Source organism: Mangrovibacter phragmitis (assembly GCF_040429585.1).
GTDB lineage: Bacteria > Pseudomonadota > Gammaproteobacteria > Enterobacterales > Enterobacteriaceae > Mangrovibacter > Mangrovibacter phragmitis.
Genome location: NZ_CP134782.1, coordinates 1,552,723 through 1,610,393 on the forward strand (window position 1 = coordinate 1,552,723; position 57,671 = coordinate 1,610,393).

The following is a 57,671-nucleotide window of genomic DNA, read 5'->3' on the forward strand; positions in this document are numbered from 1 at the left end:
GGTGCAGCCCAGGGAGCTGCATAACCAGGTGAAACCTGCCCGGCATTACCCGCACTGGTTTCTTCTGCTGCCTCTGGCTGACGGTCAACCACGGTGACATCGTGGCCTGCCTGGCGTAAATACCAGGCACTCGCTACTCCAACCACTCCACTACCAAGCACCACCACTCGCATATCCAACCCCAATAGTCGATAAAGAATAATCATCTAGTCACAAATTGATAACCCAGATGAAAATGTTATTCAACATATGACTTTTTTATGGTGAGCACTGTCACAACCTCACATACCAGCCTGATGTAGCGCTAAATTCCAAAAAAATATTGCCGTTGTTCTTTTGCAGAGGAAAATGCTGTCAGCATGCAATTAACCACAAAAAATTGTGTTTAACTGATGATGAAAAATATAGGCCAGCTCACCCTAAGTTGCTGGTGTGATCTATGCTTATGGAGACGGTTCCTTTTATTACCGGAACTGAAACTTGAGGGGCGCGCTTATGGTCACATTGACAGCATCCGAAACACGGAAAGAGAAACGTCTGAGTGATGGACCCGACTGGACGTTTGAGTTACTGGATAGCTATTTGCAAGAAATTGACAGAGTTGCCAGGCATTACCGGCTTAGCACCTATCCACACCAAATCGAGATTATTACCTCAGAACAAATGATGGATGCCTATTCCAGTGTCGGTATGCCTATCAATTACCCTCACTGGTCGTTTGGTAAAAAGTTCATTGAGACAGAGCGAATGTACAAACATGGGCAACAAGGGCTTGCCTATGAAATAGTGATTAACTCCAATCCCTGTATTGCTTACCTGATGGAAGAAAACACAATGACCATGCAGGCGCTGGTCATGGCACATGCCTGTTACGGGCACAATTCTTTCTTCAAAAACAATTATCTGTTCCGTAGCTGGACAGATGCCAGTTCTATTATTGACTACCTTATCTTTGCCCGAAAATACATTACGGAATGCGAAGAGCGCCATGGTGTGGAAGAAGTGGAGAAACTGCTCGATTCCTGCCATGCCCTGATGAACTATGGTGTGGACCGCTACAAACGGCCGCAGAAAATCTCGCTTCAGGAAGAAAAAGCGCGCCAGAAAAGCCGTGAAGAATACCTGCAAAGCCAGGTGAATATGTTGTGGCGTACATTACCACGCAAAGAGGACGAAGAAAAACTGGCTGATACCCAGCGCCGCTTCCCTGCGGAACCACAAGAAAACTTACTGTATTTTATGGAGAAAAATGCGCCGTTGCTGGAACCATGGCAGCGTGAGATTTTGCGCATTGTCCGTAAAGTCAGCCAGTATTTTTACCCACAGAAGCAAACACAGGTCATGAATGAAGGCTGGGCGACATTCTGGCACTACAGCATTTTGAATCACCTGTATGACGAGGGAAAACTCACCGACCGCTTCATGCTGGAGTTTTTACACAGCCACACCAATGTTGTGTATCAACCGCCTTATAACAGCCCCTGGTATAATGGCATCAATCCCTATGCTCTTGGCTTTGCGATGTACCAGGATATTAAGCGTATTTGCCAGTCGCCTACTGATGAAGACAAATACTGGTTCCCGGACATTGCCGGCAAAGACTGGCTGGATACCCTTCATTTCGCCATGCGTGATTTTAAAGATGAAAGCTTTATCAGCCAGTTTATGTCACCCAAACTTATGCGTGACTTCCGTTTCTTTGCGGTACTGGATGATGACAGAAATAACTTCCTTGAAATCTCCGCTATTCACAATGAAGAAGGATACCGCGAGATACGTAACCGCCTTTCCGCACAATATAACCTGAGTAACCTCGAACCTAATATTCAGGTATGGAACGTAGATTTACGGGGCGACCGGTCACTGACATTACGTTATATTCCACAGAGCCGTGCTCCACTGGATAAAAGCCGCCGCGAAGTAATGAAACATGTTCACCGATTGTGGGGCTTTGATGTCATCCTGGAGCAACAAAACGAGGATGGCAGCGTTGAGTTACTGGAACGTTGCCCGCAACGTAGTACTTAATACGTATGAAGTCGCCAGCCAGATGATGCAAGACGCCAGCTTCTGCTGGCGTTTTTATTTTACACAAGATACGTAAGCGCCACGCTTAAACCAGAATGACCATAGTTCAATAATCACCTGTTTAAGCCTGTACCCCAATGAACACTTAACGTGTTACTGGCGCCCGCGAATGGCGAGGTCACCAGGCATAGTTTTATGCATCCGGTGCCAAATCTCACCACTCTCACGCCCATAGGTACGTACGACATCATAAACCTGATCCACCAATCCGTCTTTACAGATAGTAGCCAGTTTATGGTAGAAGCCAAGGGCAAGACTGCGGGCTTCAGGGCTTGAGAAATAGTGGCGACCGATCCGGGTATACAGCCCTTTCATCCCGTTAAGGATCAAACCATAAATAGGGTTACCGGAAGCGAATGCCAGACCACGGAAAATATTGTAATCCAGGTCGGCAAAGGCATCAGCATGGTCTTCAACTGCACTGGCTTTATCCAGCACCTGCGTAGCCTGATCCGGATGCTGGCGAAATGCAGTACGAATAAAAATGGTGGCGATATTAGTGCGAACAGACAGTAAGTTATCAATCAACTGTGGGACACTATCGTGATCTAGACGGGCAAGGGTTTCCAGAATATTAAGACCGGATGTTTCCCAGAAATTGTTCACTTTTGTCGGCTTACCATGCTGAATAGTTAGCCAGCCATCACGCGCAAGACGCTGGAGTACTTCGCGTAAAGTAGTTCGGGTTACACCAATAAGCTCTGATAGTTCACGTTCTGCCGGTAAAATTGAACCGGGAGGAAACCGATTATTCCAGATACTTTCAATTATGTACTCTTCAGCGAAACCCGCCGGGCTTTGCGCCTTAATGACCATAGAGTGATTTCCAGTTACACAAGTTCTGCAAAATAGACTCATCATACCAGATGCCACAAACACCAGGTACCCTGTCACCAGAGGAAAAAAGGGATCACGGTATTATTTTTGCCAACTTTACATTGCTGCCAGACAGGCTTCACCCTTGATCCAGCGGTGGCTGCCGGGTAACCTGATGAAAGTAAAAAAGCAACTTAGTATTTTATGTCGAGGAATAACATTTAATCCATGGAAATATCTATTGGTCGTGCGTTATACCGCAATTTTCTGGGGCAGTCCCCAGACTGGTATAAGTTGGCGCTACTCATCTTTCTGGTTGTTAACCCGCTCTGCTTCTTTCTCATCAGCCCTTTTGTTGCGGGCTGGTTATTAGTTGCAGAATTTATCTTCACCCTGGCGATGGCTCTCAAATGTTATCCATTATTACCCGGTGGTTTGCTGGCGTTTGAAGCGCTGGTGATAGGTATGACAACACCAGAGCGAGTACAGCATGAAATTGCGGGTAACCTGGAAGTCATTCTGCTGCTGATTTTCATGGTGGCGGGCATCTACTTCATGAAACAATTACTGTTGACGATTTTCACCCGGTTACTACTGGGGATTCGCTCTAAGGTTATCTTGTCCATGGCTTTCTGCCTGGCAGCAGCATTTATGTCTGCATTTCTTGACGCCCTTACAGTAGTCGCCGTTATCATCAGTGTGGCCGTTGGTTTTTACGGTATCTACCACAGGGTGGCATCCAACAGTGGAGAAGAAGGTAACATTCTTGATGACAGCAGTCTGGAAACAGACAGCAGATCTATTCTTGAACAGTTCCGAGGCTTTTTACGCAGTCTGATGATGCATGCCGGTGTCGGAACGGCTCTCGGCGGTGTAATGACGATGGTTGGCGAACCACAGAACCTGATCATCGCCAGTGCCGCTGGCTGGCACTTTAAAGACTTTTTACTGCGTATGGCCCCCGTTACCGTTCCAGTACTGTTCTTCGGAGTCATCACCTGTATTCTGTTAGAAAAGACCCGCACCTTTGGCTATGGTGACAAGCTTCCTGAAAAAGTTCGCCAGATCCTCCACGACTATGAACTGCGCAGTAGCAAAAAGCGAACTCGTCAGGATAGAGTGCGCCTTGTAGTACAAGGCATTATTGCGGTATGGCTGATTGTGGCTCTGGCCTTCCACCTGGCAGAAGTTGGCCTGATTGGTTTATCGGTGATTATTTTCGCTACTGCGCTGTGTGGGATAACCGATGAGCATGCGATTGGTAAGGCTTTTACCGAAGCACTGCCTTTTACCGCATTGCTCACTGTTTTCTTTTCAGTGGTCGCGGTTATTATCGACCAGCATTTATTTACTCCGATTATTCAGTTTGTACTCAATGCCAGTCCCCACGCTCAGCTCTCCCTGTTTTATTTATTTACTGGTGTATTGTCATCAATCTCAGATAATGTGTTTGTTGGAACGGTTTACATTAACGAAGCCAAAAGCGCACTTGAAGCAGGTGTCATTACGCTTAAGCAGTATGAACTGCTGGCGGTCGCCATTAATACCGGGACTAATCTGCCATCCGTCGCTACGCCAAATGGTCAGGCCGCGTTTCTGTTTTTGCTTACTTCAGCACTGGCACCGCTTATTCGCTTATCTTACGGACGAATGGTTATAATGGCATTGCCTTATACTATTGTTCTGACACTGGTTGGGCTGTTCTGTGTTGAATTTACACTGATCCCCATGACGGAGTGGATGCAGGTACACCACTGGTTTACTGCCCCGACTTTGTCGATGGTGGAATAACAAAGAGCCAGTCAGACCAAAAGGACCCCGGATACTATACGGGGTTCTTTCGCTGGTTCAGATTTTCTTACGCTATTATTTTATATTTTGCTGGCGCTATCAGTAAGTTGGGGTAGACTGCCACACAGTAATATATCCGGGATAAAAATTATGTTGCGATATTTAAACCAGTGTTCGCGAGGTCGTAGCGCCTGGCTATTGATGGCGTTCACGGCATTGGCGCTGGAATTAACGGCGCTTTGGTTTCAGTACGTCATGAAGCTACAGCCCTGTGTTATGTGCATTTATGAACGTTGCGCCTTGTTTGGTATTTTAGGTGCCGCACTGCTTGGTGCTATTGCGCCCAAGACACCTTTGCGCTTTGTGGCGATGATTATCTGGGTTTACAGCGCCGTGCGTGGGTTACAGTTGTCATGGGAACATACCATGCTGCAACTTCACCCTTCGCCATTTGCCGTTTGCCCTTTCAGGGCTGACTTTCCAACCTGGTTACCCCTTGATAAGTGGGTACCGCAGGTGTTTGTCGCGACAGGTGACTGTTCAGTACGCCAGTGGGAATTCCTGACACTGGATATGCCGCAATGGCTGGTAGGGATTTTCGCAGCTTACCTGGTTGTGGCCGTCCTGGTTATTATCGCGCAACCTTTTAAACCAAAACGTCGCGACCTGTTTGGCCGTTAAGCAACAGTACATCAATTTAAGGGGGGCACACTGGCCTCCCTTTTTATTTGCACCATTCACAGGGAATTTATCTGTGGCGATGATTTCTCGCCTCGAGATTACGGAGTGTGGTTATTACATCAGCTACAATGAAACACATTCCGATAATAATACTTACGGCTGCAACCGGGATCAGTGGATACGGGTCATGTAATATGCCAGCAGCATCAGCGACGGGAGGAAAAGCATAATACGCAGCCAGAAACGCGACAGTGGCCACTAAAAACGCGAACAGCCAGATACCCCGAATCCACTTTTGCATGCTATTCAACCCTGAATGTGTCAAAACAAACAAAACAGTAACGCTACCGGAAAACTCATAGGCCAGGTTGCGCCAATCAGCAATGCACTTAATCCCCGAATCACTGGCCTTTCCTTTGCCAGTAAAAAAGTAATCAGCGCACACACAAATGCCATTGCGCCATAAAAAACCAACATTTTTTGATAAATCGTCATAATTTCACACAAAACGTCACTTGACTTGCTGGCGTAATATGCGCGTTTTATTGATACAGATCAAGCTTATCACATTGAGATTTATGACATGCAGGCGGCAGGTAACGAAAGAAGCAGGAAACAAACGGTTCGTAACAAACTGGTGGCATAGAGAGATATCAGCCACCAAAAAATAAGCATTAACTGTTGCCTGAAACCGGGGTTATTTTGCCCATCCAGGCTTATTCAGAATATGATCTTCCCAATCGAGTACATCCGACTCACGTACTGCAATATGGCGTACTGAAATACGCTCACCATGCATGGCGGCTTTAGAACCGGTTCGCAGCGGGTGCCAGACAGGCAGTGACTTGCCCTCACCTACCAGGCGATATGCGCAAGTTGGTGGCAACCATTCAAACTGCGTTAAATTTTCGCGCGTGAGCTTGATACAGTCGGGCTCATACTCAAAACGACGCGAATAGTTACGGCACTGACAGGATTTAATATTCAGTTGCTGACAGGCGACATTAGTAAAATAAATCTCGTCAGTCTCTTCATCCTGCAATTTGTGAAGGCAACACTGCCCACACCCATCGCACAACGACTCCCATTCAGCATCACTCATTTGCTCCAGGGTTTTCACTGCCCAAAATTCTTCTGCCGCCATTATCTCGCCCAATATCAAAAATAAGCTGCACCTTATAAACACTCTGCCCACAGGATGCAAGTTTTATAAGGTGACCAATGCGCTATAGCACTCGGGTAGACACGGACTTCCCGTCAAACACCACTTCCAGGTTATCACCACTGTTTAATGGCCCAACACCTTCTGGGGTGCCCGTGAGTATTACGTCACCGGGACGCAGAGTGAAATATTTGCTCATATAAGCAATCAGCGGAATAATCGGTGTGATCATATCTTCCGTGTTGCCTTGCTGGCGCCACTCACCGTTAATTTTTAAGCCCAGAACCGTATTCTGCGGGTCATTGGCAAAATCTTTTGCAGGAATAAAACCGGAAACTGGACATGCGTTATCAAATCCTTTTGCTTTTTCCCAGGGGCGCCCGGTTTTTTTCAGTTCAGCCTGAACCTGACGTAAAGTCAAATCGAGCGCGACACCATAACCCGCTATTCCCTGAATCACTTGATCAGTTGTCGCCTGGCGCAAGGTGGTACCAATGAGTACGGCCAGTTCAACTTCATGATGAATTTCACCCAGCCCTTGCGGTAACGCCAGCGGTTGTTTCAAATCGCACAATGCAGTTTCTGGTTTGATAAAAAGTACAGGCTCTTGCGGCGTTGCGCTGCCCATCTCTTTAATATGCTTTGCGTAGTTACTCCCCACACAAACCACTTTATTTACTGGATAATCGAGCAAACAGCCCTGCCAGTCATGATGCTGATACATGCTAATCCCCTGTAAATGTTATTACCTTGTTGATAAAACAACTATTACGGTCAGCAGGAAGTGTGTCAACGACAAAATAGTAAGGTGTTGAAAGAAAACAGGCAGCGGTGAAATACGCTGCCTGCCAGGGGGAATATTAATTTTTACCCTGTTCTTCGCGGTGCTGTTTCAGTAAATCTTCCACAGGCGGTGGGATCTGTAAATAATACCCCTGGGTTTCAAGGGCTTCTCTTACGGTCTCAATATTGGCATTCGCCAGTTTTTTATTGCCATTAAGCGGTAAAAGCATGGTCATAATTGGTTTACCAAAACCGGCCATTAGCGCTTCCGGCACCCTTGAAAAATCGTCTTTTTTTTCAACATACAGATAGGTCTGGTCGCGCTTGCTACTTCTATAGATCACACAAAACATGTTTTTTACTCTGAATCATTCGCTGGTGACTTGCTTCAACATATTCAGGACTATAACATGCCTGCTATGCTTGGGATATCATCCCGTATTTTCGGGAATTTAAACTGAATTGAGTAAGGCCAGGATGTCAAATTCTCCCATTGAACTAAAAGGCAGTAGTTTTACACTCTCCGTGGTTCATTTGCATGATGCAAACCCCGCGCTTATCCGCAAAGCTCTTGAAGACAAAGTGGCCCAGGCTCCGGCTTTTTTAAAAAATGCCCCCGTCGTTGTGAATGTCGCCGATGTTGATGGCGCAATAACATGGCAACAGGTTAATGAAGCAATCAGTGCATCGGGTTTGCACGTTGTTGGTGTCAGCGGTAGTAAAAACCCGCAATTAAAAGCGCAAGTTGAAATGGCTGGCCTTCCTTTGCTAACAGAAGGTGTTAAACCTCCTCGCCCTGCTCGTGAAGCAAAGCAAGACACGCCCTCCGCCTCTGTTGCCCCCGAATCCACTGTTTACAGAACTCGCCTGATTGATACCCCGGTCCGTTCAGGGCAACGTATCTACGCGCAGCACAGTGACCTGGTTGTCACCAACCATGTTAGCGCCGGCGCTGAATTGATTGCCGATGGTAATATTCATGTTTATGGCACCATGCGCGGCAGGGCTCTGGCGGGTGCTGCGGGTGATAAAGACGCGCAAATTTTTTGTACTCACCTGGTTGCAGAACTGGTTTCAATTGGCGGTGTTTATTGGCTGAGTGACCAGGTTCCAACTGATTACTATGGTAAAGCGGCGCGGCTGAAACTGGTCGGCGGCGCTTTGACGGTTCAACCTTTATACTAAATAAGCCCTTTAACAAGGAACTCCTCTATGGCACGCATTATTGTTGTTACATCGGGTAAAGGGGGCGTTGGCAAGACTACGTCCAGCGCGGCCATCGCTACTGGTCTGGCCCAAAAGGGAAAAAAGACCGTTGTTATCGATTTTGATATCGGTCTGCGTAATCTTGATCTGATAATGGGTTGTGAACGCCGTGTGGTTTATGACTTCGTAAACGTGATTCAGGGTGATGCCACGCTCAACCAGGCGCTGATTAAAGATAAACGTACTGAGAACCTGCACATTCTTCCTGCCTCTCAAACGCGCGATAAAGACGCGCTGACCCGTGAAGGTGTAGGGAAAGTGCTTGATGAGCTTAAAAAAATGGAGTTTGATTTCATTGTCTGTGACTCCCCTGCCGGCATTGAGACTGGAGCATTAATGGCTCTCTATTTTGCCGATGAAGCCGTTATCACCACCAACCCTGAAGTCTCTTCTGTTCGTGACTCTGACCGTATTCTCGGTATCCTTTCATCTAAATCACGCCGTGCAGAAGCGGGGGAAGACCCTATCAAAGAGCACCTGTTGCTTACCCGCTACAACCCAGGCCGGGTTAACAAAGGTGATATGCTGAGCATGGAAGATGTGCTGGAAATTCTACGCATTCCGCTGGTCGGTTTGATTCCTGAAGACCAGTCTGTTTTACGTGCATCAAATCAGGGTGAACCTGTGATTCTTGATACAGAATCAGATGCAGGTAAAGCCTATGCCGATACGGTAGACCGCCTGCTAGGCGAAGAACGTCCTTTCCGCTTCATTGAAGAAGAGAAGAAAGGTTTCCTCAAACGCCTGTTCGGAGGATAAATTATGGCATTGCTCGACTTTTTTCTTTCGCGAAAAAAGAATACCGCCAATATTGCAAAAGAGCGCTTGCAGATAATTGTGGCAGAACGTCGCCGTAGCGAAATGGAACCTCAATATCTGCCCCAGCTAAAACGCGATATTCTGGAAGTGATTTGCAGATACGTGAAAATTGATCCTGAGATGGTCACCGTACAGTTAGATCAGAAAGGTGATGATATTTCAGTGCTGGAATTGAACGTAACACTACCCGAAACGGAAGAGACCAAATAACACCGTCACTGTGCCCGGCGATACAGGGCTCCAGCCGTGACAGGCCCGAAAGAACCTGTCACGGCTGTGTTTGTTGCGGGTTAATACTGTGTCAGTAAAGACCTGAGTGATTCGCCCAGTAAATTTGCCCGCCAGCCATTGGTCAGTTCCGGCGTTAACCCCGGTTTCAGTTGCCAGTGCCAGTTCAGTAGCTGGTTTATCTGGCGCCGTGAGGCCAGCAACTCAGGACTGAGCCCACACTCTTCTCCCACCTGCTGTACAACGGTTTTAATCGCCTTAAAGGCTTTACGGTAGCCAGGCATGTCTATCAGGCTGCTGATTGGCTCTGGCAGTTCACTTTCAGGCATTGCCTGAGCCTGTTCAACAAGGCTTAGCAATGTTTTGCCATGATAACGAATTTCACTGCCATTCAGCCCCATGCCATCCAGCTCACCCAGAGTACTGGGTAAATAACGGGCTACTGACAACAGGTTTTCTTCTCTTACAACAAAGTTAACCGCGAGATCACGCTTACGGGCCTCACGTAAACGCCAGGCTGCCAGAAGCTTCAAACAGCCCAACTGCCGTGGACGCAATTGCCATGCGTTGCCAATATCACGCCAGGCTTCATCTGGTTCAGTGACATCACTGCGACGCTGCATCATAAGCTGGCATTCGTCCAGTGCAGCGGGCAGCCAGCCACTGCGCTGCGTTTCCTGGTACAGTTTCCCCGCCAGTGGGAGTAAATACCAGACATCAGCTGCCGCATAGTCACACTGCCTGGTGCTGAGTGGGCGTGCCAGCCAGTCGGTCCGGGATTCACTTTTATCCAGTACTACACCGTCATATTTCTCAACAAGTTTGGCAAAGCCAGTGGAAAGTGGCATCCCGGTGAATGAAGCCAGCACTTGCGTATCAATCATATTGACCGGCATGGTACCAAAACTGTGAAGAAACACTTCAAGATCCTCACTGCCTGCATGGAGATATTTGACGATATCAGGGCATGTAAGCAGCGCGATAAAAGGTTGCCAGTTAGTAATAGTGAGCGGGTCAATTAACGATAAACGTTCCCCGTCAAACATTTGTACTAACCCCAGTTGAGGGTAATAAGTCCTGGTGCGGACAAATTCAGTATCAAGCGCGAGGGTTGTGTGGACTGCTGCTGCCTGGCACACATCTTCAAGGGATGAATCACTGGTAATTATCTGATAGTTCAAAACAATTTCTCTATCTTTAGCGCATTACCCAAAAAAAACGCCAGGATCACCCGGCGTTATGGGAGATGGATTAAATTCTCAGGGCTTATTGTCACCTGCCTTCAGCACTTCGTCACGTAATTCTCGCCGTAAAATTTTGCCTACATTTGATTTGGGCAATTCCGTGCGGAACTCAACCTGCTTCGGCACTTTATAACCTGTGAGCTGGCGGCGACAAAAGGTTATCAGAGCTTCTTCCGTTAATGACTCTTCTTTTTTTACCACAAAAAGCTTCACCATTTCGCCGCTGGCCTGTGAAGGCACACCTACTGCTGCTACTTCCTGTACACCGCTATGTTGCATCACAACATCTTCGATTTCATTCGGGTATACATTAAACCCAGATACGAGGATCATATCTTTTTTACGATCAACAATCCGCAGGAAGCCTTCGTCGTCCATCACAGCCACATCGCCAGTCCGCAACCAACCGTCCTGCATAATTTCTTCTGTAGCATCAGGACGGTTCCAGTAACCTTCCATAACCTGCGGCCCTTTCACACACAGTTCTCCCGGCTCACCAGGCGCAACACACTCGCCTTCATCGTTCACCAGGCGTACATCAGTTGAGGGGACTGGCAGGCCAATGCTACCACTGTGATAGTCAATATCATGCGGGTTTACACTCACCAGAGGAGAACACTCTGTCAATCCGTAACCTTCAAGCAAGTAATGCCCGGTCAGTTTTTCCCAGCGCTCTGCAACTGCGTGCTGTACTGGCATCCCTCCTCCCGCCGCCAGATGCAGCGAAGAGAAATCAAGTTTCTGAAATTCCGGATTGTTCAGCAATGCATTAAACAATGTGTTCACTCCGGTCATGGCGGTGAACGGGTATTTCGCCAGTTCTTTTACCAGGCCAGGAATGTCACGTGGATTGGTGATAAGCAAATTCTGCCCACCCAACTCAATGAACAGCAGGCAGTTCATCGTTAAGGCAAAAATGTGATAAAGCGGCAGCGCCGTTACAACTAATTCTTTGCCATTGAATAAGAGCGGCCCATAGGTGGCTTTAACTTGTTCAATATTGGCCAGCATATTGCGATGAGTAAGCATCGCCCCTTTCGCCACGCCAGTGGTGCCGCCGGTATACTGCAGAAATGCCAGTGCCGAGTTTTCGATTTCAGGTTTCACATATTGCATGCGATAGCCCTGATGCATGGCACGACGAAAAGAGATGGCATCCGGCAGATGATACTTCGGTACCAGCCGCTTCACATATTTTACGACAAAGTTAATTAACGTACCTTTTGCCGTGGAAAGCTGATCCCCCATACGCGTCAGGATCACATGCTTCACCGGGGTATTTGACACAACCTTTTCCAGTGTGTGAGCAAAGTTTGAAACAATGACGATTGCGCTGGCGCCGCTGTCTTTCAGTTGGTGTTCCAACTCCCGCGGCGTGTAGAGTGGGTTAACATTCACCACCACCATGCCTGCCCGCAAAATACCGAATAATGCGACAGGGTATTGCAACAAATTGGGCATCATCAACGCAACCCTGTCACCGGGGTTCAGACCAAGGCCTTCCTGGAGATAAGCCGCAAATGCCCTGCTGCGCTCTTCCAGTTTGCGAAATGTCATGGTTTCACCCATGTTAATGAATGCCGGTTGGTCTGCATAACGCACACAGGAGTGTTCAAATAATTCGACCAGGGATTGGTAACGATCAGGATTGATCTCAGCCGGTACATCTTCCGGGTATCGGTTTAGCCAAACCTTCTTCAACGCATCACCTCTGTATGTTGTATTTATCGTCATCTCAACCCCAAAAAACAAACAAAGAATTAACATTATATTAACTCAGCGTACCAGTTAACTCTGTTATGCTGTTTGCAGGTTGCGAAGCGCGTCACTAATTATTTTTCCGTCCATGAAAACAAAGAAACAGCGACAAAGTCACTGTTTCTAAATACTCAAACCCGGACTTCTGTTTAACCGATTATTCAGTCACTACTGATTCGACACGCGCCGGACCATAGTTGTAATACCCCCAGGGTGCCGGGCGCATGCGCAAATGGTAGCCTGAACCCCACATCCATGGGTCAACAATATCAGGTGGGCTGACCACTTGCTGAACCACTCTCCAGCGTTTGAACCCGGTCGCTTTCATGACCATCCAGGTATACTGGCTCTGGCCAATTTTACCTTTTTCGGTTCCGGTAATCGGCCCGACAACAGTAATAAGATGCCCCCGGTAATCAACCGGGTCGAGGAAACCTGTGACATCGGCGTAAATGCGCCCTATGGACGCCTGCCCCAGTACTGGCCTGGCGCCATCATCCAGCGGCATCACCGCAATCTCAAGGCGAGTTTTACCGTCCAGATTCTGCAACCCAATAACTTTGCCACCAAAACGCGCCTCTTCACCGACATACAAAGAAGGTGCATTCATCACTCGCACTAAATCCATTTGCGGAGTTGGGCTGGTGCCTTTGATAGCATCCGGCACACTCACACACCCGGTTAACAGCAGGCAGGCCACTAACCCCAGGCCATAAATACCACGACGCACTGAACCACCAGCCATAAAAAACTCCTTACTCCGCAAGCAGGTGCTCTTATTCCCGACCTGGTAATTTTTTCCAGGCCACTTCATTTCTAAGGTATACAGGTTCAGCCTGTTCAACTGCTATCGTTTTTTGTTGCAGAACGGCCTGTATTGCAAACGGCAACATATCTTCAGCCATCGGCAAAGAAACACCTCCAGGTATCACGGGCAGGCCAGTATCTTTCGCCATTTCAGGCCAGGCTTCCCACCCGGTTCCTACAGTAGCCCATTCACCATTGAGTTGTTTTAAACGCGCACTTACCGCCTCAGGCTTGCAGACACGTTCAGTTTTTTCTCCGTGCCACTGACCTGCAGCGTCGCGCTGATATTCGGCCCAGTAAACTTCGCCCATGCGAGCATCAATAGCACACAAGACTCGGGTTGCCCCTGACAGACGAAACGCCCCCTGTGCCATTGTCGCCAGTGTTGATACACCAGCCAGAGGCAGTTGCGCACCAAGCGCCAGCCCCTGTGCGATACCAATACCAATACGCACGCCTGTAAAACTGCCCGGCCCACGGCCAAAAGCAAGAGCATCAACGTCAGACAAAGAAACACCGCTCTGGTTCAGTAATTCCTGCACCAAAGGGAGAATACGCTGCGTATGCTCGCGAGGGCACAATTCAAAGTGGGCGTATGTTTTACCGTCGTTCCACACGGCGACAGAACATGCTTCGGTGGCGGTATCAATAGCCAAAATTCGCATGGGTGGTACTAACCTCAGGACAAAGATAATTACAAAATGGCGCGCATTCTAGCACACCCCAGGGCAAATTACTCCGCCGGCTGTTGGCGCAAAAATGCCGCCGCACGTTCAATATCCCTGGTGCGTGGTGCGTCAGGCAGGCTACCGAGAAATATCTCGCCATAAGGCCGCATCACCAGCCGTGGGTCGCAAATTACTAACACGCCACGGTCGCTGGTATCACGAATCAATCGCCCCACGCCCTGCTTAAGGGTAATCACCGCTTCAGGCAGTTGCACTTCATCAAAAGGCTCACCACCCCGTAACCGACAATCTTCCATACGCGCTTTCAGTAACGGATCATCGGGAGATGTGAACGGCAGTTTATCGATAATGACCAGGGAAAGCGCATCTCCCCGAACATCAACGCCTTCCCAGAAACTGCTGGTCGCCACCAGTAAGGCATTACCTGCTGAAATAAATTGCTCCAGCAACTGAGCCTTACTGGTTTCGCCCTGCAGCAATACTGGCAATGTCATCGTGGCACGAAATTGCTCAGCCAGGTCGCGCATCATTGCGTGCGAAGTACACAACACAAAACAGCGCCCGTTATTCGCTTCTATTAGTGGGCGAAGCATAGATGCAAGCTTGCGCCCGGCCCCGGGCTTGCCCGGTTCTGGTAACCCCCGCGGGACACATAACAGTGCCTGATGAGCGTAATCAAATGGGCTTGGCAAGAGTAATGTCTGCGCATCATTCAACCCAAGGCGGTCAGTAAAATGGTGTAAATCATCATTTACTGACAGCGTCGCAGAGGTAAACACCCAGCACCCTTTTTTCTCTTTAATCACTTCAGTAAATTTATCTGCCACACTGAGCGGTGTCAGCGCCAGAGTAAAGTTACGGCTGGTGCACTCATACCAGTAGCTATAGCCTGTCTGGCTGGTTTCCTTGAGGCGCTTCAGACGCGCCCGATACAGTGTGACACGTTCAAAAGCCGCATCCAGTAGTGCTGAACGACCCAGAGATAATTTTGCCACGTCATAACACAGCTCAAGGGAGTCATCTAACAGCAACAAAGCGCGTTGCACTGCTCCATCAGCCAGTAAGTCCCTCAGATTGCCACGAAAACCCGGCTCTCCTAACTGCAGGCGGAAATCCAGCGTGCTCTGGGTGAGTCTGTCGGCGCACTTCATTAATTGTTGGGTATCTTTGACTTCAGTTCGATAAGCAATGGCAATATCTTTGGCGACATCAAGCAACTGGCGGCTTGAAAGGGACTGACCAAAGTACTGACTGGCGATGTCAGGTATCTGGTGCGCTTCATCAAAAATGGTAACATCGGCATCGGGAATGAGCTCAGCAAACCCACTGTCTTTGACTACCATGTCGGCCATAAACAGGTGATGGTTGACGACCACAATATCGGCATCCATCGCCTTTTTGCGGGCTTTTACCACATAGCACTCTTTATAACGCGGGCAGTCAGCCCCCAGACAGTTATCATTGGTGCTGGTCACCAAAGGCCAGACAGGCGCATCTTCCGCCACACCACGGCAGGTGCTGGTGTCTCCGTCTTCAGTTTCACTCACCCACTGGCGCAGAATCATCAGATCGCTCAGGGTTTGTACCGGCAAATCGCCACCAGCCAGCACTTGCTGCTCCAGCCGTTCAAGGCATAAATAGTTGCTGCGCCCTTTCAGCAACGCCTGCCTGCCAGTGTAGCCCAGCGCACGGGCAATGGTAGGCAGGTCTCTGCTGAACAGCTGATCCTGCAAGGCTTTTGAACCGGTGGAAATAATCACCTTTTTATCTGCCCGCAAGGCAGGAGCCAGGTAAGCATAGGTTTTACCCGTTCCCGTACCTGCTTCAACGACCAGTGAATGGCTGCCGGTAATCGCTGCACTTACAGCCTGTGCCATCTGCCTTTGTGCTTCGCGCGGTTTAAAACCGCTGATAGCCTGTGCAAGTTGCCCATCTGACGCAAAATCGTCTGCCACGTTTCTTCTCCCTAATGCCTGGCTGGCAGGCGTAAAGTGATGCCGATTATGTCAGGGGTGGCAAAGTTGTGCCAGTCATGGTGATTCTGACAAAACATTGTGGCACTCTGTGGGATTGTTTAAGAGTTATCGAGGAAAAAAGATGACGATTGTACGCCTGAATGCTGAGGACCGCTGGTCTGACGCCATCATCAATAATGGAACGATGTATTTTACCGTAGTCCCGGAAATTGAAGGGACCGATGCACAGCAGCAAGTTGAAAACTGCCTTCTGCAAATTGAGGCTATGCTGCAGGAACGCGGGGGTGATAAAACCCGCCTGCTTGATGTTACCGTATTCCTTGCAGATAAAAACGATTTTGCCGCACTTAACCGCGCGTGGGACGCCTGGGTAGTGCACGGCAAAGCGCCGGTACGCACAACCGTTCAGGCTCTACTGATGAAGCCAGACTGGAAAGTAGAAATTAAAGTTGTTGCTGCGATTTAAATCAGGCCCTTCACAGGGCCTGTTACCGGGCCCTGTCAGCTTTGCGGTTCGTCATCGTCTTCAAAACGAACCGGAATTGCTTCACCAGTAAACGTTTCACGTATTTCTTTCGCGACCAGAGCAATAGCCTCGCCACTACTCATGCCCTGAGCCATTAAGGACTGAATACGTTCAACAGCCTTTTGTTGCTCTTCATGGCTTAACGCGGGTAAACCTGCAAACATAATCAACTCCTGATAAATTAACGGCTGATTATTTCATGCTACCCGGTACAAAGCCAGATAACATGAATGCTGTTATTCTATTAATATTGTACTGAAGACGATTACCATGCCTGCTAAGTTGCACCAACTGACTCTCCCCTGGCACGCAGATGCCATTACCCACTATTTTGCAAAGCTGAGCAATAAAACCTGGGCAATGTTGCTCCATTCCGGGAATGCTGATCACCCATACAGCCGGTTCGATATTTTGGTTGCAGACCCTTGTGCCACTCTGGTAAGCCGACATGGTTTATCTGAGTGTTATGATGGGCAGAACACGACTTCACTTCATGGCGACCCACTGGCACACCTGGATACGCTCCTTGAGCGTTTTCCGTTTACTCCCAATGTGGACGAATCACTTCCTTTCCAGGGCGGTGCGTTGGGCCTGTTTGGATATGACCTTGGTCGCCAGTATGAGCGGTTGCCTTCGCATGCACAGGCTGATTTACACACACCTGACATTGCTGTCGGCATTTATGACTGGGCACTGATTGCCGACCACCAGCATCAGGCGCTCACACTCATCAGTTGGCAGGATGTCAATGCACGCCTCGCCTGGCTTGAATCTCAGAAGCCAGACAACCCGGTTCCTTTTAAGTTGACCTCGGCCTGGCAGTCAAACATGACACAAGCTGAGTACCGCCAAAAGTTCAACCAGATTCAGCACTGGTTGCACAGTGGCGACTGCTATCAGGTTAACCTTGCACAGCGTTTTTCCGCACGTTACCAGGGTGACGAGTGGCAGGCGTATCTGGCGCTGACTGAAGCGAACCGGGCTCCATTCAGTGCCTTCTTACGCCTGCCCGGCAGTACTATACTCAGTGTTTCACCTGAGCGGTTTATTTACCTGTATGACAAACACATTCAGACGCGCCCCATTAAAGGAACGCTACCGCGCCTGCCAGACCCGGAGGCTGACAAGCGCCAGGCAGAGCGGCTGTTGGCTTCCACCAAAGATCAGGCAGAAAACTTGATGATTGTCGATTTGATGCGTAATGATATTGGTCGTGTGGCTGTTACAGGGTCTGTACGTGTTCCCGAACTCTTTGTTGTTGAGCCTTTTCCGGCGGTACACCATCTTGTTAGTACAGTAACTGCCCGTTTACCTGATGATAAACGGGCATGTGATCTCCTGCGCGCCTGCTTTCCTGGTGGTTCTATCACTGGCGCGCCGAAAATCCGGGCTATGGAAATTATTGAAAGCCTGGAGCCTCAGCGGAGGAACGCATGGTGCGGCAGTATTGGCTACCTGAGTTTTTGTGGCTCGATGGATACCAGTATCACCATTCGCACACTGACTGCCGAGCAAGGTTATCTGTACTGCAGTGCCGGTGGGGGTATTGTGGCTGACAGTGAAGCAGACGCGGAATATCAGGAAACATTTGATAAAGTCAGCCGTATTCTTGGCGTATTAACGGAGTAACTGATGCACTTCAATGAGTTATCCATGGAGATGTTTTTATCGCGCTTTCAGTTATTACAACCCGGCACTGGGGAAATGTCACGCAATGCTCGCCAGGCCGCAGTACTGGTGCCGGTGGTCCGCCGTCGACAACCGGGTTTATTGCTGACACGCCGCTCTCCCCGCCTGCGTAAACATGCAGGCCAGGTTGCCTTCCCCGGGGGAGCCGCCGACAGTACAGACCCATCTCTGGTAGCAACAGCATTACGCGAGGCCTGTGAAGAAGTCAGCATTCCTCCTGATGTGGTTGATATTATTGGCGTGCTCCCTGCAGTGGACAGTGTCACCGGTTTCAGTGTTACACCTGTTGTCGGCGTTATTCCTCCCGGTATTCATTACCACGCCAACCAGGATGAAGTCGCTGATGTGTTCGAAATGCCACTGGCAGAAGCATTGCACCTGGCCCGCTATCACCCACTGGATGTTTACCGCCAAAACAACGCGCACCGGGTTTGGCTTTCCTGGTACCAGCACTATTTTGTCTGGGGAATGACCGCCGGGATTATCCGCCAGGTGGCGTTACAAATCGGCATGGACACCTGAATGAATGGCAAGGCAGAAATCCTACACTGGCAGGCTTTCCTATTAGCGAAATTGAGCGTATTCATTAGTTAAATTCATGTGAATAGTTTCCTACCGGTAGCGATAAACTTTTACACTTAGCCCAGTTTTCTGCCATATATCAGCGTTTATTCAGGAGTGAATTCGTGATTAGTGTCTTCGACATGTTTAAAGTGGGTATCGGCCCGTCCAGCTCTCATACTGTCGGCCCCATGAAAGCGGGGAAACAATTTGCCGATGACCTCGTCACGCTCGGGCTGATTGACCGGGTAAGCCGTATTGCGGTTGATGTCTATGGTTCCCTGTCATTGACTGGTAAAGGGCACCATACCGATATTGCCATTATTATGGGGCTGGCAGGCAATCAGCCGGATAACGTTGACATTGATTCCATACCTGCATTCATTCGCGACGTTGAAAATCGTGGAAGGCTCTTGATCGCTGGCGGTCAGGCTGAAGTGGATTTTCCAAAAGATGATGGCATGCGTTTTCATAGTGAGAACCTGCCTCTTCATGAAAATGGGATGCAAATTCATGCCTGGGACCAAACCTCGCTGATTTACAGTAAAACCTGGTACTCTATTGGTGGGGGTTTTATTGTTGATGAAGAACATTTTGGCCAGGCGGATGTCTCCCCTGTCACCGTTCCCTATCCATTTGATTCAGCCAAATCACTGCTCACCCACTGTAAAGAAACCGGGTTATCGCTGTCTGGTTTAGTGCTTAAAAATGAGCTGTCTTTGCATTCACGCAAAGATATTGATGACTATTTTGATGTTATCTGGCACACCATGCGTGCCTGTATTGACCGGGGCATGAATACCGAGGGTGTGTTGCCGGGCCCATTGCGTGTTCCCCGCCGGGCATCCGCACTGCGTCGCTTACTGATGTCCAGTGGTAAACTGTCCAATGACCCAATGAATGTTATTGACTGGGTCAATATGTTTGCACTGGCTGTGAACGAAGAAAATGCCGCTGGCGGACGTGTGGTGACAGCCCCGACAAATGGCGCCTGCGGTATTGTTCCCGCAGTATTGAGTTACTACGACCATTTCATTGAATCGGTAAGTCCGGATATCGCAATCCGTTACTTCCTGGCTGCCGGTGCAATTGGCACATTGTTCAAGATGAATGCTTCTATTTCTGGCGCAGAAGTCGGTTGCCAGGGTGAAGTGGGTGTTGCCTGTTCTATGGCTGCTGCGGGTCTGGCTGAATTATTGGGTGGCAGCCCTGAGCAAGTTTGTGTTGCCGCAGAAATAGGAATGGAACATAACCTTGGGCTGACTTGTGACCCGGTGGCAGGCCAGGTGCAGGTGCCCTGTATTGAACGTAACGCTATCGCGGCAGTTAAAGCTATCAATGCCGCGCGCATGGCTCTGCGTCGCACTTCCGAACCCCGCGTTTCACTGGATAAAGTTATCGAGACAATGTACGAAACCGGCAAAGATATGAATGCTAAATACCGGGAAACATCCCGTGGTGGGTTGGCAATCAAAGTTCAGTGCGACTGACTGCCCATACACCTTCTTTTCAGCCAGCCGGCTCACGATACAGCACGGCTGGCAACCTTAGCCTTATAATAATAAGAACAAATCCTGGATATTTTTTTAACCCTGTAACTATTTCCACTACACTAAAATTATTCTGCATTACCATCAGGTTACTTAAGGCAAACGGCATGCTCAGCGCCCAACGGATGGTTCATCAGCATCAGCGTAAACGGATTATTCTCTGCCTGGTTCTCGGTTTTGTGGTAGTAGTGGCGACACTTTCTGTCTGCTTCTTCCTGAATAAGACAACGCATCAGGCTGCACGCCTCACCTTGCAACAACAGGCGCGCCACGCACTGGATACCACACTTACGCCATTAATGGCATTGCAACTGCCCGCTTCGCTTTTAACTGCCAGTTGCCAGGATGCCTCACTAAAATTACGCGAGTACGTTGTTGCCCGGCCCTCTTTGCGAGCCATCGCTCTGGTACATAATGGTGAGGTAACCTGCTCAAGTTTGTTTGGGGAGCGTCACGTTCCACTTAAAAGCCGGCAGCCCTGGTTCCCGTCTGTATCCAGGCATATCTGGCTTGAGCAGGACAGGCTATTACCACAACATGATCCCGTTCTGGCTATTTGGTTACCCACGTCAGCAGATGGGATGAGTGGCAGCCTGCAAGTGGTGAATGTTGGCTACCTGGCTGATTTACTCTGGGTCACACAATCAGATTCTGGCGCTAAACTTGCCATCGATGTTGGGGATACCTGGTTTATCCATGGTAAAGGGCTTAGCCAGAAACTGGCACCGCAGCCTGGCGAGTCCATATCCACTACACAGTTGTCTATCCCTGGCATTTCCATCTCACTAATTGGCCCGTCAATAACTCGTCTTGCCATCAGGGATCTGCCTTCTCAACTTCCTCTGGCATTATTGTGTTCACTGTTTGCAATGTGGGCAATTTTGATAACGACGACTAAACGACTGAGTTTCACCCGCGAGCTGCAAACCGGAATTGCAGCTAAAGAGTTTGAGATTTACTGCCAGCCATTATTTAACTCTGCAACGCTAAAATGTACTGGTGTTGAGATACTCTTACGCTGGGATAATCCCCGTCAGGGCCCAGTCTCACCAGAAACATTTATCCCTATTGCTGAAGAAATCGGCCAGGTTGCCAGCCTCACACGCTATGTGTTGTATGAAACGGCTATTCGTACTGACTGTTTTCCCGAAGAAGCTGATTTCCATATTGGTATAAATGTCGCTGCAAACCATTTTCAACGTGGCGAGATACTCGACGACATTAAGCAATACTGGAGTGCACAGAAGCCCGTGCAACAACTGGTGATGGAACTGACAGAGCGTGACAGGCTGGAAGATGAAGATATCCAGTATATATCAGCAATGAAAGCATTGAGCGTTAAACTTGCTATCGACGATTTCGGTACCGGACACAGCTCATTACAGCGTCTGGAAATGCTTAAACCGGATATTCTTAAGATTGATAAAAGCTTTGTTGCAGCCATCGGTTCAGATGCAGTAAACACGCCTGTTATTGATTTGATTATTGCGCTCGGGCATCGCCTGCATATTGATATGATTGCTGAAGGTATCGAAAATCATGAACAGGCAAAGTACTTGCGCGAACATGGAGTATCAACGCTGCAGGGTTTTCTTTATGGCGAGCCAATGCCCGTTGAGGAATTCAGTGACTGGCTGGCCCGATATGAACAGGCCGGCCCGTCACCGGCAGGAGAGTAATGCCTTACCCGGACAGGCTGGCAATGTACAGCTTATCGCCAGCCTGCGGCATTTTGCCTTCGTTGGCAATAACCAGGCCAGCAACCGTCGCCACACCGTTCTCCTCAGTCAGGCGTTCTTCCAGGCCAAGGTAATTTTCCAGCGCATGTAAATCCGTACTGCCTTTCACCAGCCAGCCATTTTGGTCTGGCTGAATATCCAGGGTCTCATCCGCGTCCGGAAACTCGCCAGCAATGGCTTCCAACACATCCAGCGGCGTCACCAGCCCCTGGATAACACCAAACTCATTACTGACGATAACGAAACTCCCCCGGGCACGACGCAATATACCCAGCAAACTGATGGGATCCAGTGTTTCCGGCACTACTATACCCGGAGAAGAGGCTGCGACAGCGGCAATATCTTCACCTTTGTTTAGAGCTGCCAACAACGACTTCGCGGTTACTACACCAATAAGTTCATCCAGTTCACCGCGGCAAACAGGGAACAGACTGTGGGGCGATGACATCACCTGGTCACGCACATCATTCGCCCCACGCGTCGCATCCACCCAACTAATGTCATTGCGAGGCGTCATGATAGTGCGTAATGAGCGCGATGACAGACTCAGTACGCCATTAATCATATAACGTTCTTCGTCAACAAACAGTTCTTCCTGACGTTCGGGGGGTTCATGTTCTGCCACATTGCCAGATAGACGGCGTTTGCCCATCAGCCCCAGAATTGCGCGGGCAGTTCTGGCGCGTAAAGGTAGATGAGCATGCTGGCGCACCGCATTACGGTGTGCTATCTGGTTGAAACTCTCAATTAAGATAGAGAAGCCAATTGCTGCATATAAATAGCCTTTCGGGATATGAAAACCAAATCCTTCCGCCACCAGACTAAGGCCAATCATGAGCAAAAAACTCAGGCATAACACCACTACTGTCGGATGCGCGTTAACAAAAAGCGTCAGCCGACGTGATGCCAGTAACATGATGACCATTGCGATGACGACCGCCGCCATCATCACGGGTAGGTGATTAACCATACCCACGGCAGTAATTACCGCATCAAGCGAGAACACCGCATCCAGTACAACAATTTGCAGTACCACAGCACTAAAACTGGCATACCCTTTCCCGTGGCTGTCATCATGTGGGCGGTTTTCCAGCCGTTCGTGTAACTCAGTGGTTGCTTTGAACAGCAAGAACAGCCCTCCCACCAGCATTATCAGGTCCCGCCCAGAAAATGACCACGATGCCAGACTAAACAGTGGCGTGGTAAGTGTCACAACCCAGGAGATCAATGACAGCAATAACAGGCGCATCACAAGCGCAAGCGACAGGCCAATAACACGAGCCTTATCCCGTTGCGCCGGAGGTAATTTATTTGCCAGGATAGCTATAAACACTAAATTGTCGATACCCAGTACAATTTCAAGTACCACCAGTGTCAGCAATCCCACAATGACAGACGGATCCATTAACATTTCCATCAATGACTCCTGTAACCCGAGGCAGATAACAACGCTTTAGTGCTGGAGCATTTTTTTTGCGGCTCACCACCAGACTGGTGTGAGGTTGAATAAAGAACACCCGACTGGGCAGTTCGAGAGGTAAAGAAACGTCGGTGACGATCCATAAAGTAGGGCTTACCCTGCACTCCAAATGTAAAAAGGATGTTTATCCTAACAATAAATTATAACTATTGGTTAATTTTTACCTAAGCTTGCAATAAAACCCTCATTTTTCTGCAGGATAATTAACAATGCAATTGAAAATTAAGTTATCCGTAAATTAACGACCTGAGTCACATAATTTATTTTTTTACTATCTAAAATAAATCTCGCTGATGATTTCATTATTTAATCAATTCATAACGTTGAAATTTTGCATCCCCATAGTGTTTACAAGGGCGAACAGGAGGTAGCAAGTGACCATTGCTATTGTCATAGGCACACACGGTTGGGCAGCTGAGCAATTGCTCAAAACTGCCGAAATGTTGCTAGGCGAGCAAGAAAACGTTGGCTGGATCGATTTTGTTCCCGGTGAAAATGCGGAAACCATTATCGAAAAATACCAGGCTCAATTAGCAAAACTGGAAACTGGGAAAGGCGTCCTTTTTCTTGTGGATACCTGGGGTGGCAGCCCATTCAATGCTGCCAGCCGAATTGTTGTTGACAAAGAAAACCACGAGGTCATCGCCGGGGTTAACATCCCGATGCTGGTCGAAACGCTGATGGCGCGTGATGATAATCCTTCATTTGATGAACTGGTTAATATCGCGGTGGAAACAGGCCGGGAAGGCGTTAAGGCACTTAAAGCTCAGCCCGTAGCTAAACCCGCGAAACCAAAACCCGCTGCAGCACCGGCGAAACCCATGACAGACGCCGACTATATGGTTATTGGCCTGGCGCGTATTGATGACCGCCTGATTCACGGACAGGTTGCAACACGCTGGACGAAAGAGACCAACGTCAACCGTATTATTGTTGTTAGTGATGAAGTGGCTGCTGATACCGTCCGTAAAACGTTGCTCACCCAGGTAGCCCCGCCCGGGGTAACTGCCCATGTTGTGGACATTGCCAAAATGATCCGTGTCTACAATAACCCAAAATATGCCGGTGAACGTGTCATGTTGCTGTTCACTAACCCAACAGATGTTGAACGCATTGTTGAACAAGGGGTGAAAATCACAACCGTCAATATTGGGGGTATGGCTTATCGGCAAGGGAAAACTCAGGTAAACAACGCCGTCTCCGTTGATGAGAAGGATATTGAGGCATTCCGCAAACTAAATGCACGGGGTATTGAGCTGGAAGTACGTAAAGTCTCTAATGACCCGAAACTCAAGATGATGGAACTCATCAACAAAGTCGGTAAGGAATAATCACGCCCAGGGCCGTCCGCCTTGTGACGACGGTTTCGGTATTCAGTCTGTTTACGTTATAGGAGAAGTACAATGGAGATTACTACTCTTCAAATTGTGCTGGTGTTTGTTGTCGCTTGTATTGCCGGTATGGAATCCATACTGGATGAATTCCAGTTTCACCGGCCTCTTATCGCCTGTACCCTCATTGGGGCCGTACTGGGTGATATGAAAACCGGGATTATCATTGGTGGTACGCTGGAAATGATTGCCCTGGGGTGGATGAACATTGGTGCAGCAGTTGCGCCTGACGCAGCACTGGCATCAATTATTTCAACCATTCTGGTTATTGCTGGTCACCAAAGTATCGGTGCAGGTATTGCTCTGGCAATCCCTCTGGCTGCTGCAGGGCAGGTACTGACTATCATTGTTCGTACCATTACAGTGGGTTTCCAACATGCAGCAGACAGCGCGGCTGAAAAAGGTAACCTGAGCGCACTTTCCTGGATACACGTTTCAGCTTTACTGCTTCAGGCGATGCGTATCGCTATTCCGGCCGTTATCGTGGCTATTTCTGTCGGAACCAGTGAAGTTCAGCACATGCTCAACGCACTGCCAGAAGTTGTCACCAGTGGCCTTAATATTGCCGGTGGCATGATTGTTGTAGTTGGTTATGCGATGGTCATCAACATGATGCGTGCAGGTTATCTGATGCCGTTCTTCTATTTGGGGTTCGTCACCGCTGCATTCACCAATTTCAACCTTGTTGCACTGGGCGTAATTGGTGCTGTAATGGCAATTCTCTACATCCAGCTCAGCCCGAAATATAACCGCTCTGCGGCTGCACCTGCGCATACATCTGGCGCAAATGACCTTGATAACGAACTGGATTAATAGGTGAGCGATATGGTTGACATGACTAAAACGACTACTGAGAAAAAACTCACTCCAGGGGATATTCGTGGCGTATTCATTCGCTCCAATCTCTTCCAGGGGTCATGGAACTTTGAACGTATGCAGGCGCTCGGTTTCTGCTTTTCGATGGTGCCGGTGATTCGCCGCCTGTACCCAGAAAACAATGAGGCACGCCGCCAGGCAATCAAGCGACATCTGGAATTTTTTAACACCCATCCTTATGTTGCAGCACCGGTACTCGGCGTTACGCTGGCAATGGAAGAACAGCGTGCCAACGGTGCGGAAATCGACGATGCTGCGATTAACGGCATCAAAGTGGGTCTGATGGGACCACTGGCAGGTGTAGGTGACCCGATATTCTGGGGTACCGTTCGCCCGGTGTTTGCTGCACTCGGCGCCGGTATTGCTATGAGTGGTAGTCTGCTGGGGCCTGTACTGTTCTTTGTACTGTTTAACCTGGTACGCCTGCTTACCCGTTATTACGGTGTGGCTTATGGTTACCGCAAAGGTATTGATATTGTTAAAGATATGGGCGGCGGCTTCCTGCAGAAAATGACCGAGGGGGCGTCTATACTGGGTCTGTTTGTCATGGGTGCGCTAGTTAATAAATGGACCCATGTAAATATCCCCATGGTTGTGTCAAAGATAACCGACCAGACAGGTGCAGAGAAAGTTACGACGGTACAGAACATTCTTGACCAGCTAATGCCAGGCCTGGTGCCGCTACTGCTCACTTTTGCCTGTATGTGGTTGCTACGCCGTAAAGTTAACCCACTGTGGATTATTATTGGGTTCTTTGTAATTGGTATTGTTGGTTACGCTATTGGTCTGTTGGGCCTGTAACTGTAAGACACAAGGCCGGGGTGCGCCCCGGCCTGCATGCAGACAGGGATAACCTATGTCGTTTACGGATATCGTCATTCTGGTTTTAACGCTTGCCTTTTTCGCCTTTGCTCTTTACGACGAAATACTCATTAACCACCTCAAATCCCCCACTCTGCTCTCGATTCCTTTGCTACGCCGTAGCCGGGCTGACGGAATGATTTTTGTCATTCTGGTCGCCATCCTTATTGGAAACAACATCCATGCTCATGGCTCAACCTTTACCACATGGTTATTAAGTGCGATGGCGCTGGTTGGTTTCTATATATTTTGGATAAGAACTCCCCGGATTCGGTTCAAAAAAGCAGGTTTCTTTTTTAGTGGGTTTTGGACTCCCTACTCGAAAATAACTGCGATGAATTTATCTGAAGATGGAGTACTGGTTTTTCAGTTAGGCGAACGCCAATTATTGATCTGCGTCAGAAATATAGACGATCTTGAAAAGATATATAAATTTATTGTTAATAATCAATAAATTATATATATAGCCTTGTCTATGTATTATACCGTAATGCATAACAAGGCTTATTTTTTATTCATATTCTGCTGCCGATTCAGTCAACTTCATTAATAGACTATTTTTATTTATTCACAATTGAAAATAGTTATCATTTTCAAGAAAATATCAATATTGTTTTACTCCCTAAAATTATGTTAAGGTGCGCGCATCATTGGGGAGTAGCTGATTTCCTTTATTGGGAATGTACGTGTCAACATACTCGTTTAAATAACGTGGCGCGTACGGGCTGTGATCAGCACAGTCAGGCGAGACCAAAGACAGTTATCGGCGCTGTTTACTGGGGGCGCTGTGCTGGTCTTTGTCAATTCCCCGGTCAGGATGCTTTATGAATCTTTCAGCAATGATTCTTCTCGCCCTTGGTATGTCAATGGACGCATTTGCGGCAGCAATTGGCAAAGGGGCAACTCTCCATAAACCCAAATTCAGCGAAGCGCTGCGTACCGGTATTATCTTTGGTTCTATAGAAACACTGACTCCCCTTATTGGTTGGGGATTAGGGCTGGTCGCGAGCCAATTTGTTCTCACATGGAATCACTGGATTGCCTTCCTGCTATTGCTGTTTCTTGGTGTGCGCATGCTTATTGAAGGGATCCGTGGCGAAACCGATGATGACGCAGAGCCAATTGCACGCCATAGTTTTTGGCTTTTGGCTACCACCGCCGTGGCAACCAGCCTGGATGCAATGGCTGTGGGTGTGGGCCTGGCTTTTCTTAATGTCAACATCATCCACATGGCGCTGATGATTGGTTGCGCCACTCTGGTAATGTCCACACTGGGTATGATGGTTGGCCGCTTTATAGGCCCGCTACTGGGTAAACGGGCTGAAATCCTTGGTGGTCTGGTGCTGATTGGTATCGGGTGTGAAATTTTGTGGGCCCATTTTGCGGGTTAAACCACCTGCTTCCGTTGCCATACCTGAACCAGGAAATCTGCTTTACAGGTAAACGATGCTCTGTCAGCTAACTCAGCTTTGGTTTCTTCACTGGCATGCCAGGCAAATGGGGTCATCTGTAGCAGCGACCAGGCTTGCAGGCCAGTTAGCTGCAAATTTGTCTGTAATGGCAGTGATTCTGCCAGCCGGAACCCCGGCAACTGTTCGCTGTGTTCCGGATGCAAACGCACCTGCGGGTAAATCAGCGCCTTAAGTTCATACAAGTGTTTCGGGCCCGGTGTGGCGGTAATGACGACACCACCGGGTTTGACTACCCGCTGTAACTCCTTACTGTTACAGGGCGCGTAGATGCGCACCACTCCATCCAGGCTGTTCTCTTCAAATGGCAGGCGCTGGCTGGAGGCGACACAAAAGTGAACAGAATCATAACGTTTGGCAGCCATGCGAATAGCTACTTTTGATACATCAAGCCCGTAGCAACTGCCCTGCCGTTCGTTGACCCACTGCGCAAACTCACTGGTGTAATACCCTTCGCCACAGCCAATATCCAGCAAAGCGGGCGCGTTTTCTGGCAACCAGTGTGCCAGTCGGCTGGTGATAAACGATCGCAATGGCTGATAATGCCCGCTGTCCAGAAATTCACGCCGGGCCTGTATCATTTCGGTGTTATCACCAGGGTCTTTTGACCGTTTGTGATGAACCGGTAATAAATTGATATACCCCTCACGCGCCAGATCAAAACGGTGGCCGGCACTGCATACCATACTTTTATTCTCGCTGTGTAGTTTCGTGTGGCACAGCGGACACAAATACAACATAACCACTCCTGTCAAACTTACTGTGCGCAGTTTACCTGCAAGCCTGCGCGCAGCAAATGGTTTTACAAGGCGGGATGGCTGTCATCGCTGTGCCCAAGGACTATCAGATTAGGATCCCCAGCAGGTATACCGTCAGGTTCAACATTCTCAAGGCGCAACACATCCCCCATAATCTGGCTGAATACCGGGGCTGAAACAGCACCGCCATAATACTGGCCGTTTGAAGGGTTATTGATTACCACAACCAGTGCAAAACGCGGGTTACTTGCAGGTGCAACCCCGGCAGTGTATGCGATATAATTATCAATATATTTCCCGTCAGGGCCGATTTTTTTCGCCGTCCCCGTTTTAACCGCAACCCGGTAATTTTTGACTGCGGCCTTAATACCTCCACCACCAGGTAAAGCCACACTTTCCATCATGTGTTCTACTTCATGAACAATCTTTTCTGGCATTACCCGTGTACCAACAACCGGTGGGTCGACGCGGGTTATCGAAAGCGGTCGGGAAATACCAAAGCTGCCTATCGTGGCATAGACATGAGCAAGTTGTAGAGGTGTCACCATCATGCCGTAACCAAATGAGAACGTCGCGCGGTCCAGTTGGCTCCAGAAACGCCGGTTTGGCATGTAGCCTGAACTTTCCCCAGTCAATCCCAGACCGGTGCTTTGCCCAAAACCAAAAGCCTTATAAGTGGTGATCAAATCCTTTATTGGCATTGCCAGTGATAAGTGCGATACCCCGGTATCACTCGACTTTTGCAAAATACCCGTTAGTGATAATTCCGGGTACCAGCCAACATCACGAATACGGTGGCCATCGACAACATAAGGGTGCGTATCAATCACATCATCAGGTTTGACAATACCCGCTTTTAAAGCAGTCATTATCACCATTGGCTTGACTGTAGAACCGGGTTCAAATGTGTCGCTAATAGCCCGGTTGCGGAAATCATCCAGTTTCGCGCCGTCACGATTATTTGGGTTATAAGTTGGGTAACTCGCCATAGCCAAAATTTCCCCAGTACGCACGTCAATCAGCACTGATGCCCCCGAATCGGCTTTATTCCAGCGAACAGCGTTACTCAACGCATCTTCAGTTACTGTCTGCAACCGTTTGTCGATGCTGAGAATAATGTTATGGGCTGGTGTGCCTGGCACCTCAGTGATATTTTCCACCACATGCCCATAGCGGTCTTTACGCACCAGCCGCTTTCCTTCTTTGCCGAGCAACTGACTATTGAAGCTTTTTTCCACACCTTCAATGCCCTGCCCATCTATATTGGTAAAGCCCAACAGGTTTGAGGCGATATGTCCGGAAGGGTAAAAACGGCGCGACTCTTCCCGTAAATTAATTCCAGGAAGATTCAATTTATCTATCCAGCGAGCCTTTTCAGGATCAACCTGACGGGCAAGGTAGATAAAGCGCCCTTGTGGATCACGGTTGATCCGCCGTGACAGCGTATTAAGCGAAATTTTAAGGGCACTGGCCAACGCCTGCCAGCGGTCATTCACCTGAACACCGCCTTTTGCTATAACCGTCTTGGGATCCGCCCAGATTGCTTCCACCGGAACACTAACTGCCAGTGGGTCACCGTTACGGTCTTCTATCATGCCACGCGGCATGACAATGGGCTCCTCCCGTAACGAACGCATATCTTCCTGTTGCACCAACGGCTCGGGTGAAATGATTTGTAACCAGCCAACCCGGCCAAGTAGCAATACCAGGCTCAACAATATAGCAAAGCACAACAACCCGAAACGCCATGAAATGAAGTTACCCGTTGGCAACACAGGATTTTTCTTCACGCATATCCCTTCTGAAACGATAAAAATGACGATGAAATTAAAACCTAACCACAATCAGAAAGGGAGAAAACTGTGCTAATACCTTCACGATATTGCAACAAGACACAAACAGAGGCACGCTGTGAAATATTTTGTAACATACGGCCAAACAATAGAAAGATAAAAGCCCCGCTATAAGCGAGGCTTTTGAATTGTGGTGTACTTGCGTGGCTTGCGCCATGCAACTTACAGTGCTACAACGTTAACCGCTGCCGGGCCTTTCTGACCATCCTGAATTTCGAACTCTACGTTCTGACCTTCAGCCAGAGTTTTGAAGCCATTACCCTGGATTGCAGAGAAGTGCACAAACACATCTTTACTGCCATCAGCTGGAGTAATGAAACCAAAACCTTTTGCTTCGTTGAACCACTTAACTTGACCTTTGATCTTTGCCATTTCTAAATTTCCTTAGTTTGTTTCTACGCCCACAGGCATACCTGAGATAAAACAGAGACATTACTGCTTGAGGCACTAATAAAAGGTTCGGCAGAGAAGTGGTATTCAACGACAACGTGTTTACTCAAAACTTCTTTACTGAAAATGCCACACATAAACAGAACTGTACCTCGTTTGACTCAAAGTGTTATCACATACAACGTTTATAATGGCAAGCCATTTTTAAACTTGCATCGATCTACCGCACAAATTCAGTAAGTTAGTTTTCATGAGTGCACAGTTATGCGCAAATACTCATTAAACAAAACTTATGGTCACGGTTAATTCTGTGACTGTGCAGCTATATTTATGTGACTTTCCTAACATAGACCAATCAGTTCCCTGCGTCCAGCCACTCTCTGAAAATAGATATAGAAAATTCTACTGGATGATTACAGCGCATACCTATGCAGTTTCAATTTGCTTAACAATACCCGACTCAACGCAATAATGTGATTCAGATTCCATTCTGGAACATGCACCAAAATAATGACAATTTAATGAACCTGCATCAAAATAATGCAATTATTTCTTTATCCATGAATAAAGAAAATCAGTTCAGCCACCAACTGGAAATATAGAAAAAAGAATATAATTATAATTAGATGTTATTTTTAATTAACTCATGGTACTGACCTATTCTGCAGCATTGGAAATATTTCGAATCTTCTCCTTTATTTTTCAATGCTTGCAGTAGTTTATCGGGTGGTTCATCAATGGATTCATCGCCAAGTTCAAATACTCCCCAATGGACAGGGATAGCATATGGCTCGCCGATTTGTTGCCATACTGAAACACTTTCTTCGGGCGACATGTGATGCGGATGCATGAACCATTCTGGTGCATAAGCGCCGACAGGTAAGGCAACCATATCCGGCTGACCAATGCGCAATACAAAATCAGACAGTTGTGGAAAGTAGCCCGTGTCACCACTGAACCAAAAACGGCAATGGTCGCTTTCAATAACCCATCCACACCACAAGGAGCGGTTACGGTTCCAGGGCGTCCTCATGCTCCAGTGTTGGGCTGGTACTGCGGTTAGTACCAGCCCCTGCCAGGTATATGACTGCATCCAGTCGAGTTCCACAACCTGCTGAATGCCTCGCCGCAAAAACCAGTTTCCCAACCCGAGAGGAACGAAATAACAGGCCTGAGGATGGGTACGCTTTAACTGGCGGATAGTCGTACTGTCGAGATGGTCATAATGGTTATGAGAAATAACAACAGCACCGATTGGCGGTAACTCAGAAACAGATGTGCAGGGAGGTGTTTTACGCACCGGCCCGGCAAAAGAGACCGGTGATGCTCGCTGAGAAAAAACTGGATCAATGAGGATATTAATGCCATTCAGACGGGCAAGCATCGAAGCATGACCCAGCCACCAAATCCCATCTTTCTCTGTCGAGAAATCGGCACGCTGCCACCAGGTATGAATAAACGCATCGTAACCTGAGACTGGGGGATGAGGTAACTTCGCCCGTTTGCGTTCTGCTCGCCATTTATCAAGGTCACCGGGGCGATGGCTGGCAGCAGAGCCGAGATTCACAAAACCATCAATGCGGTGATGTGCTTTCCGGTCGTTAAACCAGGGATTTATCCAGGTCATACTGTCAAATGCCACCGCTCACAGTGCTCAATACTTAACGTTCAGCAACCAGACTGATGAAATCATCATCATTTTCTTGTGCTGCTACTTGTGGAGCTGCCCCAGAACCAGAATCTTCATGACTGACTTCAGCCTGTTCATTGGCATCACACAAGCGGCGCAGTAACACAATTTGTCGTTTCTGCTGTTCAACCAGTGTATTGAGTAACGCGATTTGCTGGTTAGCTTTGACACTGGCACGGTTAACAAAAAACCAGAGAACAAGACCGAGGATAACCATTATTGCCGAAATCACCAGGGGCATGAGTGTCACTGTGCCCGGGTTCATTACATTTTCCATCTTACCACCTCAAAAAAACCATTATACCACCAGCACCACAGTGAAAGGCCAGCGACATAAAATTTACCAGGGGATGTACTTATTAATTGTACAAATACCGCTGAAAAACTGGACATCCTGGTCGCACATCACGTTAAAAACCTGTAACCACACCAGCAACGAGGCTAACAGTAGTAACACCAGGAGTACCCATCGGTATTTTCTCACCATCTTCTCCAGTCATCGAACATTGGTAATAAGGTAGCATGCTAATCTTAAACCAAGCATCTCTACAGAAAGGATACGCTTTTCAGATTCATCATATTGTCATATTCCCCTTAAGAATTGATGATACTGGAATAATATCAATGAGAAAGAGGTTTTATGCGCCTGATTATTCGGTTAGTTATTGCTCTTGCGGTATTGTGGGCAGGTCTGCTGGTGAGTGGGTATGGTTTATTAATTGGTTCACATGAAAATGCCGCCGGGCTTGGCATTAAGTGTAACTACCTGACGGCCCGGCATATTACGTCTGCGCAGTATCTGCACCTTGACAACAATTTTTTTGGTGTCGCCAGTTGCCCTCTGTTACGTAAAACTGACGAAGTTATCGATACCGGGCGATAATCAACAACGCACCGACTACCCGGTGCGTTTATCACATCTCAGAGCTGTTCAGAATGGGTAGTCGTTATAACCCATTTGTTGGGAAATAATGCGCGCAGCATTGTGCAGCATGCTGACGTATTCATGCAGTTTATCTTCAGAGAAACGCAACGTTGGGAACGAAATACTCAACCCGGCGATCACCACACCAAAGCGGTCAAATACCGGCACAGCGATACAACGCAGCCCTTCTTCCTGCTCTTCGTTATCTTCCCCAAAGCCTTGTTTGCGGACCACCTCCAGCACTTCAAGTAACTCTTCGGTACTGGAAATTGTCCGCTCAGTGCTGCGGGTATATTCGACATGTTCAAGAATCGACAAGACTTCATCGCGATCGCGCCAGGCCAGCAGCACTTTCCCAATGGCAGTACTGTGTAACGGGTTACGGCGGCCAATACGCGAATACATGCGCAGATTGTACATTGAATCGATTTTATGGATATAAACAATACTGTCTTCGTCCAGTGCACCCAGGTGAATCGTTTCTTTCGTTAAACGGGAAATTTCCCGCATCTGCAGATCAGCGCTACGAATGAGGTCGACGTTTTGTAACGCTTTTGCCCCCAGTTCAAACAGCTTAAGGGTCAGAGAATATTTTTCAGACTCCCCTTCCTGGGCAACATAACCCAGCGACTTCATGGTCTGCAAAAAGCGGTATACTGTGCTTTTTGACATCATCACGCGTTGCGACAGTTCAGTGATACCAATCTCTCGCTCCTCACCCAGCGCCTGAAGAATACCAAACACCTTCAGCACTGAAGATACAGAATCAGGCTGTTTATCCAGATCTGCCACTGACATTAATCACCTCTATCGCGCATGTTTTATAAAATTCAGAACCTTTTTTTAGTATATGTGGATGACAACTTGCCCGCAACGAGTCATCGCTTATTCGTTACAAATCTGCGACATATAGCAGATATATAAATGTTATAATGTGCACTATCATTACAATGTCGGTACAGCTCACATTTTTCTATGGAAAAAACACTTTCTGATGGCCTGCCACTACCCCAGCGTTACGGCGCAATAGCCACAATAGCGATTGGTATCATGATGGCCGTCCTGGATGGCGCAATTGCCAACGTTGCCCTGCCCACCATTGCCCGTGACCTGAATGCCTCTGAGGCGGCCTCTATCTGGATAGTCAACGCCTATCAAATCGCGATTGTCATTAGTTTACTCACATTCTCCTTTTTGGGTGACATGTTTGGTTACCGCCGGGTCTACAAGGCCGGGCTGGTCTGTTTTACTGCCACATCGTTTTTATGTGCCCTTTCACCCAACCTTGAAATGCTTGCAGCAGCGCGTGTCCTGCAAGGAATTGGTGGCGCAGCTCTGATGAGCGTAAACACTGCACTGATTCGGCTTATTTACCCACAGTATCAGTTAGGGCGCGGCATGGGGATTAATTCGTTTATTGTCGCAGTCTCTGCGGCGGCAGGACCAACTGTCGCTGCGGCAATACTCTCCGTCGCCAGTTGGCACTGGCTGTTTTATGTCAACGTTCCATCCGGAATTATTGCCCTGTTGCTGGCTATCCGTTTTTTACCCCCCAATCCGCAAGGTGTCAGAAAACAAAGCTTCGACTTACCCAGTGCAATCATGAACGCTCTGACATTTGGGTTGTTGATTACCGCGTTAAGCGGGTTTGCGCAGCAACAGGCGGGGATTATTACCCTCACGGAACTGGTTGCCGCGCTGCTAATCGGGTTCTTTTTCGTTCGCCGCCAGTTGACACTCACCGTGCCTCTGCTGCCAGTTGACCTGTTACGCATTCCGCTGTTCACATTATCGCTGTGCACTTCTGTATGTTCCTTCTGTGCACAAATGCTGGCTCTGGTAGCACTGCCTTTTTACTTACAGTCGACCATTGGGCGCAGCGAAGTTGAAACCGGGTTGTTATTAACACCATGGCCACTGGCAACCATGGTGATGGCACCACTAGCCGGGCGCCTGATTGGTCGTTTCCATGCTGGTCTGCTCGGTGGCCTGGGTATGCTTCTGATGCTGACAGGGTTGTTTGCGTTGGCCTTCTTGCCTGGCACACCAACCGATGTGGATATAATCTGGCGAATGGCCTTGTGTGGCGCTGGTTTCGGCTTATTTCAGTCGCCTAATAACCATACCATTATTGTTTCAGCCCCGAAAAACCGCAGCGGTGGTGCCAGTGGCATGTTGGGCACGGCAAGACTCCTTGGGCAAAGTAGTGGTGCTGCGCTGGTTGCGTTAACACTGAATCTTTCTGCAACTCAGGGAACCCAATATGCACTGATAATGGCTGGTTGCTTTGCCACCGCCGCATGTATTGTCAGCAGCTTGCGCGTCACACAGACATTACCCGAAAGCTGACAGTTGCCTGGTTTCCCGGTAACAGAGCTGGTGTCAGTTCACTGGCTGTATATGTAAAAAAGGCGTGCCCAAAGCACGCCTTTATGTTGAACCCTATAGCGGAATTATTTCAGGTACTGGCCGGTACGCAGCGCTTCAATACGTTTATCCAGTGGTGGGTGAGACAAAAATAATTCGCTTAATGTTTTTGACTTCCCGTTAATGCAAAACGCCATCATGCTGCTCGCTTCCTGAGGCTCGTAACTGGTTTTCAGTCGCTGGAGCGCCGCAATCATTTTTTCACGGCCAACCAAACGCGCTGATCCGGCATCTGCATGGAACTCACGATAGCGGGAGAACCACATCGTGATAATGCTCGCCAGGATACCAAACACCAGTTCGAGCACCATTGAAACCGCAAAATAGATCAGCGGGTTGCCATTTGTCTCTTCGCCGTCATCACGGTTCCCTGACAGGAACCCGGCTGCAATTTGCGCGAGAATACGCGAGATAAAGATAACAAAGGTATTTACTACCCCCTGGATAAGCGTCATGGTAACCATATCACCATTCGCGACGTGGCTTATCTCATGAGCAATAACCGCTTCAGCTTCATCACGGCTCATATTTTGCAGCAACCCGGTACTGACAGCGACCAGTGACGCATCGCGACGGGCACCCGTTGCAAATGCATTAATATCCGGGGCGTGATATACCGCTACTTGCGGCATCGCAATCCCCACTTGCTGTGACTGCCTACGGACAGTTTCAAGTAACCAGTGCTCGGTTTCATTACGGGGTTGCTCAATCACCTCCCCACCGACAGAACGTAACGCCATCCATTTTGACATCAGCAGCGATACAAAAGAGCCACCGAAGCCAAACAGCAGGGCCATAATCAATAACCCCTGGACACTGCTTGACTGAATTCCGGTCAGACTCAGCACCAGCCCGAAAACCACCATAACGGCCAGGTTGGTTAACAGGAAAAGCGCAATTCGCATCATATATTTATTTACCTCGTTTTAACAAAACGCTCTACGCGATGAATCACATCGTAGGGGTATCGTGTACATTTTCAAGAGCCATATGCTGGCAAGTGCTTAAAAAAACATAACTTTACATTTTGTCTTAATTTACTGACGAGATACATAACAAACTCCACGAGTTTTGTGTCGGGAAAGCTGGCTCCACAGAAATCATTTTTGACCAACATATTTGCAACACCCACATCATAGCCCGTGCATATCATGGCCAGAGAACAATAGAAGAATGTGACTAAATAAAAGGCACACGAATGTGTGCCTTTAGGGGGATTAATGCATCATTACTTCTGTGCAGCAGGCTGCTTACCAGCTTCCATATTGGCAAGGTCGATTGCAATATGGACAGTTTCATCTAAATAGGGATCCGGTTCCTGATAATCTTTCGGCAAATCATCAAGTTTTTTGAGCAGTGGTTTGCCTTCGCGCTTCAGGCGGTCATTGATTCGAGCCAGGCGCAGCGCATCATCTTCCTGGTTTTCTTTCTCACGCTGAGCAAGATTCAGTGACACAATATTCCTGTGATCCTTATTGGCGTTAAACCGTGCAATATCTTTCATAATATACTGAAATTCCGGATTTTTCGCGATCCGAGCCTGGTGCAACTTCAGTAACTCAGGTTCGAAAGGTGCCAGGTTTCCGGTTTTCGTATAATGCGCGGCTTTAATGCTATCCCAGGGTAAGGCGTTATCTTCATACTTCTCGCCTGTTTCAGTATTTTCCGTTCCGGTCGGCATCATGATATCGGGTGTAACACCTTTTAATTGCGTACTGCCACCATTAATGCGATAGAACTTCTGGATAGTGTACTGAACAGAGCCAAGAGCAGGCCATTCAGGGCGCAACATCTGGTCATAAATGCGGTTGAGCGAACGATACTGCTGAACGGTCCCTTTACCAAAGGTTGGTTCACCCACTATCAGTGCCCGGCCATAATCCTGCATAGCAGCGGCAAAAATCTCTGATGCGGAGGCACTAAAGCGGTCAACAAGCACCACCAGCGGACCTTTATAGTAAGTAATCCCGTCGGTATCACTGTCTTCACGCACTTTACCATTATTATCCCGCACCTGAACAACCGGGCCAGAAGGAATAAACAGGCCAGACAGTGACACCGCTTCTGTGAGCGCTCCACCACCATTACTGCGTAAATCAATGATGATGCTGTTGACGTTCTGTTTCTCCAGTTTCTGCAACTGAACTTTAACGTCATCAGTCAGTCCAACGTAAAAGCCTGGGATATCGAGCACGCCGACTTTTTCGTTGCCAACAGTTTTTACAGACATCTTCACTGCCCGGTCTTCAAGGCGAATACGTTCGCGTGTCAGCGTCACCGTTCGGGTTTTGCTGCCTTTACCGGCTGGTAAAATTTCAAGGCGAACTTTACTGCCTTTAGGGCCTTTAATCAGGGCCACGACATCATCCAGGCGCCAGCCAATAACGTCCACCATGGCTTTGCCTGGCTGGCCGACCCCAACAATACGGTCGCCAACACTGATGGCCTTGCTCTTCGCCGCCGGTCCTCCCGCCACCAATGAATTAATCACGGTGTAATCATCATCCATTTGCAACACAGCGCCAATCCCTTCAAGAGAGAGGCTCATCTCGGTATTGAACTGTTCGGTGTTACGGGGAGAAAGGTAGTTAGTATGTGGGTCGATTTCATGCGCAAAGGCAGTCATCGCTAATGAGAAAACGTCTTCGCTACGCGTCTGCGCCAGGCGGCGAATAGCAAATTTATAACGCCGGGTAAGCGTTTCACGAATCTCTTTGTCAGTTTTCCCTGTGAGCTTGAGATTCAGCTCATCATATTTGACTTTCGCGTCCCAAAGTTTATCTAACTCAGCCTCTGAAGTCGGCCAGGGTGCTTTACGCCTGTCGAGGTTAATTGTTTCATTGCTGGAAAAGTCCATCGGCCGCTGCAACACTTGCAACGCATATTCATAGCGCTCAAAGCGGCGTTTTTGTGCAAGATTGAACAAATCATAAAACAAATCCAGTTTTCCGCTACGCAGCTCGTCACCAATGGTACCCTTGCGGCTCTCAAATTGCGTAATGTCACTGGCTAACAAAACATTGTGACTGTAATCGAGAAGATTGAGGTAGCGGTCGAAAATTTTGCCAGAAAACTCAGCGTTCAGGTCAAACTGGCGGTAGTGAGAACGCGTAAAACGCGAGGTTACTCGTTCACTGACGGTGGGGTGCTGAGGTTCCTCTTTCAGTACTGGAAGCTGATCAACGCGCGTGATGTCTTCTACTGCAAGCGCATTGCCCACCAACAGAAAAAGCCCGGCAAAAGCCGAAAGCCTGAAAATTTTGTTCATGCCTGGGTTGACCTCCGTCTCAGAACAGCAAATGTTCTGCGCGCACTATCATTGACATACCTGAAGTCAGCGCCACACGGACACCGTCTTTGGTAATTTCCTGTACAGTCGCATCCATTGCCGAATTACCCGCTTTAACCTTAATTGTCTGACCCAGTTTCAGCACTGAAATGTCAGTTACAGGTTTATGGTTAGCTTCCTCTGCTGGTCGTGGTTTTTTGTTCACGGGCGCTTTGCGGGGCGCATTTTCTTTGCGACGAGGCGCAGAAGCAGGACGAGGCTTACGTTCACGGCGTGCAGCAGTAGCTTCTCCGTTTTCCCCTGCAGCAGCGGCAACAGCACGTTTTTTCGCCTGTTGCTCATTACGCTGCGCCTGGACACGCGCTTTTGCTTCTTCCAGTTGTTTGCGGGCATGTTCTACATGCTGTTCTTCCAGCTCACCACAAGGATTGCCATCCAGGTCAACTCGCGTTGCACCAGGCTTAATGCCATACAGGTACCGCCAACTGGAGGTGTACAAGCGTAACGCAGAGCGTAACTGCGTTTTGCTGAGGTTCTGTTCCCCTTCCACTCGTGCGACAAGATCCTGAAAAATACCGACTTTCAGGGGCCGGGCTTCACCTTCGGCAGTGAAACAGAGCGGGAAACGCTCAGCAAGAAATGCGATAACTTCTTTACTGCTATTCAACTTAGGTTGATTTTCCATGAAATTTCCTGATTACAACGGACTTTGCCAACCATCACAGGCACGAACAGGCGTCATTATAATGACGCCATTTGTAATTGCTACGTTATCCGTTGATTATCATGCATCTGTTAGAAAGAATTTTTTGAAATCTGTGCCAGAGAGAAGCTTTTCCAACTCTGTGACCAGGGTTTCCAGTCCGCGTTCGTCTTCTTCATCAAAGCGGCCATACTCGGTACTGTCAATATCAAGCACACCTAATTGACGCCCACCGACTGTTATCGGAAAGACAATTTCTGCATTGCTGGACGCATCACAAGCAATGTGGCCGTCAAACGCATGAACATCTTCGACGCGCTGTACTTTACCTGTAGCAATCGCCGTGCCACATACACCTTTACCTGTCGGTATACGCACACAAGCTATTTTGCCCTGAAACGGCCCTAAAACCAGCAAGTCCCCTTCCAACAAATAAAACCCAGCCCAGTTGACAGACGAAAGACGTTCAAACAAAAGCGCGCTGGTATTTGCCAGCACAGCGAGAAAACTGGTTTCCCCTGCCAGCAGTGCTGAAAAATCCCGGTTCAACTCTTGATAAAATAGCTCTTTATTCATTAATAGTTCACTTAGTTGTATAACGTTACTGCCTGGACTACTAAAATAAGCAATAAATGCCCCGGGGCTCAAGATGAATCCTTTTTCAGGGTAAACTACTCCATCAATTTGACAGGCAGAGTTCCCGATGCACCTTAAATTGCGAATAGCCCGGCTGCTTTCTTTGCCAGCAAGAAGTGAAGTCTTGCCAAAGACAAGTGACGCACATTATCAGCGTTGTCACGAATGTGACATGCTTTTTTTGTTACCTTCGCTTACGCGTCGGCACACAGCTTATTGCCCTCGTTGCAATGCGCATGTTGACAGTGGCCGCGACTGGTCGATGAAACGGCTCACTATAATTGCTGTCACCATGCTGATTCTGATGCCCTTTGCCTGGACATCTCCGTTGCTCAGTATCTGGTTATTAGGTGCGCGCATTGATGCCAGCCTGATGCAGGGAGTCTGGCAGATGGTGAAACAGGGGGACGTGATAACTGCCTCGCTGGTCACGTTCTGTGCAGTCGGAGCCCCTGCAACCCTGGTCGCCGCCATTCTTTACCTGCGAATTGCCCCTCGTATTGGGATGAACGTCCGCCCGGTGTTACTCATGCTCCACCGTTTGAAAGAGTGGATAATGGTTGATATTTACCTGATAGGTATCGTTGTCGCCACCATAAAAGTACGTGACTATGCATTCATTCAGTGGGGCGAGGGACTGGTGGCTTTTATCGCGTTGGTCATACTCAGTATTCTGACCATTATCTACCTCAATATTGGGCAATTGTGGCAGCGCTTTTATCCCCAGCCATTCCAGAAAACGGCCAATCCTCACGCCCGTGTTTGCCTCGCCTGCCACCATACCGGGGAGCCAGACGAACGAGGGCGTTGTGTACGTTGTCATGTTCCCTTGCGCTACCGGCGCAGGCACAGTTTGCAGAAATCCTGGGCGGCACTGATTGCCTCACTGATGTTTTTAATCCCGGCTAACCTGTTGCCTGTTTCCATTATTTATGTGAATGGAACACGCCAGGAAGATACTATTCTTTCCGGCATTATCTCCCTTGGGCATGGCAATATTTTTGTTGCTGCGATTGTATTTATTGCCAGTATTCTTGTGCCCTTTACCAAAGTTATTGTGCTGTTTACCCTGCTGCTGAGCATTCATTGCCGTTGCGAACAGGGTATTCTGGCCCGGATGAAAATGCTGCGTATTATTACCTGGGTCGGGCGTTGGTCCATGCTGGACTTGTTTGTCATTTCGCTCATGATGTCACTGGTTAACCGCGAGCAACTTTTGACCTTTACTATGGGACCAGCTGCACTCTATTTCGGTGTGGCTGTAGTATTAACTATGCTGGCTGTTGAATGGCTCGACAGCCGGCTTTTCTGGGATGCTTATGAGTCAGGAAAACATGACGCCACCTGAAGCGACAGTGAAAGTCAAACGCCGCATTTCTCCTTTCTGGCTCCTGCCATTTATTGCCCTGTTGATTAGCGGCTGGCTGGTCTGGAACTCCTGGCAGGAGCATGGCACCACAATCACCATCGATTTTGTTTCTGCCGACGGTATAGTTCCTGGGCGAACCCCTGTCCGTTATCAGGGCGTTGAAGTTGGTACTGTGCAGGATATTCAGCCCAGTAAAGATTTGAGTAAAATCGTGGTGACGGCCAGCATAAAACGTTCCATGCAGGACGCCCTTCGGGCTGGCACTCAATTCTGGCTGGTCACCCCGAAAGCTTCTCTGGCGGGCGTTTCCGGCCTTGATGCGCTGGTAGGTGGAAATTACATCGGTATGATGCCAGGCCCTGGCAAAGAAGAAGACCATTTTACCGCCCAGGATTCACAACCCCGCTACCGGGAAAACAATGGTGCCCTGATGATTCATCTCCAGGCGCCGGATTTAGGTGCACTCAGTAGCGGCTCAAAAGTGTATTACCGCAAAGTTCCGGTAGGCCATGTATATGATTACACGCTGAGCAAACAGGGGGTTTCCATTGATGTGTTGATCGACAGGCGCTTTGCCAGCCTGGTCAAACATGACAGCCGTTTTTGGAATGTTTCCGGATTGAAAACCAACTTCAGCTTTAGTGGTGCATCCATTCAACTGGAAAGCCTTGCTGCACTGGTTAATGGCGCAATTGCATTTGATTCACCACCGGATGACAAACAGGCACCACAAAATGCCCAATTCACCCTGTACCCGGACATCGCACAAAGCCAGCGTGGCGTGCATGTCTCACTTTCGCTGCCGGGCGGCAGCGGGTTAAAGAGTAACAGCACGCCACTGATGTACCAGGGTTTACAGGTTGGCACCTTAACAAAAATAGCCCTTGATAACGATGGCACGGTAACTGGCGAGCTGACTGTTGACCCAAGCGTAGTCAATTTAATGCGTGAAGGTACACGTATTACACTTGCCCAGCCAAAAGTGTCGCTCGATAACCCTGACCTGAGTGCACTCCTTACAGGAAGTACCCTGGAGTTGCACCCGGGAGAAGGTAAGCCGCAACATCATTTTGATGTAGTGCCTGAAGGTGAGGCCCTGCTTGACCAGGCGAATGCGTTGTCATTGACACTTACCGCTCCCGACAGCTATGGCGTAAGCCCAGGCCAGCCAGTATTGAGCCGGGGTATTCAGATTGGCCAGGTGGTTACCCGTACACTTACCTCAGAGGGTGTAAAATTTACCGTCGCGATTGACCCAACCTACCGTTCACTGGTGCGCGCTGACAGTAAATTTGTTGCTAACAGCAGGCTGGATATGAAAGTGGGCCTTGATGGTGTCGAATTCCTTGCAGCACCACCGGCGCAATGGGTCAATGGTGGTATTAATCTGCTGGCTGGCAACCACGGTAATGCTAAAACGGATTACCCACTGTTTGCCAATATCCAGCAGGCAAAAGACAACCAACAAAACGATGTTCTCACCGCCACCCTCACATTAACTGCTGATAACCTGCCTGATATTCAGCAAGGTTCTGTTGTCCTGTATCGAAAATTTGCAGTAGGGCAAGTTATCAGTATCACGCCACATGCCGGGTCTTTTGATGTTGGTGTCTATATTGAACCGCAGTACCGCAATTTGCTCACCCCAGACAGTGTTTTTTGGGCTGAAGGTGGCGCCAAAATTCAGTTAAACGGGCACGGTCTTACAGTTCAGGCATCGCCGCTCAACCGGGCTATTCGTGGGGCGATTAGTTTTGACAACCTGCCAAGCTCGGCAGATTTATTACCTGTAGCAGAAAAGCGTAAATTGTGGCCTTCAGAAACGGCGGCTCGTGCTATTGGCGGTCGCATTACACTTCATGCATACAGTGCAGACAAGCTGGCCTCGGGCATGCCGATTCGTTATCTGGGGATTGATATTGGCCAGGTAGAATCATTATCTCTCATTACTGAACGCAATGAAGTACAGGCTCAGGCGGTACTTTATCCCGAATATGCCAATACCTTTGCCCGAAAAGGAACCCGTTTCTCTGTTGTTACACCACAAATTTCCGCAGCAGGTGTTACGAACCTCGATACACTGATTCAGCCCTATATTAATGTGGAACCCGGCAAAGGCGGACGCCAGCGTGACTTTGATATCCAGATGGCGACAATTTCTGATTCCCGGTACCTCGACGGACTGAGTATTACCGTCGAAGTGCCGGACGCCGGGTCGTTGTCGGTTGGCACTCCTGTTCTGTTCCGGGGGATTGAAGTGGGTACGGTGACCGGTCTTGGTCTGGGTACACTTTCTGACCGGGTGATGGTTTCACTGCGCATTGGAAAGCGTTACCAGAACCTGGTTCGCAGCAATTCGGTGTTCTGGCTGGCATCCGGCTACAAGCTCGATTTCGGTCTGGTAGGTGGTGTAGTAAAAACCGGGACATTCAATCAGTTTATTCGCGGCGGCATTGCATTTGCCACCCCACCCAGTACTCCGCTTTCACCCAAAGCACGAACAGGCCAGCATTTCCTGCTACTGGATAACGAACCTAAAGACTGGCGTGACTGGGGTACCGCTATACCCCGTTAATATTTCAACACAACACCGCCAGCGTGTGCCGATCTGTCGGTCGGCACACGGTTTTGTGGTAAACTACCGCATTAACTTTGTAACACAGGGACACAACGTGGCCGCCTCGCACAATCTTTTTCTTCCGCCTGAATTTCTGCAACTGATGAGTGACACGCTGCCAGACAGCACAACTCTGGACACCTTTCTTGAATATTGTGCGAAACCGCTACGCCGTAGTATTCGTGTGAACACGCTGAAAATTTCAGTTGCTGACTTTCTTGCCCTGACAGCCCCCTACCACTGGCAACTCACACCAATCCCCTGGTGCAACGAAGGTTTCTGGATAGAGCGGAACGATGAAGATGTGTTGCCACTGGGCAGCACCGCTGAACATCTGAGTGGGTTGTTTTATATCCAGGAAGCCAGTTCAATGCTGCCAGTGACAGCATTACTGTCACAGTGTGAAACTCGTCCCGCCAGCATGATGGATATGGCTGCGGCACCAGGCTCCAAAACAACGCAACTGGCTGCATGCATGGGCAACCAGGGCTTTATCCTGGCGAATGAGTTCTCCAGCAGCCGTGTAAAAGTCCTGTATGCTAACCTGAGCCGTTGTGGCGTCATTAACACTGCACTGACCCATTTTGATGGCAAAGTTTTTGGTGCAGCGTTGCCAGAAACATTTGATGCAATTTTGCTTGATGCCCCCTGCTCTGGCGAAGGTGTTATCCGTAAGGATGCCGATGCCCTGAAAAACTGGTCAACGGAAAGTATGCACAGCATCGCCGCAACCCAGAAAGAACTTCTCGAGAGCGCTCTCCATGCATTGCGCCCTGGCGGTACGCTGATATATTCCACTTGTACGCTGAACAGGCATGAAAACCAGGAAGTTTGCCACGCGTTACTTGAGGCGTTTCCTGAGCAACTCGCTGTTTTGCCACTGGATAACCTGTTCCCGGGAGCAGATAAAGCCCTCACTACTGAAGGTTTTCTGCATGTATTTCCACAATATTATGACAGTGAAGGTTTTTTTGTCGCTTGCCTGCATAAGCACGCCAGCCTGCCTGCACCAGAAAAACCGTCATTTAAGTTAGGAACATTTCCGTTCAAACCCGCCAGTCGCAAAGACAGCCTGTCAATACAACAGGCCGCGGCAGAGGTGGGGTTATCCTGGCCTCAATTACATAACCTGTGGGTGCGTGACAACGAGTTGTGGTTGTTTGCTCAAAACATTGAGCCGTTACTTAATAAAGTACGTTTCTCGCGCTGCGGAATCAAACTGGCAGAGCGCCATAATAGAGGCGTGCGCTGGCAACATGAAGCGGTCATTGCGCTGGGCAATGCCAGTGCACCAAATGCCTTCGAGATTAATGGTGAACAGGCACAGGAATGGTATCGCGGCAGAGATATTTTCCTTAGCAACCCACCACAGGCCAGTGAAGTTCTGGTGGTGTTCCAGGGGCAGGTTTTGGGGCTGGCGAAAAAAGTATCCAGTAAATTGAAAAACAGTTATCCACGCGAGTTGGTCCGGGATGGCATTTTGTTCAGTGCTGCAGAATGATGTGACCTGGCCAAAATTTACGCATTTTTTGATTTGGCAATTTGTGTCATCTTCACTACGCTTCATAGGTATGACCTTATCTGGTCATACCACCTGCAAATAAATCATGGAGCGCACGATGACCAAAACCAGTGTTCGTATAGGAGCTTATGAAATTGATGATGCCGAATTGCATAGTGGGAAAGAAGGGACAACCCTGACTATTCCCTGTAAATCCGACCCGGATTTATGTATGCAACTCGATGCATGGGATGAACAAACCTCAATTCCGGCCCAAATGGATGGAGCCACATCGGAGCTTTACCGTCAGGACTACGACAAAACCACTGATGCATGGGTTATGCGGGTGGAATAGTACCAGAAATAGTGCAAGAAACAGGGAAAGGGAATTAGTGTAAGGAACTGACTGCAACCGGTCCCCTTAAACAGGAAATGTCTCTCTTCCTTTTTCAGGGTTACGGAATAAACCGATAATCAGATGCCATAACCTTTTTGGATAACCAGTGCTTCTGGATCACCAGAGACATTGTTATCGCAACACTTTCCCGCCCCATGGCGGGCTTATTTTTCTATCAGGTATTTCCCAGCCTTAATTCCCTCCCCTACACTTAATACACAGTGCCACGATGGACGTGAGGGACCCATGTACACGCTTGTGCTTTTTGTTTGTTATCTCAATGGTGGTTGCAAAACACTACCGATAGAAAATTTCACCACTGAAGAACAGTGCCTGTACGCAATGAAAGACCAGGGCATTCGCCACGGAGGATGTTACCCTTATGAAACGAAATACCGCATGAAAGGTTTGCACCCGGCAAGGCAACATAGCGACTTATGGTTACTGCACAGCCACTAACGTCAGGGTATTACCAAATACAGCCCCGGTATCAATGTAGTGCTGGTTAAAAAAACGCAGCGGTGTTTTTAGCGGTGTGTGCCCAAAGTAAAAAGCATCAGCACCTTCAATAGGTTCGCCTTTCCCCTGAATATTCCGTTGTAACCGCTCACGGCTCCAGACCACAAGCCCCGGGTCAACATCAGCCTGCCACACCCAGTGTGCTAAAGGGTAATCAGCATGCGCAATAATGATGCGTTTATCCTGCACGAGTAATTCGATAATAAGAGGGAGGTGTTTACAGCGCTGAAAGAGCTTTTCTGCTTGTTGTTTTTGCACTTCATTTAATTGGCGAAACCATCGGCCACCATTCATTTCCCATAAAAATCCGCTTTCGGTATCGTAACCGGTATCATTGAGCGAATTCAGCGCCATCACCTCGTGGTTACCCTGAACAGCACGAAACCAGGGTTTGCCAATCAGTGCCAGGCAACCGGGGCTGTCCGGGCCACGGTCAATTAAATCTCCCACAGAAATAACCAGATCCTGCCAGGGATCAAAGCGAACCTTGCGTAGTTGCCCGGCAAATTGTGCCAGGCAACCATGCAAGTCACCCACCAAATAGATGTGTCGCCAGTTACGTCCATCAATGCGTTGATACATAAATCCCCCCAATGCACTCAGTATAGCTGGCACCAGGGGCTGACAGGTCAGAAGCTTTCCCACTGACCGCCACTGTCACTTGTTAGCTCTGGTTTATGCTTGTCGACTAAAGACGGGCGTACGGGGGTTGGTCTTTGGTGTTGTTGTTTGGGAACGGCAGTAATCCTGAACATGTCCACCAGCCCGGCCAGGCGGCCAGCATCTTCTTCCAGAGCACCAGCATTATGCGATGAATCAACCACCATTGATGCATTCTGCTGTGTCGTCGTATCCAGTTCAGATATTGCATGGCTTATCTGGTCGATACCCCGGCTTTGTTCATCCGATGCCGACGCAATCTCCTTCATAATGTCATTCACATGCGACACGGAAGTGAAAATGTTCTCCATAGTTTTTCCGGCTTCATAGACTTGTGAAGATCCTGTTTGCACCCGCGATACAGACTCGGTAATCAACGTTTCAATCTCTTTTGCAGCCTGGGCACTGCGGGAAGCAAGCATACGAACCTCTCCTGCTACTACCGCGAACCCACGCCCTTGTTCACCGGCTCGCGCAGCCTCCACTGCCGCATTCAGGGCCAAAATATTGGTCTGGAAAGAGATACCATTAATTACATTAATAATTTCGGAAATTTTTTTCGAACTGTCGGTAATACTCTCCATGGTTTTAATTACACCGCGCACAATGTCGCCGCCTTTGCCAGCATCCTGTGTAGCGCCTGTTGCCAGTTGGCTCGCCTGATGAGCGTTTTCAGCATTCCGTTTCACTGCAGATGTTAACTCTTCCATACTCGCCGCAGTTTCAACTACCGCTGCTGATTGCTGCTCGGTGCGCGAAGCAAGGTCATCATTGCTGGCAGCAATTTTTCCGGCAGCCCCCACCACATGTACAACACTGTCCTGAATATCACTGATCATTTTGTGCAACCGAGTGTTCATTTTTGCCATTGCGGCAGTCAATTGCCCGAGTTCATCATCACTTGCCGGTTTAATGTGTTGTGTAAGATCACCATCAGCAATGTGCTCGGCGAGTTGCAGGTTTTCTTTAATCGGTTTAGTTATCAGGCGGGTGATATACCAGGCAGCGAGTAAACTAAACATAATGGCAACTATTGAAATGACAATCATCACACTAATGGTATGAAAAATAATGGACCTGTTTTTTTCAGCTTCAAGATCATTTAATACCTGTACTGCCTGGCTCAGGGATTGTGCAGAAGCACTCAGTACATTTGTTGCCTGCACACTTTGCTGGTAAATATGATAGTAACTCTGCAAGTTTTTCATAAACTGGCCAAAATATTGCCAGGCAGGGTCTATGATATTAAAAGGCAGATCCGACTCATGGGAGAAGTTACTATACATTTTCTGTGCCTGTGCCATTTTGGCTGACGCCTGATCGAGATAGGTCTGCTCCCCATGCATTTGCACATCGTGAGCGATATCACGCACATCACTCAGCAATAGCATAAAACTGAACAACTTATTTACCTGCGCCTCTGTCAGTTGTGTGTTTTGAATAGCATTATAATAGTCATCTAATTTTCCCTGACTGATATCCTGGCTTATTCCTTCAAGCATAGACTGACGGTCTTTTTCTTTTTGATAAACCTGCTCATAACTGTTCTGGTAGACCGCAAACTTCTGTTTTATGGTTTCAAGAAGAGGAAGATCATCTGACTGCCAGGATAATTTGCTATTACTTTCAATCAAGCCTACAGTTCTGGCCAATTCCTGACGATTCTTCTCAAGTACTGTCAGGTCATTAGTTGCAAGATAGGTAAGCCGGGCGCTTCTCAACTTATCAAGCTCTGCTGACAAGTTGTTTGCAAAATCATTCTTCGTCGTGTGATTTTTGATATTAAACAAGGCATTAATACCAAACGCCGAGACTAAAACCACAATAATCATAGCAACAGAAAATCCAAGATATAATTTCGCGGTAATTTTTAGTTTTGTAAGGCCTAACAGTTCCAGAAGCATATGGCTGTTCCTTATTTAATACAGAGCGATTTTTAACGTAAGTAAATATCACTTCAAATAAGAAGTGATTAACCATAGTGTAGCTATCGGCAATACAGAGAAGACTTTTATAGCGTATTAAATTAAAGTCAGGCCTTTATCTAAAAACAAGCACATTTATTGATCTGAACAATACATTTACAATCAACTGATTGATTGTATTGAATAATTTTTTAATTTCCGACCAAGAATTCAGTAAAAATTAAATATTAATACAGTGACATTAATATTCTTATAATAAATTCACTAGTAGTTATTTGCTAACCAGTTGTTCTCTTTTTTAATTTACCTGCACTCCATTTTCCCGTGATTACACCTGGCAGGTTAACCAGTCCGTGCTGGTTAAATTTTGCTGGCTGAAACACAACATGGCGAGTATCCTGCTGCAAGGTTAATGTGTGTAACATCAGTTTCAGGAACAGGAAATGAAGAGGTGTTTTCCGCTGTTAGCAAGTATTCTGCTAACACTGACCTGCCAAGATGCACTGGCAGCCAGCGGTTTTCGCGACATGGATTTTGGTAGTAGCCCGGATGTCATTAAAGTGCATGCACATTGCACGATGACCGGCCCTGTGAAAGTTGAAATCGGGGAAATGTACCAGTGCACAGACTTCCCGTTCGAAAGTAGCGTAACCCATGCCGAGTTTTTCTTTGCCGGTAACCAGTTTATTCGCTTGGGTATCCGGGTACCTGTAGACAACACAGCCGAAACAATTAATTCACTGACGAAAAAGTATGGTCTGGTGAGCGCACCTGGAGAAGACCAAATTGCCGCCGTGCGCACCACGCCTGGCCAGTCGGTTATGTTCACTTTTGACGATGGCAATATTGCACTCTACTTTGCCAGCGACAGCCAGGGCACTACCAGTACGGTATTGCTGTTCTCATCCCCTGATGCCAAAGCCCTGCAGGATGAACATGCTGATGACCTGTAACCAGTCACTACAGGCAGACCTGAGCTCACTATCTGCGCTAATGTTGCAGGTTGTTAGCATTTAATCCTCAGGTTTTACATCATTGTGCCGATAATACTTTAACGTGGGTATTTTTTGCCCATGTTACATTTTCGCCGATTAGGGTTTACCCTTATCATGTCCTGTATCGTTCCGATATCTCTCAAATCAATCAGGATATTAAGATGGATGTATCACAGATTGCTGCACTTTCTACCGGCCTCAGCACCATGCAAACCAATAATGAGGTAAGCACGTTAATGCTGAGAAAAACGCTGGATAACCAGGAGTCAGTTGCTACACAGTTGATTAACGCGGTACCTTCACTCCCGGCTAACCCGGCAGTCGGCCGTAATATCAATACAACAGCCTGATACAAGCAACCTGTTCAGGTACTTTCCCCTATCCCGGCACCTGCCGGGATAGTTATTTAATGCCTACGGATCAGTGATGCTTGTCGGTTTCTCCCAGGAAATAGAAACCAAACGGTAAAGACCCAATAATAGTGAACATCAGCGTGTAGATAAGCACCCATGCACTTTGCATAAAGTACATAGAAACCGACCATTCAGACATTGGCATGTTGTATTCATCCACCACACCACCAAACGTTGCTTTACCAATCACAGAAAGTGCAACAACGAAGACCAGTGCGACACACAGCAAGAATTTTTTACCATTGCGAGTATGAAGTTTTTCGAACATAGCGCCTCCTGAGAAATGTAGATTCAATGCGCTGAATGTGTGAATAATCTGTTATTTCTACCATATTCAGGCTGCCGGGTGAACCCATATTGCTCGCAGAGCTGTTTCCGGTTGATGGATAACTACTCTTCCCAGGGTATATGACTTACAACCTCACTAAACTGTGCCCTGACCTGCAAACAACGAATAATTTTCCCCAGAGCATTTCCTACGGTAAATCTTGCTGCAACCCTGCCGATAAATCATTTACGACTTTTCATTGGCGCAATAAAGCTCTCTGAGCACACTGAAATGAAAACAGTATGAATAAAAATGTGCTTAACGCCGTAAATACATTTCCCCTTGCAGATAGCAGGGGAATAGTCAGACGGACTCTCATTGCCATGATAGTCATGATCAGTGCCATTTTCGTGGCGGTTATCGTTACATTGTTCTCTATCGCCAACACACTGAACACACAGGCGGACCTGCAAAATAAGCATTTGATTTTAAAAGCCCTTCATGCCCGGCAGGAGTCAATTCGTTCTCACCTTGATGATAACGCAAACTGGGGTGAAGCCTACACCAACCTTCATGTCAGAATGAATACAAACTGGGCCTGGGTTCAACAAAACCTGGGGAGCTCCCTGTATACGACCTTCCAGTTAGAGGGAGTATTCGTATTAGGGCCGGATGATATCACTCGCTACAGTGTCATCAGCGGACATTTGTCGCACACCTCCTTTCAAAACTGGCTTAAAGTACCTGTGTTGCCCATGCTTCACCAGAAACTTATCGAATCTGGCGGCAAAGCCATCTCACAGTTTACTGTCGTGGATAACACGCTGGTTCTGTTGGCTGCAGCCTGGATTGAGACCGGTAGTGACAACACCATCAAGCCTGTTCCCGGTCCACCATCAATCATGATTTTCGTTGACCGACTGACTCCAGCGAAATTACGTGCTATGGGCCAGGATTATGGTGTGGTTAATACTCATATTCATACCCACGCAAGGCAAGTTGACTCAGACAAACGTGAATATGGTTTTCCCTTGCACACCGGTACGGGTTTCATCAGTATTGAATGGACCAGCGCAAATCCCGGTGGGGCACTGTTAACCTGGGTGTTACCCTCGCTGGTATTCCTCTTCTTTGCCACACTATTTCTGACGCTGGCTTTAATGCGCCACGCGATGCTCAGAGCACGGGTGAATGATGAAAGCACATTTTTACTGGAACAGGGCAGACTGGCTCTGGCTGCCAGTGAGCAACGCTTTCGCGATGTTGCGGAAACAACCAGTGACTGGATTTGGGAAACCGATGACAAATTGTGTTTTAGCTGGATTTCAGGTCGTTTCCCTGTAATAACAGGTTGCCCACAGCACGAATGGATTGGCCGTCCACTAACTGCCTTCTTGCTGGATTCTCACTCGATTTATCGCCTTACTCAATGGGCCAGTTCCACCTCTGTCGGCAGCCATCTTTCTCTCATTCAGTGCCTGTATTTTTCCCCTGACAACCAGCCACATTTTTGCAATCTGGTTATCAAGAAAGTAAAAAAATCCGACGGTCGTCCCGGCTTCAGGGGAACCGCAAATGATGTTACGCAGGAAGTACAAACGCAGGCAAGAATGCGTTACCTGTCGGAACATGATGAGCTGACCGGGTTACCAAACCGTGTGCAAATGCGCCAGTTTTTGGATAGTCACTCCCTGAATCAGCTTACTAATAATCAACAAATTGCCGTATTGACTATAGATTTGGATAAATTCAAGCCAGTTAACGACCTGTATGGGCACTCAGTGGGTGACAAGATTTTGCATGATGTCTCCGCCAGGCTACGTGAATGTATACCTGAAAATGGTCTGGTGACCCGATATGGGGGCGACGAATTTATCGTTATCTTGCCCACAGTAGAAGGGGCGCACGAACCAGAACGCCTGAGCGATGCTTTGCTATCCCGTCTCACTCAGGCATTTCATCTTGAAGATACTGACGTATACATTGGTGCCAGTATCGGTATAGCCATCGCTCCTCAGCATGCTACTGACGCGAATGATTTACTACGCTATTCAGATATTGCTCTCTATCAGGCAAAGCATGACGGGCGCAACTGTTGGCGTCTTTACCACCCTGCAATGGAAGAACAAATTGTTCAACGCCGCGAGCTTGAAAATGAACTTCGTGTTGCCATTCATGCCAACCAGTTGCAACTGGTTTACCAGCCTCGCTATGACGTACGCACCGGAAAAGTGACAACCATTGAAGCACTGATTCGCTGGCAACACCCCAGACTTGGTCTGCTGACGCCGGATCAGTTTATTCCTCTGGCGGAAGATACCGGCCTTATTTTTCAAATGAGTGACTGGGTGCTGACTACGGCCTGTCAGGATGCCGTGGAACACTTTGGCTCACTTTCCGTTGCAGTGAACATTTCTGCCATCGAATTCCGTGTTTCCGGGTTTGTCTCACGCATTCATCATGTGCTGACCACATCAGGGCTTTCACCTTCACAGCTTGAAATTGAAATTTCAGAAAATACTGCGCTTAGCGACCCGGAAAGAGTCACTGACATTATGCTGTCTTTGAAAAGCATTGGGGTGCGCTTTTTGATTGATGATTTCGGCGCCGGTTATGCTTCACTGAGTTATCTGCATGCCTTCCCGTTCGATGGAATTAAGCTGGATAAATCGTTCGTGATACCAACAGATACATCTGAAAATGCCCGACGAGTTGTCGAGAATATTGTGGGTTTGGGCAAAGCTTTTTCATTGCATATTACAGCTGAAGGTGTGGAGACAAAAGAACAGCAAACTTATTTCGAGTCTTTAGATTGTGACGCGCTACAAGGGTACTTTATTGGACGCCCGGTATCATTGGGGGAATTAAAACAGCATCTTTCCAGGCAGACCGCCAGCGAAGGAGGCGGCAGACTTACAGGCAGACAAAACTGAAGAACCACATCCTTTGTTTATACCCCCGAATAGTTTCGATAAAGAATACATATGCAACGAATAACTCAAACCTTGCACTATAAAACCTTCAACTCAGGATATAACCTGAAACGGCTTCTTAGTTATGGAAGCCGTCATTACACAATAAGAGAGTACCTCACATAAAAAATGTTTAAGAGATTGACACTATATTTTCACTCCATAACCCAGCACATTCCAGTTTGAGCTACTTACTTGAGATTAATTTTTCGATAGAAGCACTTAGTTCAGTTAGACAACGTGGCACAAGCAGAACCACCGGACAGGTTAGTAAAACCATAAGCAACAGCATTATCACTGCAGATCATTTGCCACTAAGTTCAATGGATTTTAAAGAGTAGTAATTTATGCAAAAAAATCATGTGCATTGAAAGCTTCAGCACCCATTAAAACGAGTAACCAAGACCAACAACCCAGGTATTGGCTTTAAACGCATTAAGTTTTGTATATTCCCAGGAGACATCAACAACAACTTGTTTAGCTACATGAGCCTGTATACCAGCACCTACAGCAATGTTATTAGCTGAATCAGTATAGTAACTTTTTTCTCCAGATAATAAGTCGTAAGAACTCACCTTCCCATTTGCCCAACCGAGAAAGCCATAGCCGGAAACAGAGTCATTAAAACGATATGATGGACCAATACTAATATTGGTATACTTGAGGTTTAAATCAATACGGTTTTCCCTGAATGTCCTTTCAGTATGAGTGAGTGATGCCACAACTCCCCAGCCATCGACAACTTCACGATTAACCTTAATATTTAAACCTTGTGGGTCATCGCGTAGATTTCGCCCAGAATACTTAGTGTGACTCTGTGCATAACCAGCAGATAATATTGTTTTTCCATCATCTGCAATTGCCAGTGCAGGAAAACCAGTAACGCTAATCGATAACACTAAGGCAAGTAACTTCTTGTTCATAAGTAAATTCAAACTCCGTTGAATAAAAAACCTCAAGAATTATATAGCTGCAAAATAAACCAAGCTTAAACACTTGTAGAAATATAATGACGATATAAAAAAAACATGCAGTACATCACATCTAACCTATCTTGCTTATGCAACCAGATCTGCTTTTCTTATCAGCTCCGGCATCAGGGAAAACAGCCCCGATGGTTCAGTACATCCAGAATGGCCTAAGAAACAGCAAAATTGTTCTATTGAGAAAAATCACGCAGGAAGCGAAATTTCCCTGGTTATCACGCAATCAGGACAACTACGTAATGACTTAACGGCATCAATGTATTTCCGTCTCAGCTACATAACCGAGCATCACTTAAAACGCCCAGTACACGACCGGACTGTCAACAGCAAAGCCGCGGGCAGACTGCTGGCAGCTGGTGGGCTATATAATGGTAACATTGAAGGCTTCCGGCATACTGCCGAGCAGTTAGGCGGCGATGCTGCAAAAGGATATGATCAGGTACTCAATCAAACGACCTCAGGATTGCTAATATCGGCAGCATCACTTCTGGTCGTAAGAAACCCAATGGCAGCAGAAGAACTTACAAGTTATCTTGGGAAATACAAGCAAGCCCATGTTCTTTTGGATGACATGAATTTGCCTAAACTGACTTCATTATTACCTTGTTCTGCCTCACCAGGGAGTAACCGCTCTGTCCCTGTGCTGAAAGCTGTGCTCATCTGTGGGTCTGAAGTCGGAAACAGTTAAATCAGAGCGGTTTAATAAGAATATTCTTAGAATAGGCAACAGAGTATTGAATGACTTGTTAAATCAGACCTTAGTATTAGAATGTGAACACCTGCCTGGTTAGCCTGGTGATTAACCCATTATTTTTATTTAAAAAATCATCGACGGCGTTGACTCGTATACCTGACAGGAAAGATATGTTGTTTCAACTTCATCAGTAAAATATCGAGACAGAGAGAATATTGATGGCAAGGACGTATACACCCGGTTATTGCGTTGTTGAACAACCAGGAACGCTGGATTTCCAGGCCAGAATGTTATTCCAGGATTACAAGAGCGAGGCCGCTAAACAGTTCATGCAGGTTAACGCCGACACACAGTGGCTTAAACCCGGCGAGATACTGGCCATAACGGATCCCAGTGCGCCAGTGACGGCATCAATGCTTAATCAGTTCAGACAGACCAAACATAAAGTTAATACTGCCCTGGTTGGTGTAAGTACAGATGAAGCCAGTTTTTTACAGCGAAACTATGGCCTGATTGCAACCATAACCAACGCAGGTGATAAAATATTTAGCTCTGTCGGAGATGCCGGGGAAAAATACTTCAAAGAAATAGAGCGCGTTCTGATAAAAATCGAATCCACCTATCGGAATCAATTTATCACAAAGGGCTCTTTGATAAGCCAGGAGTTTTTCGCTGAAAGATCTACACTTTTTAATCAGTTAAAAGAACTGGTAAATAAGCCGTTGTTAAAAAACCTGGCAAGAAGGACATTAAAACTTGCTGATTATGAAGATATGCGAAAGGCATTGAGATTATCAAGCAAGTCTATTGTACATGAGTGGTCCACAGTCGGTTTGGTTGGTATTCCTGGTTATGCTGATTATGTTGATGGAGCTGCCAAAGCGGCAAAACTATTAAAAGCTGGTGGCTATATTGGAACAGCTTTCGCCTTTGCCAATACAACAAATGATGTTATCCAGGCTTGCTCAGTAGGCAGAGAAGATGAGTGTGAGAGAGTGGCATTCCGGGAATATACTAAGTTTGGTATGGGTACAGGCGCTTCTTCTCTTGGAGGCTATTACGGCGGTTCCATCGGTTCCAGTGTATGTGTTGCTCTTGGTATAATTACTGCACCAGAAGGTGGTTCAGGTGCTTTAGCATGTGCTGCAATTGGTTCTCTTGTCGGTGGTTATGCTGCCGGAAAAGCTACAGATGCCGCGATGGATAAATTTTTCAAATGACGATAGAGATTTTTTCTAAATATGTGTCTTATGCAGGTTTACTGTTCGCCTGGATTTGCATTTTTTGTTTGATTATTAGCTTTGTTTATTTTGGAATACATAAAAAAAAATATGAAACTCTTTTAGAGAAATATAAATCAACAGGCGCTCCTCTTCCAGGTGCATATAGTTTTCATTCAATGATGGGCTTTTGGGGTGCATTCCCCATGGTATA

56 protein-coding genes and 2 pseudogenes (2 of these 58 only partly in view) are annotated in these 57,671 nt (G+C 47.8%); 29 read left to right on the forward strand and 29 right to left on the reverse strand.

The features are described 5' to 3' along the window. Positions 1-173, reverse strand: partial view of a D-amino acid dehydrogenase gene (locus MPHASIOC01_RS07350; RefSeq protein WP_353614905.1) — the 5' portion only. The gene continues 1,144 nt to the left of window position 1, outside the view; 173 of the gene's 1,317 nt are visible here — the first part of the coding sequence; the start codon lies at positions 171-173; its stop codon lies beyond the left edge, outside the window. Positions 174-495: 322 nt separating this feature from the next. Here MPHASIOC01_RS07350 and MPHASIOC01_RS07355 point away from each other — a divergent pair, with 322 nt between their 5' ends. Beyond that, complete coding sequence (locus tag MPHASIOC01_RS07355) at positions 496-2,028, forward strand: SpoVR family protein (RefSeq protein WP_064594068.1); 1,533 nt, start codon at positions 496-498, stop codon at positions 2,026-2,028. Between the two features lie 153 nt (positions 2,029-2,181). On the opposite strand, the gene fadR is transcribed toward MPHASIOC01_RS07355, so the two are convergent. Then, entirely contained in the window at positions 2,182-2,904 is a 723-nt protein-coding gene (gene fadR, locus MPHASIOC01_RS07360; protein WP_064594070.1) for a fatty acid metabolism transcriptional regulator FadR, read from the reverse strand. A 228-nt stretch (positions 2,905-3,132) separates the two neighbouring features. On the opposite strand from fadR, the gene nhaB reads away from it, so the two are divergent. Together nhaB and dsbB are read left to right on the forward strand one after the other, a co-directional pair. Further along, entirely contained in the window at positions 3,133-4,695 is a 1,563-nt protein-coding gene (gene nhaB, locus MPHASIOC01_RS07365; RefSeq protein ID WP_064594071.1) for a sodium/proton antiporter NhaB, read from the forward strand. Positions 4,696-4,845: 150 nt separating this feature from the next. Then, on the forward strand, positions 4,846-5,376 hold the full coding sequence (gene dsbB, locus MPHASIOC01_RS07370) for a disulfide bond formation protein DsbB (protein WP_064594072.1): 531 nt from the start codon (positions 4,846-4,848) through the stop codon (positions 5,374-5,376). Between the two features lie 321 nt (positions 5,377-5,697). Here dsbB and MPHASIOC01_RS07375 read toward each other — a convergent pair whose 3' ends face one another. The 4 genes from MPHASIOC01_RS07375 to MPHASIOC01_RS07390 form a co-directional block, all read right to left on the reverse strand. Further along, complete coding sequence (locus MPHASIOC01_RS07375; protein WP_064594075.1) at positions 5,698-5,871, reverse strand: GhoT/OrtT family toxin; 174 nt, start codon at positions 5,869-5,871, stop codon at positions 5,698-5,700. Between the two features lie 202 nt (positions 5,872-6,073). After that, positions 6,074-6,520 (reverse strand): YcgN family cysteine cluster protein, encoded by a 447-nt coding sequence (locus tag MPHASIOC01_RS07380; protein ID WP_064594077.1) that lies wholly within the window; start codon positions 6,518-6,520, stop codon positions 6,074-6,076. Between the two features lie 82 nt (positions 6,521-6,602). Then, positions 6,603-7,262: a fumarylacetoacetate hydrolase family protein gene (locus tag MPHASIOC01_RS07385; protein ID WP_064594079.1), complete on the reverse strand. Its 660-nt coding sequence runs from the start codon at positions 7,260-7,262 to the stop codon at positions 6,603-6,605. Between the two features lie 136 nt (positions 7,263-7,398). Continuing rightward, the gene (locus MPHASIOC01_RS07390; protein WP_353614278.1) at positions 7,399-7,674 is read right to left on the reverse strand and encodes a YcgL domain-containing protein; all 276 of its coding nucleotides are present in this window, start codon (positions 7,672-7,674) and stop codon (positions 7,399-7,401) included. A gap of 124 nt (positions 7,675-7,798) precedes the next feature. Between MPHASIOC01_RS07390 and minC the strand changes: the two genes are divergently transcribed. Genes minC through minE form a run of 3 tightly spaced genes read left to right on the forward strand, consistent with a single transcriptional unit; the run spans position 7,799 to position 9,616 of the window. Continuing rightward, a complete protein-coding gene (gene minC, locus MPHASIOC01_RS07395) occupies positions 7,799-8,506 on the forward strand; it encodes a septum site-determining protein MinC (RefSeq protein WP_064594083.1) in 708 nt (235 codons plus the stop codon). Positions 8,507-8,533: 27 nt separating this feature from the next. Next, the gene (minD, locus tag MPHASIOC01_RS07400) at positions 8,534-9,346 is read left to right on the forward strand and encodes a septum site-determining protein MinD (protein WP_036107324.1); all 813 of its coding nucleotides are present in this window, start codon (positions 8,534-8,536) and stop codon (positions 9,344-9,346) included. Positions 9,347-9,349: 3 nt separating this feature from the next. Then, a complete protein-coding gene (gene minE / locus MPHASIOC01_RS07405) occupies positions 9,350-9,616 on the forward strand; it encodes a cell division topological specificity factor MinE (RefSeq protein ID WP_064594084.1) in 267 nt (88 codons plus the stop codon). Between the two features lie 80 nt (positions 9,617-9,696). Here the strand turns inward: minE and rnd are convergent, their stop codons facing one another. The 5 genes from rnd to MPHASIOC01_RS07430 form a co-directional block, all read right to left on the reverse strand. Beyond that, positions 9,697-10,815: a ribonuclease D gene (gene rnd, locus MPHASIOC01_RS07410; RefSeq protein WP_353614279.1), complete on the reverse strand. Its 1,119-nt coding sequence runs from the start codon at positions 10,813-10,815 to the stop codon at positions 9,697-9,699. 78 nt (positions 10,816-10,893) lie between these two features. Then, positions 10,894-12,579 carry a long-chain-fatty-acid--CoA ligase FadD gene (fadD, locus tag MPHASIOC01_RS07415; RefSeq protein WP_064594086.1) on the reverse strand — a complete coding sequence of 562 codons (1,686 nt, stop codon included), beginning with the start codon at positions 12,577-12,579 and terminating at the stop codon, positions 10,894-10,896. A gap of 214 nt (positions 12,580-12,793) precedes the next feature. Further along, complete coding sequence (locus tag MPHASIOC01_RS07420) at positions 12,794-13,381, reverse strand: Slp family lipoprotein (RefSeq protein WP_064594087.1); 588 nt, start codon at positions 13,379-13,381, stop codon at positions 12,794-12,796. 31 nt (positions 13,382-13,412) lie between these two features. Next, entirely contained in the window at positions 13,413-14,108 is a 696-nt protein-coding gene (gene tsaB, locus MPHASIOC01_RS07425) for a tRNA (adenosine(37)-N6)-threonylcarbamoyltransferase complex dimerization subunit type 1 TsaB (protein ID WP_353614280.1), read from the reverse strand. 68 nt (positions 14,109-14,176) lie between these two features. Beyond that, positions 14,177-16,087, reverse strand: a complete 1,911-nt coding sequence (locus MPHASIOC01_RS07430) for an ATP-dependent DNA helicase (RefSeq protein ID WP_064594090.1) — start codon at positions 16,085-16,087, stop codon at positions 14,177-14,179. Between the two features lie 142 nt (positions 16,088-16,229). Here MPHASIOC01_RS07430 and MPHASIOC01_RS07435 point away from each other — a divergent pair, with 142 nt between their 5' ends. Beyond that, the gene (locus MPHASIOC01_RS07435; protein ID WP_064594092.1) at positions 16,230-16,574 is read left to right on the forward strand and encodes a RidA family protein; all 345 of its coding nucleotides are present in this window, start codon (positions 16,230-16,232) and stop codon (positions 16,572-16,574) included. A gap of 35 nt (positions 16,575-16,609) precedes the next feature. Here MPHASIOC01_RS07435 and MPHASIOC01_RS07440 read toward each other — a convergent pair whose 3' ends face one another. Next, complete coding sequence (locus MPHASIOC01_RS07440) at positions 16,610-16,798, reverse strand: YoaH family protein (protein WP_064594094.1); 189 nt, start codon at positions 16,796-16,798, stop codon at positions 16,610-16,612. Between the two features lie 106 nt (positions 16,799-16,904). Between MPHASIOC01_RS07440 and pabB the strand changes: the two genes are divergently transcribed. The 4 genes from pabB (at position 16,905) to MPHASIOC01_RS07460 (ending at position 22,113) form a co-directional block, all read left to right on the forward strand. Then, positions 16,905-18,263: an aminodeoxychorismate synthase component 1 gene (gene pabB, locus MPHASIOC01_RS07445; RefSeq protein ID WP_064594096.1), complete on the forward strand. Its 1,359-nt coding sequence runs from the start codon at positions 16,905-16,907 to the stop codon at positions 18,261-18,263. Between the two features lie 3 nt (positions 18,264-18,266). Next, on the forward strand, positions 18,267-18,845 hold the full coding sequence (locus MPHASIOC01_RS07450) for a CoA pyrophosphatase (protein ID WP_064594098.1): 579 nt from the start codon (positions 18,267-18,269) through the stop codon (positions 18,843-18,845). Between the two features lie 164 nt (positions 18,846-19,009). Next, a complete protein-coding gene (gene sdaA, locus MPHASIOC01_RS07455) occupies positions 19,010-20,374 on the forward strand; it encodes an L-serine ammonia-lyase (RefSeq protein WP_064594100.1) in 1,365 nt (454 codons plus the stop codon). A gap of 167 nt (positions 20,375-20,541) precedes the next feature. Further along, entirely contained in the window at positions 20,542-22,113 is a 1,572-nt protein-coding gene (locus tag MPHASIOC01_RS07460; RefSeq protein ID WP_064594102.1) for an EAL domain-containing protein, read from the forward strand. 13 nt (positions 22,114-22,126) lie between these two features. On the opposite strand, the pseudogene MPHASIOC01_RS07465 reads toward MPHASIOC01_RS07460, so the two are convergent. Next, positions 22,127-23,590: pseudogene (locus MPHASIOC01_RS07465) on the reverse strand (TerC family protein); the annotation flags it as partial. A 437-nt stretch (positions 23,591-24,027) separates the two neighbouring features. On the opposite strand from MPHASIOC01_RS07465, the gene manX reads away from it, so the two are divergent. The 5 genes from manX to mntP all read left to right on the forward strand — a co-directional run bounded on the left by manX (position 24,028) and on the right by mntP (position 28,172). Beyond that, on the forward strand, positions 24,028-24,984 hold the full coding sequence (manX, locus tag MPHASIOC01_RS07470; RefSeq protein ID WP_064594106.1) for a PTS mannose transporter subunit IIAB: 957 nt from the start codon (positions 24,028-24,030) through the stop codon (positions 24,982-24,984). 72 nt (positions 24,985-25,056) lie between these two features. Further along, positions 25,057-25,857: a PTS mannose/fructose/sorbose transporter subunit IIC gene (locus tag MPHASIOC01_RS07475; RefSeq protein ID WP_064594110.1), complete on the forward strand. Its 801-nt coding sequence runs from the start codon at positions 25,057-25,059 to the stop codon at positions 25,855-25,857. Positions 25,858-25,869: 12 nt separating this feature from the next. Continuing rightward, positions 25,870-26,721 (forward strand): PTS mannose transporter subunit IID, encoded by an 852-nt coding sequence (locus tag MPHASIOC01_RS07480; protein ID WP_064595454.1) that lies wholly within the window; start codon positions 25,870-25,872, stop codon positions 26,719-26,721. A 55-nt stretch (positions 26,722-26,776) separates the two neighbouring features. After that, on the forward strand, positions 26,777-27,235 hold the full coding sequence (locus MPHASIOC01_RS07485) for a DUF986 family protein (protein WP_353614281.1): 459 nt from the start codon (positions 26,777-26,779) through the stop codon (positions 27,233-27,235). A gap of 370 nt (positions 27,236-27,605) precedes the next feature. Continuing rightward, positions 27,606-28,172 carry a manganese efflux pump MntP gene (mntP, locus tag MPHASIOC01_RS07490; RefSeq protein ID WP_064594113.1) on the forward strand — a complete coding sequence of 189 codons (567 nt, stop codon included), beginning with the start codon at positions 27,606-27,608 and terminating at the stop codon, positions 28,170-28,172. On the opposite strand, the gene rlmA is transcribed toward mntP, so the two are convergent. From rlmA to mgrB, 7 genes are all read right to left on the reverse strand, one after another. Then, the gene (rlmA, locus tag MPHASIOC01_RS07495) at positions 28,169-28,990 is read right to left on the reverse strand and encodes a 23S rRNA (guanine(745)-N(1))-methyltransferase (protein ID WP_064594115.1); all 822 of its coding nucleotides are present in this window, start codon (positions 28,988-28,990) and stop codon (positions 28,169-28,171) included. The two genes, mntP and rlmA, sit on opposite strands and share 4 nt — an antisense overlap. A gap of 62 nt (positions 28,991-29,052) precedes the next feature. Beyond that, a complete protein-coding gene (ftsI, locus tag MPHASIOC01_RS07500) occupies positions 29,053-30,798 on the reverse strand; it encodes a peptidoglycan glycosyltransferase FtsI (protein ID WP_353614282.1) in 1,746 nt (581 codons plus the stop codon). Between the two features lie 225 nt (positions 30,799-31,023). Beyond that, entirely contained in the window at positions 31,024-31,233 is a 210-nt protein-coding gene (cspE, locus tag MPHASIOC01_RS07505; RefSeq protein ID WP_036107273.1) for a transcription antiterminator/RNA stability regulator CspE, read from the reverse strand. 23 nt (positions 31,234-31,256) lie between these two features. Continuing rightward, the gene (locus MPHASIOC01_RS07510) at positions 31,257-31,388 is read right to left on the reverse strand and encodes a DUF2627 domain-containing protein (protein WP_074388751.1); all 132 of its coding nucleotides are present in this window, start codon (positions 31,386-31,388) and stop codon (positions 31,257-31,259) included. Between the two features lie 485 nt (positions 31,389-31,873). Continuing rightward, on the reverse strand, positions 31,874-32,878 hold the full coding sequence (locus MPHASIOC01_RS07515; protein WP_064594119.1) for an MBL fold metallo-hydrolase: 1,005 nt from the start codon (positions 32,876-32,878) through the stop codon (positions 31,874-31,876). Between the two features lie 34 nt (positions 32,879-32,912). Beyond that, the gene (locus tag MPHASIOC01_RS07520; RefSeq protein ID WP_064594121.1) at positions 32,913-33,218 is read right to left on the reverse strand and encodes a YebO family protein; all 306 of its coding nucleotides are present in this window, start codon (positions 33,216-33,218) and stop codon (positions 32,913-32,915) included. 63 nt (positions 33,219-33,281) lie between these two features. After that, complete coding sequence (gene mgrB, locus MPHASIOC01_RS07525; protein ID WP_064595456.1) at positions 33,282-33,425, reverse strand: PhoP/PhoQ regulator MgrB; 144 nt, start codon at positions 33,423-33,425, stop codon at positions 33,282-33,284. Between the two features lie 156 nt (positions 33,426-33,581). On the opposite strand from mgrB, the gene MPHASIOC01_RS07530 reads away from it, so the two are divergent. Next, complete coding sequence (locus MPHASIOC01_RS07530) at positions 33,582-33,824, forward strand: YobH family protein (protein ID WP_064594123.1); 243 nt, start codon at positions 33,582-33,584, stop codon at positions 33,822-33,824. A 48-nt stretch (positions 33,825-33,872) separates the two neighbouring features. On the opposite strand, the gene kdgR is transcribed toward MPHASIOC01_RS07530, so the two are convergent. Continuing rightward, complete coding sequence (gene kdgR / locus MPHASIOC01_RS07535; RefSeq protein ID WP_064594125.1) at positions 33,873-34,664, reverse strand: DNA-binding transcriptional regulator KdgR; 792 nt, start codon at positions 34,662-34,664, stop codon at positions 33,873-33,875. Positions 34,665-34,841: 177 nt separating this feature from the next. Between kdgR and MPHASIOC01_RS07540 the strand changes: the two genes are divergently transcribed. Then, a complete protein-coding gene (locus tag MPHASIOC01_RS07540) occupies positions 34,842-36,215 on the forward strand; it encodes an MFS transporter (RefSeq protein ID WP_064594128.1) in 1,374 nt (457 codons plus the stop codon). Between the two features lie 104 nt (positions 36,216-36,319). Here MPHASIOC01_RS07540 and htpX read toward each other — a convergent pair whose 3' ends face one another. From htpX to MPHASIOC01_RS07560, 4 genes are all read right to left on the reverse strand, one after another. Beyond that, positions 36,320-37,201: a protease HtpX gene (gene htpX, locus MPHASIOC01_RS07545; protein WP_064594130.1), complete on the reverse strand. Its 882-nt coding sequence runs from the start codon at positions 37,199-37,201 to the stop codon at positions 36,320-36,322. A 320-nt stretch (positions 37,202-37,521) separates the two neighbouring features. Continuing rightward, positions 37,522-39,561, reverse strand: coding sequence for a carboxy terminal-processing peptidase (prc, locus tag MPHASIOC01_RS07550; RefSeq protein WP_064594131.1), 2,040 nt, complete (start codon positions 39,559-39,561; stop codon positions 37,522-37,524). Between the two features lie 19 nt (positions 39,562-39,580). Beyond that, the gene (proQ, locus tag MPHASIOC01_RS07555) at positions 39,581-40,267 is read right to left on the reverse strand and encodes an RNA chaperone ProQ (protein ID WP_353614283.1); all 687 of its coding nucleotides are present in this window, start codon (positions 40,265-40,267) and stop codon (positions 39,581-39,583) included. A 99-nt stretch (positions 40,268-40,366) separates the two neighbouring features. Next, positions 40,367-40,861 (reverse strand): GAF domain-containing protein, encoded by a 495-nt coding sequence (locus MPHASIOC01_RS07560; protein WP_064594135.1) that lies wholly within the window; start codon positions 40,859-40,861, stop codon positions 40,367-40,369. Between the two features lie 127 nt (positions 40,862-40,988). Here MPHASIOC01_RS07560 and yebS point away from each other — a divergent pair, with 127 nt between their 5' ends. The 5 genes from yebS (at position 40,989) to MPHASIOC01_RS07585 (ending at position 47,264) form a co-directional block, all read left to right on the forward strand. Then, positions 40,989-42,269, forward strand: coding sequence for a membrane integrity lipid transport subunit YebS (yebS, locus tag MPHASIOC01_RS07565; protein ID WP_353614284.1), 1,281 nt, complete (start codon positions 40,989-40,991; stop codon positions 42,267-42,269). Next, positions 42,241-44,865, forward strand: coding sequence for an MlaD family protein (locus MPHASIOC01_RS07570; protein ID WP_353614285.1), 2,625 nt, complete (start codon positions 42,241-42,243; stop codon positions 44,863-44,865). Before yebS ends, MPHASIOC01_RS07570 begins: the two co-directional genes overlap by 29 nt. Positions 44,866-45,010: 145 nt before the next feature. Next, a complete protein-coding gene (gene rsmF / locus MPHASIOC01_RS07575; RefSeq protein WP_353614906.1) occupies positions 45,011-46,408 on the forward strand; it encodes a 16S rRNA (cytosine(1407)-C(5))-methyltransferase RsmF in 1,398 nt (465 codons plus the stop codon). Positions 46,409-46,526: 118 nt separating this feature from the next. After that, complete coding sequence (locus MPHASIOC01_RS07580) at positions 46,527-46,763, forward strand: DUF1480 family protein (RefSeq protein ID WP_036107246.1); 237 nt, start codon at positions 46,527-46,529, stop codon at positions 46,761-46,763. Between the two features lie 288 nt (positions 46,764-47,051). Continuing rightward, positions 47,052-47,264 carry a DUF1482 family protein gene (locus tag MPHASIOC01_RS07585; RefSeq protein ID WP_074388752.1) on the forward strand — a complete coding sequence of 71 codons (213 nt, stop codon included), beginning with the start codon at positions 47,052-47,054 and terminating at the stop codon, positions 47,262-47,264. Here MPHASIOC01_RS07585 and MPHASIOC01_RS07590 read toward each other — a convergent pair. Next, positions 47,247-47,906, reverse strand: a complete 660-nt coding sequence (locus MPHASIOC01_RS07590; protein ID WP_353614286.1) for a metallophosphoesterase — start codon at positions 47,904-47,906, stop codon at positions 47,247-47,249. The two genes, MPHASIOC01_RS07585 and MPHASIOC01_RS07590, sit on opposite strands and share 18 nt — an antisense overlap. A gap of 47 nt (positions 47,907-47,953) precedes the next feature. Further along, positions 47,954-49,888: a methyl-accepting chemotaxis protein gene (locus MPHASIOC01_RS07595; protein WP_064594142.1), complete on the reverse strand. Its 1,935-nt coding sequence runs from the start codon at positions 49,886-49,888 to the stop codon at positions 47,954-47,956. 464 nt (positions 49,889-50,352) lie between these two features. Here MPHASIOC01_RS07595 and MPHASIOC01_RS07600 point away from each other — a divergent pair, with 464 nt between their 5' ends. After that, positions 50,353-50,862 carry a hypothetical protein gene (locus tag MPHASIOC01_RS07600; RefSeq protein WP_353614287.1) on the forward strand — a complete coding sequence of 170 codons (510 nt, stop codon included), beginning with the start codon at positions 50,353-50,355 and terminating at the stop codon, positions 50,860-50,862. Between the two features lie 203 nt (positions 50,863-51,065). Further along, a complete protein-coding gene (locus MPHASIOC01_RS07605) occupies positions 51,066-51,254 on the forward strand; it encodes a YjfB family protein (protein WP_036107226.1) in 189 nt (62 codons plus the stop codon). Between the two features lie 70 nt (positions 51,255-51,324). On the opposite strand, the gene MPHASIOC01_RS07610 is transcribed toward MPHASIOC01_RS07605, so the two are convergent. Beyond that, positions 51,325-51,585, reverse strand: a complete 261-nt coding sequence (locus tag MPHASIOC01_RS07610) for a DUF2534 family protein (RefSeq protein WP_064594144.1) — start codon at positions 51,583-51,585, stop codon at positions 51,325-51,327. Between the two features lie 302 nt (positions 51,586-51,887). Here MPHASIOC01_RS07610 and MPHASIOC01_RS07615 point away from each other — a divergent pair, with 302 nt between their 5' ends. After that, positions 51,888-54,518, forward strand: a complete 2,631-nt coding sequence (locus tag MPHASIOC01_RS07615) for an EAL domain-containing protein (protein WP_353614288.1) — start codon at positions 51,888-51,890, stop codon at positions 54,516-54,518. A 425-nt stretch (positions 54,519-54,943) separates the two neighbouring features. Here MPHASIOC01_RS07615 and MPHASIOC01_RS07620 read toward each other — a convergent pair whose 3' ends face one another. Further along, entirely contained in the window at positions 54,944-55,480 is a 537-nt protein-coding gene (locus MPHASIOC01_RS07620) for an Ail/Lom family outer membrane beta-barrel protein (protein WP_064594148.1), read from the reverse strand. A gap of 376 nt (positions 55,481-55,856) precedes the next feature. Here MPHASIOC01_RS07620 and MPHASIOC01_RS27640 point away from each other — a divergent pair. From MPHASIOC01_RS27640 to MPHASIOC01_RS07635, 3 genes and pseudogenes are all read left to right on the forward strand, one after another. Further along, positions 55,857-56,123: pseudogene (locus MPHASIOC01_RS27640) on the forward strand (HNH endonuclease); the annotation flags it as partial. Between the two features lie 332 nt (positions 56,124-56,455). After that, positions 56,456-57,457, forward strand: coding sequence for a hypothetical protein (locus MPHASIOC01_RS07630; protein ID WP_353614290.1), 1,002 nt, complete (start codon positions 56,456-56,458; stop codon positions 57,455-57,457). Next, positions 57,454-57,671, forward strand: partial view of a hypothetical protein gene (locus MPHASIOC01_RS07635; RefSeq protein WP_156518970.1) — the 5' portion only. 205 nt of this gene lie beyond the right edge of the window; the window shows 218 of its 423 coding nt (coding positions 1-218); it begins with the start codon at positions 57,454-57,456; its stop codon lies off the right edge, out of view. The genes MPHASIOC01_RS07630 and MPHASIOC01_RS07635 overlap by 4 nt, the downstream gene beginning before the upstream one ends.

Coding starts and splice junctions, on each gene's coding strand:
- MPHASIOC01_RS07355 (WP_064594068.1), top strand. CDS start 496: ATGGTCACATTGACAGCATCCGAAACACGGAAAGAGAAACGTCTGAGT.
- fadR (WP_064594070.1), bottom strand. CDS start 2,904: ATGGTCATTAAGGCGCAAAGCCCGGCGGGTTTCGCTGAAGAGTACATA.
- nhaB (WP_064594071.1), top strand. CDS start 3,133: ATGGAAATATCTATTGGTCGTGCGTTATACCGCAATTTTCTGGGGCAG.
- dsbB (WP_064594072.1), top strand. CDS start 4,846: ATGTTGCGATATTTAAACCAGTGTTCGCGAGGTCGTAGCGCCTGGCTA.
- MPHASIOC01_RS07375 (WP_064594075.1), bottom strand. CDS start 5,871: ATGACGATTTATCAAAAAATGTTGGTTTTTTATGGCGCAATGGCATTT.
- MPHASIOC01_RS07380 (WP_064594077.1), bottom strand. CDS start 6,520: ATGGCGGCAGAAGAATTTTGGGCAGTGAAAACCCTGGAGCAAATGAGT.
- MPHASIOC01_RS07385 (WP_064594079.1), bottom strand. CDS start 7,262: ATGTATCAGCATCATGACTGGCAGGGCTGTTTGCTCGATTATCCAGTA.
- MPHASIOC01_RS07390 (WP_353614278.1), bottom strand. CDS start 7,674: ATGTTTTGTGTGATCTATAGAAGTAGCAAGCGCGACCAGACCTATCTG.
- minC (WP_064594083.1), top strand. CDS start 7,799: ATGTCAAATTCTCCCATTGAACTAAAAGGCAGTAGTTTTACACTCTCC.
- minD (WP_036107324.1), top strand. CDS start 8,534: ATGGCACGCATTATTGTTGTTACATCGGGTAAAGGGGGCGTTGGCAAG.
- minE (WP_064594084.1), top strand. CDS start 9,350: ATGGCATTGCTCGACTTTTTTCTTTCGCGAAAAAAGAATACCGCCAAT.
- MPHASIOC01_RS07420 (WP_064594087.1), bottom strand. CDS start 13,381: ATGGCTGGTGGTTCAGTGCGTCGTGGTATTTATGGCCTGGGGTTAGTG.
- tsaB (WP_353614280.1), bottom strand. CDS start 14,108: ATGCGAATTTTGGCTATTGATACCGCCACCGAAGCATGTTCTGTCGCC.
- MPHASIOC01_RS07435 (WP_064594092.1), top strand. CDS start 16,230: ATGACGATTGTACGCCTGAATGCTGAGGACCGCTGGTCTGACGCCATC.
- MPHASIOC01_RS07440 (WP_064594094.1), bottom strand. CDS start 16,798: ATGTTTGCAGGTTTACCCGCGTTAAGCCATGAAGAGCAACAAAAGGCT.
- pabB (WP_064594096.1), top strand. CDS start 16,905: ATGCCTGCTAAGTTGCACCAACTGACTCTCCCCTGGCACGCAGATGCC.
- MPHASIOC01_RS07450 (WP_064594098.1), top strand. CDS start 18,267: ATGCACTTCAATGAGTTATCCATGGAGATGTTTTTATCGCGCTTTCAG.
- MPHASIOC01_RS07460 (WP_064594102.1), top strand. CDS start 20,542: ATGCTCAGCGCCCAACGGATGGTTCATCAGCATCAGCGTAAACGGATT.
- MPHASIOC01_RS07475 (WP_064594110.1), top strand. CDS start 25,057: ATGGAGATTACTACTCTTCAAATTGTGCTGGTGTTTGTTGTCGCTTGT.
- MPHASIOC01_RS07480 (WP_064595454.1), top strand. CDS start 25,870: ATGGTTGACATGACTAAAACGACTACTGAGAAAAAACTCACTCCAGGG.
- MPHASIOC01_RS07485 (WP_353614281.1), top strand. CDS start 26,777: ATGTCGTTTACGGATATCGTCATTCTGGTTTTAACGCTTGCCTTTTTC.
- mntP (WP_064594113.1), top strand. CDS start 27,606: ATGAATCTTTCAGCAATGATTCTTCTCGCCCTTGGTATGTCAATGGAC.
- rlmA (WP_064594115.1), bottom strand. CDS start 28,990: ATGTTGTATTTGTGTCCGCTGTGCCACACGAAACTACACAGCGAGAAT.
- cspE (WP_036107273.1), bottom strand. CDS start 31,233: ATGGCAAAGATCAAAGGTCAAGTTAAGTGGTTCAACGAAGCAAAAGGT.
- MPHASIOC01_RS07510 (WP_074388751.1), bottom strand. CDS start 31,388: ATGTGTGGCATTTTCAGTAAAGAAGTTTTGAGTAAACACGTTGTCGTT.
- MPHASIOC01_RS07515 (WP_064594119.1), bottom strand. CDS start 32,878: ATGACCTGGATAAATCCCTGGTTTAACGACCGGAAAGCACATCACCGC.
- MPHASIOC01_RS07520 (WP_064594121.1), bottom strand. CDS start 33,218: ATGGAAAATGTAATGAACCCGGGCACAGTGACACTCATGCCCCTGGTG.
- MPHASIOC01_RS07530 (WP_064594123.1), top strand. CDS start 33,582: ATGCGCCTGATTATTCGGTTAGTTATTGCTCTTGCGGTATTGTGGGCA.
- kdgR (WP_064594125.1), bottom strand. CDS start 34,664: ATGTCAGTGGCAGATCTGGATAAACAGCCTGATTCTGTATCTTCAGTG.
- MPHASIOC01_RS07540 (WP_064594128.1), top strand. CDS start 34,842: ATGGAAAAAACACTTTCTGATGGCCTGCCACTACCCCAGCGTTACGGC.
- htpX (WP_064594130.1), bottom strand. CDS start 37,201: ATGATGCGAATTGCGCTTTTCCTGTTAACCAACCTGGCCGTTATGGTG.
- prc (WP_064594131.1), bottom strand. CDS start 39,561: ATGAACAAAATTTTCAGGCTTTCGGCTTTTGCCGGGCTTTTTCTGTTG.
- proQ (WP_353614283.1), bottom strand. CDS start 40,267: ATGGAAAATCAACCTAAGTTGAATAGCAGTAAAGAAGTTATCGCATTT.
- MPHASIOC01_RS07560 (WP_064594135.1), bottom strand. CDS start 40,861: ATGAATAAAGAGCTATTTTATCAAGAGTTGAACCGGGATTTTTCAGCA.
- yebS (WP_353614284.1), top strand. CDS start 40,989: ATGCACCTTAAATTGCGAATAGCCCGGCTGCTTTCTTTGCCAGCAAGA.
- MPHASIOC01_RS07570 (WP_353614285.1), top strand. CDS start 42,241: ATGAGTCAGGAAAACATGACGCCACCTGAAGCGACAGTGAAAGTCAAA.
- rsmF (WP_353614906.1), top strand. CDS start 45,011: ATGAGTGACACGCTGCCAGACAGCACAACTCTGGACACCTTTCTTGAA.
- MPHASIOC01_RS07580 (WP_036107246.1), top strand. CDS start 46,527: ATGACCAAAACCAGTGTTCGTATAGGAGCTTATGAAATTGATGATGCC.
- MPHASIOC01_RS07585 (WP_074388752.1), top strand. CDS start 47,052: ATGTACACGCTTGTGCTTTTTGTTTGTTATCTCAATGGTGGTTGCAAA.
- MPHASIOC01_RS07590 (WP_353614286.1), bottom strand. CDS start 47,906: ATGTATCAACGCATTGATGGACGTAACTGGCGACACATCTATTTGGTG.
- MPHASIOC01_RS07595 (WP_064594142.1), bottom strand. CDS start 49,888: ATGCTTCTGGAACTGTTAGGCCTTACAAAACTAAAAATTACCGCGAAA.
- MPHASIOC01_RS07600 (WP_353614287.1), top strand. CDS start 50,353: ATGAAGAGGTGTTTTCCGCTGTTAGCAAGTATTCTGCTAACACTGACC.
- MPHASIOC01_RS07605 (WP_036107226.1), top strand. CDS start 51,066: ATGGATGTATCACAGATTGCTGCACTTTCTACCGGCCTCAGCACCATG.
- MPHASIOC01_RS07610 (WP_064594144.1), bottom strand. CDS start 51,585: ATGTTCGAAAAACTTCATACTCGCAATGGTAAAAAATTCTTGCTGTGT.
- MPHASIOC01_RS07615 (WP_353614288.1), top strand. CDS start 51,888: ATGAATAAAAATGTGCTTAACGCCGTAAATACATTTCCCCTTGCAGAT.
- MPHASIOC01_RS07620 (WP_064594148.1), bottom strand. CDS start 55,480: ATGAACAAGAAGTTACTTGCCTTAGTGTTATCGATTAGCGTTACTGGT.
- MPHASIOC01_RS07630 (WP_353614290.1), top strand. CDS start 56,456: ATGGCAAGGACGTATACACCCGGTTATTGCGTTGTTGAACAACCAGGA.